Origin of the sequence: Haloechinothrix halophila YIM 93223, assembly GCF_000504245.1 — a bacterium.
Taxonomy (GTDB): Bacteria; Actinomycetota; Actinomycetes; order Mycobacteriales; family Pseudonocardiaceae; genus Haloechinothrix_A; species Haloechinothrix_A halophila.
Map to the genome: position 1 here is coordinate 170,396 of NZ_KI632509.1, position 56,471 is coordinate 226,866.

Below are 56,471 nucleotides of genomic sequence, written 5' to 3' on the forward strand. Positions count from 1 at the left end.
TCTCTGCGGTAGTCATGCTCAGATGTCCTTACCGTTGCTGCGCGCCACGCGGACCTTCTTGCCGTCCTCGTCGAAGCGGTAGCCGATCCGGGTGGGATGACCGTCGGAGTCGACGACCATCACGTTGGACACGTGGATCGACGCTTCCTGAGTGACGATCCCGCCGGACTGCGCGCCGCGCTGGGTCTGGCTGATCCGGGTGTGCTTCTTGATCCGGTTCACGCCCTCGACCAGCACGCGGTCCTGCTGCGGGTAGGCCTGGATGACCTTGCCCTTAGCGCCCTTGTCCTTGCCCGAGATCACGAGGACCGTGTCGCCCTTTTTCACCTTCATGCTCACAACACCTCCGGCGCGAGCGAGATGATCTTCATGAACTTCCGGTCACGCAGCTCACGCCCGACGGGGCCGAAGATACGGGTCCCGCGCGGCTCGTTGTCGTTCTTGATCAGCACGGCGGCGTTCTCGTCGAACCGGATGTAAGACCCATCCTTGCGCCGCTTCTGCTTGGACGTACGGACGATGACGGCCTTCACCACATCGCCCCGCTTCACGTTGGCACCCGGGATGGCGTCCTTCACGGTAGCGACGACGACGTCGCCGATACCCGCGTAACGCCTGCCGGAGCCACCGAGAACGCGGATCGTCAGGATCTCCTTCGCGCCCGTGTTGTCGGCGACGCGCAGCCGCGACTCCTGCTGGATCATTTCGCCTTCTCCACGATTCGTACGAGCCGCCAGCGCTTCGTCGCCGAAAGCGGACGGGTCTCCATCAGGATGACCCGGTCACCGACGCCCGCGGTGTTCTCCTCGTCGTGCGCCTTCACTCGCTTGGTGGTGCGCATGACCTTGCCGTACAGCGCGTGCTTCTTCCGGTCCTCGAGATTGACGACGACCGTCTTGTCCATCTTGTCCGAGACGACGTAGCCCTCGCGTACCTTCCGGTAGTTCCGACCGGAATCCACCTTCTGTACCGGCTGCTTACGCAGTTCCTCGGTCGTCTCCGCAGTTTCTTCACTCATGCGGTGGCTTCCTCTCCGGTCTCAACGTCTTCAGGGGCAACGGAAAGACCGATCTCCCGCTCCCGCATGACCGTGTAAATACGCGCGATGTCCTGCCGGACCGTCCGCAGCCTTCGGTTGTTCTCCAGCTGCCCGGTCGCCATCTGGAACCGGAGGTTGAACAGCTCCTCCTTGGACTCCTTCAGGCGCAGCACGAGCTCCTCGGAGGTGAGCTCACGCAGCTCCGATGCGGCAACTGCCATCAGAACTCACTCCCTTCCCTTGTGACGATGCGGCACTTCATCGGCAGCTTGTGGATCGCACGCCGCAGCGCCTCCTTGGCGACGGCATCGTTCGGGAAGCTCATCTCGAACATGACGCGGCCCGGCTTCACGTTGGCGACCCACCACTCCGGCGAACCCTTACCGGAACCCATGCGGGTCTCGGCGGGCTTCTTGGTCAGCGGACGGTCGGGGAAGATGTTGATCCAGATCTTCCCGCCACGCTTGATGTGCCTTGTCATGGCGATACGAGCGGACTCGATCTGCCGGTTGGTCACGTAGCTGTGCTCAAGCGCCTGGATGCCGTACTCACCGAAGGTGACCTTGGTGCCGCCCTTGGCACGGCCAGAACGCTTCGGCGCGTGCTGCTTGCGGTGCTTGACCTTGCGCGGGTTGAGCATCTCTCAGCCCTCCGTCTTCTGTTCGGCCTCAGGCGCGGCGGCCGCAGTCGACGCGGCCTGCGTAGCCTCTTCTGCCGCCTTGCCGCTGGACTGGCCGCCAGACTGCGCACCGCCCTGGCCACTGGCCTGCGCACTCGCAGCCTGGGCGCCGCCAGCACCTCCCCGGCGCGGACGCGCGGGACGCTCCCGCCTTGGCGCACGATCGGCGGCCGCCGCCGCGTCGCGCTCCGCCTTGGCCTTCAGGCCGCCGACAAGGTCGCCCTTGTAGATCCACACCTTGACGCCGATACGGCCGAACGTCGTGCGAGCCTCGAAGAAGCCGTAGTCGATGTCGGCACGCAGCGTGTGCAGCGGGACCCTGCCGTCGCGGTAATGCTCGGACCGCGACATCTCGGCGCCACCGAGACGGCCACTGCACTGCACCCGGATGCCCTTGACCTGCGGCGAGCGCATGCTGGTCTGGATCGCCTTGCGCATCGCGCGGCGGAAGGCAACACGGTTGGACAGCTGCTCGGCGATGCCCTGCGCGACGAGCTGGGCGTCGGCCTCCGAGTTCTTCACCTCGAGGATGTTCAGCTGCACCTGCTTACCGGTGAGCTTCTCGAGCGAACCACGGATACGGTCCGCCTCGGCACCCCTGCGGCCAATGACGATGCCCGGCCGCGCGGTGTGGATGTCGACCCGGACCCGGTCACGGGTCCGCTCGATCTCCACCTTGGAGATGCCAGCCCGCTCCATGCCCGTCGAGAGCAGCTTGCGGATCTTGACGTCCTCGCCGACGTACTCGGAGTACTGCTTGTCGGCGTACCAGCGAGACTTCCAGTCCGTGGTGATGCCCAGCCGGAAGCCGTGCGGGTTGATCTTCTGGCCCACTACCGGCCACCTGCCTTCTTACGCTTCGGAGTCTTCGGCTGTGTCTTTTCCCGGGACTCGAGCACCACCGTGATGTGGCTGGTGCGCTTGCGAATCCGGTACGCACGACCCTGCGCCCGCGGCCGGATGCGCTTGAGAGTCGGCCCCTCGTCCGCAGTCGCGTTGGCGACCCACAGCGTGTCGGGGTCGAGGTCCAGGTTGTTCTCCGCGTTGGCCGCCGCGCTCTCGATCACCTTCGCCAGCTGCGTGCTCGCCGCCTGCGGCGCGAACCGGAGCACGGCCAAGGCGTCACTGACGCTACGACCCTTCACGAGCTCGATCACCCGGCGCACCTTCATCGGCGAGTCGCGGACGAAGCGAGCCCGCGCGACGGCCTGCGGCAGCTCTTCTGCCGGAGCCGTTGCGTTCTCTTGGGCGTTCATCGTTGCTTCCCTTTGCTAGGTTCTGCCGCTTCAGCGCCTGCGCGACTTGCGGTCATCCTTGACATGTCCCTTGAAGGTGCGGGTCGGGGCGAACTCGCCCAGCTTGTGACCCACCATCGCCTCGGTGACGAACACCGGGACGTGCTTGCGGCCGTCGTGCACCGCGATCGTGTGTCCCAGCATGTCCGGGATGATCGTGGAGCGACGCGACCAGGTCTTGATGACCGTCTTCTTGCCCGACTCGTTGAGCGCGTCCACCTTCTTGAGCAGGTGGTCGTCCACGAACGGGCCCTTCTTCAGGCTGCGTGGCATGTTGTCTTACCTCCCTGCTCAGCGCTTCTTGCCGGTACGACGGCGACGGACGATCTGGGAGTCGCTCGGCTTGTTCCGACGGGTGCGGCCTTCCGGCTTACCGTTCGGGTTCACCGGGTGACGGCCACCAGAGGTCCTGCCCTCGCCACCACCGTGCGGGTGGTCAACCGGGTTCATGACGACACCGCGGACGGTCGGGCGCTTGCCCTTCCAGCGATTGCGGCCCGCCTTGCCCCAGTTGATGTTGGAGTGCTCGGAGTTGCCCACCTCGCCGACGGTCGCGCGATTGCGCACGTCGACGTTGCGGATCTCACCGGACGGCATCCGCAGCTGCGCGTTCGGGCCGTCCTTGGCGACCAGCTGCACTCTGGAGCCAGCGGAGCGGGCGATCTTCGCGCCGCCACCTGGGCGGAGCTCGATCGCGTGCACCACGGTGCCGACCGGGATGTTGCGCAGCGGCAGGTTGTTGCCCGGCTTGATGTCGGCCCTGGGGCCGCTCTCCACGGTCGCACCCTGCTTGAGCTTGTCCGGCGCGATGATGTAGCGCTTCTCGCCGTCGGCGTAGTGCAGGAGCGCGATCCGAGCCGTGCGGTTCGGGTCGTACTCGATGTGCGCCACCTTGGCGGGCACACCGTCCTTGTCGTTGCGACGGAAGTCGATCAGCCGGTAGGCCCGCTTGTGGCCGCCGCCCTTGTGGCGGGTGGTGATCTTGCCGGACGCGTTGCGTCCGCCCGTCTTGTTCACCGGCCGCAGCAGTGACTTCTCCGGTGTCGACCGCGTGATCTCGGCGAAGTCCGACACGCTGGAGCCGCGACGGCCAGGCGTCGTTGGCTTGTGTTTACGAATACCCATGTCTCTCGCCGTCCCTTACGCGGTGCCGCCGAAGATCTCGATCGCCTTGCTGTCCTCGGACAGCGTGACGACCGCGCGCTTGACGTCCTTGCGCTTGCCGTAGCCGTACCGGGTGCGCTTGCGCTTACCCTGCCGGTTGAGCGTGTTGACGCTGGCGACCTTGACGTCGAAGATCTTCTCGACGGCGATCTTGATCTGCGTCTTGTTGGCGTCCGGGCGAACCTCGAACGTGTACTTGTTCTCCTCGAGCAGCCCGTAGGACTTCTCGGAGATCACCGGCCGGATCAGGACATCGCGGTGGTCAGGAATGCCGATCGCGCTCACTGCTTGTCACTCCCCTCGGCCTTGCCCTTGTTCGCACCGGCGAGGAAGACGTCCAGCGCGGCCTTTGTGAACACCACGTCGTCGTTGACCAGCACGTCGTAGGTGTTGAGCTGGTCCGGCGTGATCAGGTGAACGTCGCTGAGGTTGCGCAGCGAGCGCCAGCTCAGCTCGTCCTCGCGGTGCAGCACGACGAGAACCCGCTTCGCGGTGGTGACACCGGCGAGCGCGGCCTTGGCCGACTTCGTCGACGGCTTCTCACCGCTGACCAGCTCGGTCACCACGTGCACCTGACCGGCGCGAGCGCGGTCGGAGAGCGCGCCCCGCAGCGCGGCCGCCTTCATCTTCTTCGGCGTGCGCTGGTCGTACTTGCGCGGCGTCGGGCCGTGAACGGTGCCACCGCCCGCGAACTGCGGCGCCCTGATCGAACCCTGGCGCGCACGGCCGGTGCCCTTCTGCCGGTACGGCTTGCTGCCGCCACCGCTGACCTCACCACGGGTCTTGGTGTCGTGCGTGCCCTGCCGCGCCGCGGCGAGCTGCCCGACGACCACCTGGTGCATCAGCGGCACGTTGGCCTGGACGTCGAAGACGTCGGCAGGCAGCTCCACCGTGCCATCGGCCTTACCGGCCGTGTTCTTCACTTCCACCGTCATGCTCATGCCGGCACACCACCCTTCGCGGCGGTCTTGACGAAGACAAGACCACCCTTCGGACCGGGCACGGCGCCCTTGATGAGCAGCAGGCCGTCGTCGGCGCGCACATCGTGCACGGTCAGGCCCTGCGTGGTGACCCGCACGTTGCCCATCCGGCCTGCCATGCGGACACCCTTGAACACGCGGCCAGGGGTGGCACAGCCACCGATGGCACCCGGCTTGCGGTGCGTTGCCTGGTTACCGTGGCTCGCGCCCTGGCCCGAAAAGCCGTGACGCTTCATGACGCCCGCGTAGCCCTTGCCCTTGCTGGTCCCTGTGACGTCGATGACCTGGCCTGCGGCGAACACCTCGCCAGCCGTGATCTCCTGGCCAACCTCGTAGCTGCTGGCGTCAGTCGTCCGCAGCTCGGCAAGGTAGCGCCGTGGGGTCACGCCGGCCTTGTCGAAGTGCCCGGTCTTCGGCTTGTTCACCTTGCGGGGGTCAATCGCGCCGAAGGCCAACTGCACCGCGTCGTAGCCGTCGTTGTCCTTGTTACGCACCTGGGTCACCACGTTCGGCCCGGCCTTCACGACCGTCACCGGGATGACCCGGTTCGCATCGTCGAAAACCTGGGTCATACCGAGCTTGGTACCCAGAATGCCCTTTACTTCCCTGTCAGACATGAGTCTCTTATCTCCGCCGCAGCGCTGTGTCTCGTCTCGCTTACTGGATGTTGACGTCGACGCTTGCGGGAAGGTCGATGCGCATGAGCGCGTCAACCGTCTTGGGCGTCGGGTCGAGGATGTCGATCAACCGCTTGTGGGTGCGCATCTCGAAGTGCTCGCGCGAGTCCTTGTACTTGTGCGGCGAGCGGATGACGCAGTAGACGTTCTTCTCGGTCGGCAGCGGCACCGGCCCGACCACATTGGCGCCGGTGCGCGTCACCGTCTCAACGATCTTGCGCGCGCTGGCGTCGATGGCCTCGTGGTCGTAGGCCTTGAGCCGGATGCGGATCTTTTGTCCCGCCATGGGGCAGCTCGTTCCTCTGCTCTACTGGTCGGACGTCGCACGCAGGTCATTGCTTCTCAGCTCAACCCTGCGGGCAGGTCCTCGGTCGTCTCGTGCTGCGATTACTCGCTGGGCCTGCGCCCTTTCCCGCACGTCACAGCCACCGTATCCGGTCCACGCGGTCGGGCGTGTCGCGCTCTGCGCGCAGACCGATCCGTCACTGTTGACGTCTGTGCGGGTGGTTATTCTGGCGGGGCGGCCCAGCAGGGCACCCCTGGCTTGCGGGCTCGCATGTAGCGACAGCCAACAAACCCGTTCGTCCTGCTCACGCCAGGGCGGCCGATTCTTGCGAAATCAGCCGCCCCGCGTCGAGCAACCCTAATAGTTTGGCATACCCCGTAATCGTTCCCCGATCCGGGGTGGCCGGGAGTGCTGATCAGCGCGAGAGGCCTTGACCAGCACTCCCACCAATCACTTGATGATCTTGGTGACCTGGCCGGCGCCGACGGTGCGGCCACCCTCACGGATGGCGAACCGCAGACCCTCGTCCATGGCGATCGGCTGGATCAGCTGGACGCTGATCTCGGTGTTGTCGCCAGGCATGACCATCTCAGTGCCCTCAGGCAGGGTCACGACACCGGTGACGTCCGTGGTCCGGAAATAGAACTGCGGACGGTAGTTGTTGAAGAACGGCGTGTGACGGCCGCCCTCGTCCTTGGCCAGGATGTAGACCGAGGCCTCGAACTCGGTGTGCGGAGTGGTCGTGCCCGGCTTGATGACGACCTGACCACGCTCGACGTCCTCACGCTTGATGCCACGCAGCAGCAGGGCGGCGTTGTCGCCGGCCTGGCCGTAGTCGAGCATCTTGTTGAACATCTCGATCGAGGTCACCGTGGTCTTGGTCGCCTTCTCGCGGATGCCGACGATCTCGACGTCCTCGTTGAGCTTGACCTCGCCACGCTCGATACGGCCCGTGACGACCGTACCGCGACCGGTGATGGTGAAGACATCCTCGACCGGCATCAGGAACGCCTTGTCGGTGTCACGCACCGGGTTCGGGATGTTGTCGTCAACGGCGGCCATGAGTTCCATGACCTTGTTGGCCCACTCCTCGTCGCCCTCGAGGGCCTTGAGGCCGGAGACCTGGATGACCGGCGCGTCGTCGCCCGGGAACTCGTACTCGTTGAGCAGCTCACGGACCTCGAGCTCGACCAGGTCCATGATCTCCGGGTCGTCGACCATGTCGGCCTTGTTCAGCGCGACGACGATGTACGGCACGCCGACCTGACGGGCGAGCAGCACGTGCTCCTTCGTCTGGGGCATCGGGCCGTCAGTCGCGGCGACAACCAGGATGGCGCCGTCCATCTGGGCGGCACCGGTGATCATGTTCTTGATGTAGTCGGCGTGACCAGGGGCGTCGACGTGCGCGTAGTGACGCTTGTCGGTCTGGTACTCGACGTGCGCGATGTTAATCGTGATACCGCGCTGCTTCTCTTCCGGCGCGTTGTCGATCTGGTCGAACGCACGCGACTGGTTGAGCTCGGGGAACTTCTCGTGCAGCACCTTGGTGATCGCCGCGGTGAGCGTGGTCTTGCCGTGGTCGACGTGACCGATGGTGCCGATGTTGACGTGCGGCTTGCTCCGCTCGAACTTCGCCTTCGCCACTGGAATGTCCTCCTGGACTTTAGTAATTCTCCCGCCACCGGCGTGGCAGCCGGTCGGCGATTCACTCTTTGGTCAGTTGTGCGGACCTTAGGGAGGACCCCTCACGCCCGCGGGCTGCGGGGGATTACTCCCCCGTCGCCTTCGCGATGATCTCCTTCGCCACGTTGCTTGGCACCTCGGCGTAGGAGTCGAACTGCATGGAGTAGTTCGCGCGGCCCTGGGTCTTCGACCGTAGGTCGCCGACGTAGCCGAACATCTCCGACAGCGGAACCAGTGCCTTCACGACACGGGTACCCGAACGCTCCTCCATGGCCTGGATGTGGCCACGGCGAGAGTTCAGGTCACCGATGACGTCACCCATGTACTCCTCGGGCGTGGTCACCTCGACCGCCATCATCGGCTCAAGCAGTACCGGCTTCGCCAGTTTCGCAGCCTCCTTGAGCGCCTGCGAACCAGCGACCTTGAAGGCCATCTCCGAAGAGTCGACCTCGTGGTACGCACCATCCAACAAGGTCACCTTCAACCCGACGAGCGGGTATCCGGCAAGGATGCCGTACTGCATGGCATCCTGGGCACCGGCGTCAACCGAAGGGATGTACTCCCTCGGCACCCGGCCACCCGTGATCTTGTTGTCGAACTCGTACAGCGCACCGTCAGCGGACGTGTCCAGCGGCTCGAGCTTGATGATGACCCGAGCGAACTGGCCGGAACCACCAGTCTGCTTCTTGTGCGTGTATTCGTGCTTCTCGACGACCTTGCGGATCGTCTCGCGGTAAGCGACCTGCGGCTTACCGATGTTCGCCTCGACCTTGAAGTCGGTCTTCATGCGGTTGACCAACACCTCAAGGTGAAGCTCACCCATACCGGACACGATCGTCTGCCCGGTCTCCTCGTCCTGCTTGACCTGGAAGGTGGGGTCCTCGTCGGCCAGCTTCTGGATCGCGGTGGAGAGCTTGTCCTGGTCGGCCTTGGTCTTCGGCTCGATCGCGACCTCGATCACCGGCTCGGGGAAGGTCATCGACTCGAGCACAACCGGGTTCGCCGTGTCGGCCAGCGTGTCACCCGTCGAGGTGTCCTTGAGCCCCTGCACGGCGTAGATGTGACCCGCCTGCGCCTCTTCGACCGGGTTCTCCTTGTTGGAGTGCATCTGGAACAGCTTGCCGATGCGCTCCTTGCGCTCCTTGGAGGCGTTGATGACCTGGGAGCCGGAGGAGATCTTGCCGGAGTAGACCCGCATGTAGGTGAGCTTGCCGAAGAACGGGTGCGCGGCCACCTTGAACGCGAGCGCGGCGAACGGCTCCTTGGTGGAGGGCTCACGCTTGATCGCGGTCTCACCGTCGGTCAGCGTGCCCTCGACCGCGGGCACGTCGAGCGGCGACGGCAGGTAGTCGATCACCGCGTCCAGCATCGGCTGCACGCCCTTGTTCTTGAACGCCGAACCGGCGAGCACCGGGAAGGCCTCGCGGTTGACGGTCAGCTGGCGGATGCCGCGCTTGATCTCGTCCGTGGTCAGCTCCTCGCCGCCGAAGTACTTCTCAAGCAGCTCCTCGTCGCTCTCCGCGACGGCCTCGAGCAGCTTTTCCCTGTACTCGGCAGCCTTGTCGGCGAGCTCGTCCGGGATGTCCTCGATCTCGTACTGCTCACCCTTCTTGACGTCACCGCGCCAGGTGAGGGCCTTCATCGAGACGAGATCGACAACGCCCTGGAAGTCGCTTTCCGCGCCAATGGGGAGCTGGATGACAAGCGGACGAGCACCGAGGCGGTCCTCGATGGTCTTGACGGTGAAGTAGAAGTCGGCACCGAGCTTGTCCATCTTGTTGATGAAGCAGATGCGCGGGACCTCGTACTTGTCCGCCTGCCGCCAGACCTGCTCGGACTGCGGCTCGACGCCTTCCTTGCCGTCGAACACCGCGACCGCACCGTCGAGCACCCGCAGCGAACGCTCCACCTCGACGGTGAAGTCAACGTGACCAGGGGTGTCGATGATGTTGATCTGGTAGTCGCTCCAGAAGGTGGTGGTAGCAGCCGAGGTAATGGTGATACCCCGCTTCTGCTCCTCCTCCATCCAGTCCATCGTCGCGGCGCCGTCGTGCACCTCGCCGATCTTGTAGTTGATCCCGGTGTAGAACAGGACCCGCTCAGTCGTTGTCGTCTTACCGGCATCGATGTGAGCCATGATGCCGATGTTGCGGACCTTGTTCAGGTCGGTCAGCACATCGCGTGCCACGAGAGTGTTCCCCTGTCCTTAAGCTTGGGCAATTACTGCCGAGCAGGCGTTGGTCGCGCTCACCAGCGGTAGTGCGCGAACGCCTTGTTGGATTCGGCCATCTTGTGGGTGTCCTCGCGGCGCTTCACGCTGGCCCCGAGGCCGTTGCTCGCATCGAGCAGCTCATTCTGCAGACGCTCAACCATGGTCTTCTCCCTGCGCTGGCGGGAGTAGGTCACCAGCCACCGCAGCGCGAGCGTGGTGGAACGACCCGGCTTGACCTCGATCGGCACCTGGTAGGTGGCACCACCGACGCGCCGACTCTTCACCTCGATCTGCGGCCGGACGTTGTCCAGCGCGCGCTTGAGGGTGACGACGGGGTCGGTGCCGGTCTTCTCACGCGCTCCCTCGAGAGCGCCGTAGACGATCCGCTCGGCGAGCGAGCGCTTCCCGTCCGAGAGCACCTTGTTGACCAATTGGGTGACCAACGGGGAGGTGTATACGGGGTCGGAGATCAGCGGCCGCTTCGGGGCCGGACCCTTGCGGGGCATTAGCTCTTCTCCTTCTTCGCGCCGTACCGGCTGCGCGCCTGCTTGCGGTTCTTCACGCCCTGGGTGTCGAGCGAACCGCGGATGATCTTGTAGCGAACGCCCGGGAGGTCCTTCACACGACCACCACGCACGAGCACCATCGAGTGCTCCTGGAGGTTGTGACCCTCACCGGGGATGTAGGCCGTGATCTCGATGCCGCTGGTCAGCTTCACACGTGCGACCTTGCGCAGCGCCGAGTTCGGCTTCTTCGGAGTTGTGGTGTACACGCGCGTGCAGACGCCACGACGCTGGGGGCTTCCCTTGAGCGCCGCGGTCTTCTGCTTGACAGCCTTGTCCTGGCGGCCCTTGCGGACCAGCTGCTGGATCGTGGGCAATGGACCAGCCTTCTCTTGCGTTCGTGCTTCGTCTTGTCGGTCTTGCTTCCCCGGTCCCCGAGGTCGGGCGTGTCGGCCCGTGCCAAGGTGGAAAACCCTGTATCTTTCCTTCGGATTTCCGAGGAACTCCGCCTTGAGTCGACGCTTGCTCGCTCATCAGAGCGCCTGAGCGGTCAACAGGCACGCGGAGCGGCCCGACATTGGCCGGGCACAGAGGTCCAAGATACCCGTCCCGGTCAGCGGGTCCAAATCGGGGGGTCGGTTAACGACAACACGCCCCATCACCCGGATGGCGTGCACCTGAAATGCCGCCTCATCATCGATGCGTCGCGCGGCGATGTTACAGGTGTGACGACGGGAACACCATATCGGTTGACTTCGCGCACAGTGCCGTCATCAGGGCTGACCTGGCGCCTCTCTCTCGCGACAGATCTCGATTCCCGCCGGCAGGGACACCGACCGCCGGAGACGACAACGAGGAGGCGACATGGCCGCCAACACCGTGCGCCAGGAACGGTTCATCGACTTGCTCAGCGAGCGCGCGCCCGTGCTTTCTCGCTGGTCCTACAGCCCTGACGAGCCGTACTCCATCACCGTGGAGTTCCAGACCAGTCCGGACGACTGGATCACCTGGGTATTCGCCCGCGACCTGCTGCTCGCGGGCCTGCAGGCACCCGCTGGCGTCGGCGACGTCCGCTTCGTGCCGTTCGAGGACGAGGGCGACCGGCTGCTGCTGTTCCAGGTCGAGTCCGACCAGGGCAGGGCGTCGTGGTTCCTCAACCGCGACGACGCCGAGGAATTCGCGACCATGACGTTGGACGCCGTCCCGGTCGGCGCGGAGTCCGAGCACTTCGACATGGACGCGCTCATCGCGGGCCTCACGGACGTGTGATGGCGCACGGCGCGGTTGGCGTCGTGTCCGGCACTCCCTGCACCGTGTGCCACGCTCCTGCCGGTTCCTGATGCACGCATGACCTGACGTCTGACCTTTTGGTCAGCACCCGTTGGCGCGGGTGACTGAGCCCCGGGTGGCCTCCCCCATCCCGGGGCTCAGTTGCGTTCGCACCCGGCATGAGGCACGTCCTAGTTGACAGACGTCGAATCTAGCTTCCCGGCGCAGGGCCGCCGATGGTCTTGAGGCGTTGTGGCTGCTATAGCGACCACATTGTCTAATGCTTCGACAGTGGACGGTGTTACGACCACGAATGCGCGGAGCCGGCGCACTCCTGACACCGGAAGTCAGAACTCGCGGCTCCAGAACTCGGGACTCGCGCGAGCTCGCCCTATCGATTGGCTGACCTGGGGCGTTACAGATGTGACGGCGGGAACACCGTATCGGCTGAGATCGCAGCGAGCTACGTCATTGCCGCCGTGATCGTGCCTCTCCCCTGCGAAAGACCCCAACACGTCGGCACGGCCGGCGGACACGACCAGGAGGAGGCGACATGGCCGCCAACACCGTGCGACTGGAACGGTTCATCACTCTGACCAACGAGGCCGCCCCGGTGTACTCGTGCTGGTCCTACCGAGCCGATGACCCTTATGCGATCACCGTCGAGTTCCAGACCAGCCCGGAGACCTGGGTGACCTGGGTTTTCGCGCGTGATCTGCTGCTCGCCGGGCTGAAGGCACCCGCTGGCATCGGCGACGTCCGCTTCGTTCCCTTCGAGGACCAGGGCGACCGGCTGCTGCTGTTCCAGGTCGAATCCGATGAAGGCCGCGCGTCGTGGTTCCTCAACCGTGAGGATGCCGAGGCGTTCGCCAACATGACGCTCGATGCCGTTCCCGTCGAGCAGGAAGAGGACCAGTTCGACATCGACATGCTGCTCGCCGACATCACGGACGTGTGAGGCGGCGCACGAGAAGAAGGCCCGGGTGCCGCAGCACCCGGGCCTTCTCTGTCTCTCCGCTTATCTTCCCCCGCGGGCTTCCAGTGCTTACCGGAAGTCGCGGCCGAAGTCGTAGTCGTCCAGCGGAACGGCCATGCCGGTACCGGAGCCGAAGACATCCGGGGTGTAGTAGCCATCGTCGTAGGACGGGATCGCGTAGGCCGCGACCCTGGCCTCCTCGGTCGGCTGCACCTGGATGTTGCGGTACCGGTTGATGCCCGTACCAGCCGGGATCAACTTACCGATGATCACGTTCTCCTTGAGGCCGACCAGCTTGTCCGAGCGGCCGTTGATGGCCGCGTCGGTCAGCACGCGGGTCGTCTCCTGGAACGACGCGGCCGACAGCCACGAGTCCGTGGTCAGCGACGCCTTGGTGATACCCATCAGCACCGGACGGCCGGACGCCGGGTCGCCGCCCTCGGCCACCGTGTTCCGGTTGATCGCCTCGAACCTCGCCCGCTCCGGCAGCTCGCCGGGCAGGAAGTCGGTGGCACCGGAATCGATGATCGTGACGCGGCGCAGCATCTGCCGCACGATGACCTCGATGTGCTTGTCGTGGATCGACACGCCCTGTGCGCGGTACACCTTCTGGACCTCGTCCACCAGGTGAATCTGCGCCTGGCGCGGACCCATGACGCGCAGCACCTCGTGCGGGTCCGGCGTGCCTTCCAGCAGCTGCTGACCGACGTCGACATGGTCGCCGTCCGCCAGCGGGCCCTCGGGACCGACCGCGAGCCGCTGCCGCTTGGACAGCTTGTCGAGCACGATCTCCTCGGCGCCGTCGTCCGGGATCAGCGTGATCTTCCAGAAGCGCTCGCTCTCCTCGATGCGCACCCGGCCGGCGACCTCGGCGATCGGCGCCTTGCCCTTCGGCACACGAGCCTCGAACAGCTCCTGCACACGCGGCAGACCCGTGGTGATGTCGTCACCGGCGACACCACCCTGGTGGAAGGTACGCATCGTCAGCTGCGTACCCGGCTCACCAATCGACTGCGCGGCGACGATACCGACGGCCTCACCGACGTCGACGAGCTTGCCCGTCGCCATCGAGCGGCCGTAGCAGCACGCACAGACACCGACGACCGACTCGCAGGTCAGCACGCTGCGGACCTTCACCCGGTCGATCCCGCTGGAAGCCAGCTTCTCGATCGCCGGGTCACCGAGGTCGTCGCCGCGGTTGACGACGACGTTGCCGTTGGCGTCCACCGCGTCCTCGGCGATGGTGCGCGCGTACACGCTGGTAGCCACGTGCTCGGCGCGCAGGATCGAGCCGTCCTGCTGCTTCTCGCCGATGGTCATCTGGATGCCACGGCTGGTGCCGCAGTCGACCTCACGCACGATGACGTCCTGCGAGACGTCGACAAGACGACGGGTCAGGTAACCCGAGTCGGCGGTACGCAGCGCGGTGTCGGCAAGACCCTTCCGAGCACCGTGCGTCGCGATGAAGTACTCCGCCACCGACAGGCCCTCACGGAAGTTGGACTTGATCGGCCGGGGGATGTACTCACCCTTCGGGTTGGACACCAGACCACGCATACCGGCCAGCGACCGGACCTGGGTCATGTTGCCCGCCGCGCCCGACTTCACGATCATCGCGATCGAGTTGTCGTCCGGGAAGTGCTCCTCCATGGCGTCGGCGACGTCTTCCGTCGCCTGCGCCCACACCTTGACGAGTTCGTTGTTGCGCTCGGCGTGGGACAGCTGACCGCGCTGGTAGCGCTTCTCCACCTGGGCGGCCTTGCCCTCGAAGTCCTCGAGGATCTGCTTCTTCTCCTCGGGGACGAGCACGTCCGAGATCGACACCGTGACACCGGAGCGGGTCGCCCAGTAGAAGCCGGCGTCCTTGACCTTGTCGAGCGTCTGCGCGACCTGGGTCATGGAGTACCGCTCGGCGAGGTCGTTGACGATCGCCGCCTGGCGCTTCTTCGGCAACGCATCGTTGATGTACGGGTAGTCGGCGGGCAGCAGGTCATTGAACATGACCCGGCCGAGAGTGGTCTCTGCCAGCCACGGCTGACCCGGCTCCCAGCCCTGCTCGGCGAGCTCAGGCTGCAGCTCCTTCGGCGGCTGCCGGTCCTTGACCCTGATCTTGATCGGGGCGTGCAGCCCGACGAGGTGCCGGTCGAACGCCATGATCGCCTCGGCCTCGGACGCGAACGCCTGGCCAGCGCCTGGGGCGTTCTCGTCCAGCCTGGTCAAGTGGAACAGCCCGGTGACCATGTCCAGTCGCGGCATCGCCAGCGGACGACCCGATGCGGGCGAGAGGATGTTGTTCGCCGACAGCATCAGGATCCGCGCCTCGGCCTGTGCCTCGGCGGATAGCGGCAGGTGCACCGCCATCTGGTCACCATCGAAGTCGGCGTTGAACGCCTCACACACCAGCGGGTGCAGCTGGATGGCCTTACCTTCGACCAGCTGCGGCTCGAACGCCTGGATACCGAGGCGGTGCAGCGTCGGCGCCCGGTTCAGCAACACGGGGTGCTCGGTGATGACCTCTTCCAGCACGTCCCACACCGCGGAACGGGAGCGCTCCACCATCCGCTTGGCGGACTTGATGTTCTGCGCGTGGTTGAGGTCGACAAGCCGCTTCATCACGAACGGCTTGAACAGCTCGAGCGCCATCTGCTTCGGCAGACCGCACTGGTGCAGCTTCAACTGCGGACCGACGATGATGACCGACCGGCCCGAGTAGTCGACACGCTTACCGAGCAGGTTCTGGCGGAACCGGCCCTGCTTGCCCTTGAGCAGGTCGGACAGCGACTTCAGCGGCCGGTTGCCTGGTCCGGTCACCGGACGGCCACGGCGGCCGTTGTCGAACAACGCGTCGACGGCCTCCTGCAGCATCCGCTTCTCGTTGTTGACGATGATCTCGGGCGCGCCGAGGTCGATCAGCCGCTTCAACCGGTTGTTGCGGTTGATGACGCGGCGGTACAGGTCGTTCAGGTCCGACGTGGCGAACCGGCCACCGTCGAGCTGCACCATCGGACGCAGATCCGGCGGGATCACCGGCACAGCGTCGAGCACCATGCCGCGCGGGTCGTTGCCGGTCGACTGGAACGCCGAGACCACCTTGAGCCGCTTCAGCGCACGCAGCTTCTTCTGGCCCTTGCCGTTGCGGATGACGTCGCGCAGGCCCTCGGCCTCGGCGTCGACGTCGAACTCGGAGCACAGCTTCTGAATGGCGCCAGCGCCCATGCCACCGGTGAAGTACTCGCCGTAGCGGTCGTACAGCTCACGGTAGAGCAGCTCGTCGACGATGAGCTGGCGCGGCTCCAGCTTGGTGAAGGTGTTCCACACCTCTTCCAGCCGGTCGAGCTCGCGGTTGGCGCGGTCGCGGATCTGGCGCATCTCGCGCTCTCCGCCTTCCTTGACCTTGCGCCGCACGTCCGACTTGGCCTTCTCCGCCTCGAGCTCGGCGAGGTCGGCCTCCAGCTTCTGCGCCCGCTCCTCGACCTCGGCGTCACGCTTCGACTCGATGGTCTTGCGCTCCGCGTTGATCTCGTTCTCCAGCGTGGGCAGGTCGTTGTGCCGCAGCTCCTCGTTCACGCTCGTGATGACGTAGGCCGCGAAGTAGATGATCTTCTCGAGATCCTTCGGAGCAAGGTCGAGCAGGTAGCCGAGGCGGCTCGGCACGCCCTTGAAATACCAGATGTGCGTGACGGGGGCGGCCAGCTCGATGTGGCCCATCCGCTCACGACGCACCTTGGCGCGGGTCACCTCGACGCCGCAGCGCTCACAGATGATGCCCTTGAAGCGGACCCGCTTGTACTTGCCGCAGTAGCACTCCCAGTCGCGGGTAGGACCGAAGATCTTCTCGCAGAAGAGCCCGTCCTTCTCTGGCTTGAGGGTGCGGTAGTTGATGGTCTCCGGCTTCTTCACCTCGCCGTAGGACCACTGGCGAATCTGATCGGCCGTTGCGAGGCCGATGCGGAGCTCGTCGAAGAAATTGACGTCCAACACGTCTGTTCTTCCTTCTCCTTTGGGGGTTCGCGGGAGCTGTCACGCCCCCACAGGCTGGCTAAAGTGGTCTGCTCACCCTGGCGGGCCACTATCGGCCCGCCAGGGCGGCGAGGTCAGTGCATGACGTCGTCCACCGAGGGCGACTCGTTGCGGGACAAGTTGATGCCCAGGTTCGCGGCGGCGCGCTCAAGGTCCTCGTCATCGGAGTCGCGCATCTCGATCGCGGCTCCGTCACTGGACAGCACCTCCACGTTCAAGCACAGCGACTGCAGCTCCTTGAGCAGCACCTTGAACGACTCGGGGATACCCGGTTCCGGGATGTTCTCCCCCTTGACGATGGCCTCGTAGACCTTCACACGGCCGACGACGTCGTCCGACTTGATCGTGAGCAGCTCCTGCAGCGAGTACGCCGCACCGTAGGCCTGCATCGCCCAGCACTCCATCTCACCGAAGCGCTGACCACCGAACTGCGCCTTACCACCCAGCGGCTGCTGGGTGATCATCGAGTACGGACCGGTGGACCGGGCGTGGATCTTGTCGTCGATCATGTGGTGGAGCTTCAGGATGTACATGTAGCCCACCGCGACCGGGTACGGGAACGGCTCACCGGAACGGCCGTCCAGCAGCTGCGCCTTGCCGTCGGTGTGGACGAGACGCTCCCCGTCCCGGTTCGGCTTGGTCGCGCTGAGCAGACCGGTCAGCTCCTCCTCGCGGGCACCGTCGAACACCGGCGTCGAGGTATTGGTACCCGGCTCGACGTCGAGGAGCTCCTCCGGCAGGTTCTTCGCCCAGTCCGGTGAGCCCTCGACCTTCCAGCCCTGCGAGGCCAGCCAGCCAAGGTGCAACTCCAGGATCTGCCCGATGTTCATACGACGCGGCACACCGTGAGTGTTCAGCACGACGTCGATCGGGGTGCCGTCCTCCATGAACGGCATGTCCTCCACGGGCAGGATCTTGCCGATGACGCCCTTGTTGCCGTGCCGGCCAGCGAGCTTGTCACCCGGCTGAATCTTCGACTTCTTGGCGACGTAGACCCGGACCAGCTCGTTGACGCCGGGCGGCAGCTCGTCGTCCTCGTCACGGGAGAACATCCTGATGCCGATGACCTTGCCGGACTCACCGTGCGGCACCTTCAGCGAGGTGTCGCGCACCTCGCGGGCCTTCTCACCGAAGATGGCCCGCAGCAGACGCTCCTCAGGGGTCAGCTCGGTCTCACCCTTCGGCGTGACCTTGCCGACCAGGATGTCGCCCGGCTGCACCTCGGCGCCGATGCGGACGATGCCGCGGTCGTCGAGGTCGGCGAGGACGTCCTCGGAGACGTTCGGGATGTCGCGGGTGATCTCTTCGGCGCCCAGCTTGGTGTCGCGGGCGTCGACCTCGTGCTCCTCGATGTGGATCGACGTCATGACGTCGTCCTGCACCAGGCGCTCCGAGATGACGATGGCGTCCTCGTAGTTGTGGCCTTCCCACGGCATGACCGCGACGAGCAGGTTCTTGCCGAGCGCCATCTCGCCGTCCTCCGTGGACGGGCCGTCGGCGATGACCTGACCGACCTCAACCCGGTCGCCCTCGTTGACGATCGGCTTGTGGGTCATGCAGGTGCCCTGGTTGGAGCGGCGGTACTTGTACAGCCCGTAGCTCCGGCGGCTGCCGTCGTCGTGCATCACGGTGACGATGTCGGCCGAGACTTCCTCGACGACGCCCGCTTCCTCGGCGAGCAGCACGTCACCCGCGTCGACGGCGGCGCGCAGCTCAACACCGGTGCCGACAAGCGGCGACTCGTTGCGCAGCAGCGGCACCGCCTGGCGCTGCATGTTCGCACCCATCAGCGCACGGTTGGCGTCGTCGTGCTCAAGGAACGGAATCATGGCCGTCGCGACCGAGACCATCTGCCTCGGCGAGACGTCCATGTAGTCGATCTCCATCGGGTCGATCAGCTCGACCTCGCCGCCCTTCCGGCGACCGAGGACCTTCTCCTCGGTGAAGTGACCGTCGGCGTCGATCGGCGCGTTGGCCTGCGCCTTGACGTGGCGGTCCTCCTCGTCGGCGGTCAGGTAGTCGACCTGGTCGGTGACCTGGCCCTCGATGACCTTCCGGTACGGCGTCTCGATGAAACCGAACGGGTTCACCCGCGCGTAAGAGCACAGCGAGCCGATCAGCCCGATGTTCGGGCCTTCCGGCGTCTCGATCGGGCACATCCGGCCGTAGTGCGACGGGTGGACGTCGCGGACCTCCATGCCCGCGCGCTCACGGGACAGACCACCAGGGCCGAGGGCCGAGAGACGACGCTTGTGCGTCAGGCCCGCGATCGGGTTGTTCTGGTCCATGAACTGCGAGAGCTGCGATGTCCCGAAGAACTCGCGGATCGCGGCGACGACCGGGCGGATGTTGATCAGGGTCTGCGGCGTGATCGCCTCGACGTCCTGGGTGGTCATCCGCTCGCGGACCACACGCTCCATACGGGAGAGCCCGACCCGGATCTGGTTCTGGATCAGCTCACCGACGGTGCGCAGGCGGCGGTTGCCGAAGTGGTCGATGTCGTCGGTCTCGACCGGAACGTCGACGCCAACGACGCTGTTCATCGTGTGCTCGCCAGCGTGCAGGCGGACCAGGTACTCGATCGTGGAGACGATGTCTTCCTCGGTCAGCGTGCCGGTCTCGTACGACGTGTCGAGGCCGAGCTTCTTGTTGATCTTGTACCGGCCGACCTTGGCGAGGTCATAACGCTTGTTCTTGAAGAACAGGTTCTCCAGCAGCGTCTGCGCGCTCTCCTTCGTCGGCGGCTCGCCAGGGCGGAGCTTGCGGTAGATGTCGAGCAGCGCCTCGTCAGTGCCGGCGGTGTGATCCTTCTCCAGCGTGGCCATCAGCGTCTCGGAGAAGCCGAACCGCTCCCGGATAGCCTCCGTGGACCAGCCGAGCGCCTTGAGCAGCACGGTCACCGGCTGGCGGCGCTTGCGGTCGATGCGCACTCCGACGGTGTCGCGCTTGTCGACGTCGAACTCCAGCCAAGCGCCCCTGCTCGGGATGATCTTCACACTGAAGACGTCCTTGTCGGTCGTCTTCTCGATGGCCTGGTCGAAGTAGACACCGGGCGAACGGACAAGCTGGGAGACGACGACACGCTCAGTGCCGTTGATGATAAAAGTGCCCTTGTCAGTCATCACGGGGAAATCGCCCATGAAGACCGTCTGGCTCTTGATCTCACCAGTGTTGTTGTTGACGAACTCGGCGGTGACGAACAGCGGCGCCGAATACGTCATGTCCTTGTCTTTGCACTCTTCGACCGAGGCTTTAACCTCGTCGAAGCGCGGGTCGGCGAAGGAGAGCGACATCGAACCGGAGAAGTCTTCAATCGGCGAGATCTCGCCGAGAACTTCCGCGAGCCCCCCGACCGGGTTCTCTTCGCCCTCGTTCACCCGGCGCTCGAACCATGCGTCGTCGCCGGTGAACCACTCGAACGACTTGATCTGCACGTCGAGCAGGTCAGGCGTGGCGAGCGGTTCGCGAATCTTCGCGAATGAGACCCGTTTGGGTGCTCCAGGAATCTCCGATGGGTTCGCAATGTTGGCTTGGTTCGCGGGAGAGACTGCCAAGATGCGTCCTTCCGGGGACAGATAAGCGGTTGGACAGCAACGCCACGTTGACACGGGACATGGCAACACGGGACGCCGACTGTCTATAAGGGTGCGGTGGTGTCCGCCATCGTAGCGCCTGGCTCAGGGCAGCATGAAAGCGGGCAGCGCAACAGAGCAGTCTAGCGACGAAAATCGCCGCTGTCGAGGGGGCACGCGCATCGGGGCCCAGCCTCGCCGCACCTTCGTTCCGCTTCGCATCGGCGGATGCCTTGTGGCTTCGCGATTCAGGGTGGCGTGCCAGGGCCGCCGAGTCAAGCCACCGGGCGGTGCGGCACCGCAACAGTGCAGTGACTCACGGTCATCTCACCCTGGTGTCGCAATGGGGTGGATGCGACGAAGGGCTTCTTCCCCGCGTCTGAGGTGAGGAAGAAGCCCTTCGTCGCAGCTGAGGCGCCTAGTTGCCGCCACCGTCGTGGCCGCCATCGCCACCGTTGCCGCCGTTACCGGGAACCGGGGCGCGATTGCGAGGGTCGGCGTAGGCGTCGATGTGTGAGATCTTCCACTCGCCATCGACGCGCACCGCGGTCACGGTCGGCTGGTCACCTGTCGCGGCGCTCTGCCCGCTGTCCTCCCGGACTGAGGTCTGGTCGATGAATGCCAAGACCCGCGCGGAGTCCTCGTTCATCTCGATCACCGCGACGTTGCGCACGGTCGTCTGGAGCACGACCTTCTGCTCCGGCGCCTTCTCCTTCACATCGCCCATGAGCTCCTCGTACTGCGACCGCATCTCGTCGGTCGCCAGCACGTCCTTCACGGCCTGCTCATGCTGCTGCACGTTGTTGTAGTTGTACGAGAACATCGTTTCGAGGCCGTCCGAGACCTGCTGCTTGAGCTGCTCGGTCGCCACAACATCGACCATGGCCTTGTTCTCGTCGCCAGCGCCTGCCGCGAAATACTTGTACGCGAAGAACGCCGCGGTGAGTGCGAGCACCAGCGCCAGCGCACCGACCACGCTGGTCAGCGTCCACGAGGCGTGCCGCAGCCGCTGCTTCGTTGCCGCGGCACGGCCCTCCGGCAGCGCGGACGGCTGCGAGACCGTCTCGTCCGGTGACTCCGGCTTCCGGACGCCCCCGTCGCGGGCCTTCGGGCGAGGCCGGGGCCTCTTGGACGCGGTCGACGCCGTGGCGGCCACCGCGGCACCGCCGGTGTCGCTGCTGTCGGTGTCGTCGGTGTCGTCGGTGTCGTCGGTGTCGTCGGTGTCGTCGGTGTCGCTGTCGGCCACGTCCTCGGCGAAGTCGGTGTCCGCCGAGGTGTCTGCCGGAACAGCCGAGGCTTCCTCGACCTCCGTCTCCTCGGGCCGCATCTCGTCGGTGTCCGAGGCGTCCGTTCTTGGCTGCGGTGTCGGGCGGGGCGTGGGACTCGGCTTCGCTGACTTGCGCAGTCCAGCGACCTGCGGCCGCCGCGACCCGCCGCTGGGTGTCGATCGCCGTCGGTTTGTCACTGCGGCTCCGATCCTTGGTTGCCGACCTGCTGCGTCCTCGGGATGGGGATCAGCTCGATGTCCGAGAGCTTCCACTCCCCATCGATGCGCTTCATCTCAGCGCGCCAGCGGCGCGGCAACTGCGCGTTCTGATCCTCGAACGACAGCGTCACCTCGGAGGACGCGATCACCGTCGCGGTGCCGTCGTAGGCATTGAGTTCCTCAACCGCCACGGCGAAGAACTCGATCTCCGACGAGCGCTGCGCCTTGACGATGACATCGCGGGCCTGTTTCCAACCATCCTTGACATGCTGGGCCAGTTCGTCCGTCGACACCGCGACCTGCTGGTCCCGGTACTTGTCAGGGTTCTGGTAGTCGACCTCGGCGAAGGCCGAGATGGCCTGCTCCGCGGCCGCGACCGCCTCGTCTCGCGCCGTGGCGTTCTGGGCTGCGTCGCTGCTCGATTCCGTCCACCACAGGATGCCGAAGGTGGCGGCGGCGATCAGGCCAAGCACCGCGAACACCGAGGCAACCAGGAACACCGGCTGTCGCGCGAGCATGCTCGATCGCGACTCTCGCGGTTCCTGGGACTCCGCCTGCGAGACCGTCACAGCATCGGTGTCCTCGGTGCCGTCAGCGGCGTCGGAGACACCGTCGTGTTCCTCGGGCACGTCGGCCCGAGCATCGTCACTGCTCATTACGTCCTCAGCGTAGGCGAACGATGTGATATCGCTGTCTGATACCGCCGGTCACCGTCAACTCATCGAGAGCAGCTGGCTCAGCAACTGCGCGTTGGAACTCGACAGGAGGCTGTTCGAGCTGTCCTCTTCGAGCGACTCGGCGTCGCGATCGGAGTTCTCCTCAAGCTGTTGCTGAGTAGGTGCCACCGGTACGCCGTTGAACGGCGCGTTCTGCGAACCGCGGACGTCGATCGGACTGCCCGTCGGTTCGGCACAGTATGCCTTCTCGTTGTACTTCGACGGCGATGTGTCGTCGCCTGGCCGCTTCTTGGTGCTCTCGTAACCCTTCACGCACGGCGGCGGATCGAACAGGTTCAGCGCGAGACCAAGCGGCGCCTTCGGCTCCTTCGGGTCGAGGATCGCCTGCGCACCGGCACTCAGCGCCGGGTACGTCAGCAGCGTCTGCTCGAGGCCCCCCAGCCGATCGTCCGAAAGCTCGCCGAGCGTGATCAGGTTGGCGACCAGCGCGCTGAGCCCAGGCCCCACCTCGTCAACGACCCTGCTGAGCTGGTTGGCGGTCGGCGGGGTCTGCTCGATCAGCCGCCTGATGTCGGCGTCGGACCCCTTGAATGTCTCCGACAACGCCCGCAGATCCCTGCTGAACGACCTGATCGAGTCGATCTCGGCGTTCTGGGTGCGCAGCACCTGGTTGCCCGAGCGCAGCAGCTCCACCGTCTGCGGCAGGTGCTGCCTGGCAGCGGCGGTGAAGTCCCGCGTGGTGTCCATCAACAGTTGCAGGTCGTCACCGGTGCCGGAGAACGCCTTGAACGACTCGTCGACGACCGTGCGCAGCGAGTCGGTCGGCACCGAACTCGCCAGGTCGTGCAGGTCGTTGATGACCTTGGCCGTCGGCACCGGCGTCTTGGTCCGTTCGGCGGGAATCACCGAGCCGTCCTCGAGGTACGGCCCACCCGCGGACTTGGGCCGCAGGTCAACGAACTGCTCACCGATCGCGGACCGGTTCAGCACGAGCGCTTCCAGGTCGGCGGGAATCGGCGGATTGTTCGGCTGAATCTCGAGATCCACCTTCAGGCCGTCCTCTGTCAGGCTGAGTTCACCCACCCGACCGACGTTGAAGCCGCGGTAGGTGACCTCGGCGTTGGAGAAGATCCCACCGGACTCGTTCAGCTCCATGGACACCGTGTAGATGTCCTCGCCGAACACCTTCGCGATGTCGGTGAACCGGAACAGCGCGAACACCAGCGCGACGGCGCTGATCACGAAGAACGCGACGATCTGGATCTTGATCTTGCGAGTCAGCATCAGCTGCCACCTCCCAGCAGCCCGGGCAGCACGCCGAGGCCGTCATCAGACTGTCCGCCGGAGTCCCCGTCGGACGGCGACGGCAGTGGCAGCGGCGGGAGCTGGTTCGGGTCGAGCAGCTCGCCCTCGGACGCGGGCACCTTCTCCAGCACCGGAAGCCCGTCGAACGGGTTGCCCCGGTGCCGCCGGTACGCCTCGTAGATCTCCCTGATGTTCAGATTCAGCTCTTGGTACAGGTTGAAGTAGTCGCCCTTCGCCCCGTCGACGGCGGAGTCAGGGAACGGGAACGACACCAGGATCTCCAGCGACTTCGGCAGCTTGTCGCCCGCCTTGACCAGGTTGGCAAGGATCGGTCGCAGCGACTCGAGGTTATTCACCAGATCACGCTGGCTCTTCTGGATGGTGTCGGTAGCGACGACGGAAAGCTTCTTCATCGACTCCAGCATCGTCACCAGCTGCTTGCGCTGGTCAACGAGCACCTTCATACCCGGCTCGAGATCGTCCAGCGCGGCCGCGATAGCCTCTTTATCCTTGCGCAGCGCCTTGGACAGCCGGTTCAGGCCGTCGAGGGCGTTGGAGATGTCCTGTGTCTGCCCGTCGAGGCCCTGCACGAGGGTCTCCGCGTTGTGCAGAAACGCCTTGATCTCGCCCTCGCGGCCGGTCGAGACCTGGTTGAGCTCCTTGGTGATCGTGTTGAGCTGCTCGACACCACCGCCGTTGAGCAGCATCGACATCGCACCGAGGACCTCTTCCAGCTCGACGCCGCGGTCGGTGCGCGAGACCGGGATGACCGAACCGTCGGTCAACTCGCCCTGCCCGGTGCCCTTCGGCGGGTGCAACAGCTCGATGTACTTCTCACCGAGCAGGCTGGACTGTTTGACATTGGCCCGTGCGTTGGCAGGCAGGTCGGTCTCGCCGTTGAGCAGGACCGTGACCTTGGCGTTCCAGTCCTGGCCGGTCAGCGAGATCTCCTCGACCTTGCCGACCGAGACTTCGTTGATCTTGACGGCGGACTGCGGCACGAGATCGAGCACGTTGCGGAAGTGCATCTCCACCCGAACCGGGTCATCGCCGAGATCGGCGCCACCCGGCAGCGGGATGTCGTAGATACCGGTGAACGAACCACATCCGGCGAGCAGCGACGTCACCATCGCGAAGACGGCCGCGAGCATGCCCGTTGACCGGCGGGACTTGCTACGCCACATCAGCGGCCACCTCCTTGCGACATCTGTTCCATCAGCGCGAGTGGCAACGGTGGCAGCTCACCGTCGTGCAGCGAGTTGAGCACCTGCGCCGGGGTAGGCAGGTCCTCGGTCAATGGCGCCAGCTGCTCGCACATCGAGGCGAGCTGGTCGCCAGAGCCGTCAGGTGCCTGGCCGATGAAGTCGCACAGCATCAGCAGCACCGGCATGCGCAGTTCGTTGATCACCGGCCGCGCGTCGAGCGTGCCGGAAGACGCGTTGTAGGCGTTGATCACGTTGCCAAGCGCGACCGGCCCGACGTCGAAGATCTCCGCCAGCTCCGCCCGCTCCTCGACGAGCACCTGGGTGACGTCGGCGAGCTTGTCGACATTCGACTTCAGCCGGTCCCGGTTCTCGTCTACGAACTGGCGCACCTTGGCCAGCGTCGCGCCGAGCAGCTCGACGGACTTCGCCAGGTTCTGCCGCTCCCCAGCGAGGAAGCCGCTCACGTCAGCCAGCCTGCGCTGGAACTCGGCGACGTCCGCGTCGCTCGCCGCGAGCGTGTTGGAGAACTCCGCCAGGTTCGACACCGTGGCGAACAGGTCATCCTTGTTGCCCGCGAGAGTGTTGGACGCCTTGCCCAGCTTGTTGATGGTGACGTTGAGCGCCTTGCCGTTGTTCTTGAAGTTCTCGGCCAACGTGTCGAGCAGCCGCGACAGTGCGCCGTTCTTATTGGCGCCGTCAGGGCCGAGCGCCTCACTCACCCTGGACAGCGAGGCGTACAAGTCGTCGACTTCGAGCGGCACCGCGGTGCGCTCCTGGGTGATGACGGCGCCGTCCTCGAGCTCTGGACCGCCGGAGTAGGGCGGCGTCAGCTGTACGTAACGATCACTGACCAGCGACGGCGCGACGATCACGGCTTGCGCGTCCGCGGGAACCTGAACCGTGCGGTCGTAGGTCATGGTGACCTTCACCCGGTCACCCTGCGGCTCGACGCGCTCGACGGTGCCCGTCTCGACACCGAGCATGCGCACGTCGTTGTCCTTGTACAGGCCGATGGCGGTTGGGAAGTACGCGACGACGGTCTTGGTTCCGGCGTCCTTGAGCGTCCACCACAGGCCGCCCGCCACGACGAGACCGAGCACGCATGCGATGGCGACGCCGCGCCACAGGCTGTAGCCAACACGAGTCGTCGGGCTCATCGCGGATCACATCCCTGCTGGTTGATGGGACCCTCCTGGGGTAGCAGCAGTCCGCAGATGTAGTTGTCGAACCAACGGCCGTTGCCGAGGGTGTTGTTGAACTGCCGGACGAACGGCGCGAAGGTCTCGATGCCCTCACCGAGGGCTTCGCGGTTGCGGTGCAGCATGCCGGTGAGCCGATCGAGGTCCTTCAGCACCGGCTGCAGCTGCGCCTTGTTGTCATCGACCAGCCCGTTGAGCTGCACGGCGAGTTGCTGGATGCCCTGCAGCAGCGAACTGATCGCCGCCTTGCGCTTCGACAGCTCGGCGAGCAGCACGTTGCCGTCCTTCATCAGCTTCACCAGCTGCGCGTCGCGGTCGGCCAGCGTCTGGCTGATCTGGCGCGTGTTCTCCAACAGGTTCGACAACTGGGTGTCGCGCTTCGCGATCGTGTCCGAGAGCTGCGACAGCCCGTTGAGCGCGCCCTTGATCTCGTCGGACGTGCCGCCGAAGGTCTTCGAGATAACGTCGAAGCTCTTGGCGAGCTGGTTGACGTCGATCGCGTCGGTGGTCTCCGACAGGCCCCGGAACGCCTCGAGCACGTCGAACGGCGACGTGGTGCGCGCGTTCGGGATGGTCTCCGACGGGTCCAGCACCTCGCCGCCAGACGGTTCCACCGCCAGGAACTTCTGGCCAAGCAGGTCCTTGAGCTTGATGCCTGCCCTGGTGGTGTCACCCATCCAGGTGTCCTTGACGTAGAAGCTGACCAGGACCACGTTGCCGTCCAGCTCGACGTCCTTGACTTTGCCAACCTTGATGCCAGCGACGCGGACCTCGTCGCCGTCCTTGAGACCCGCCGCCTCTTCGAACTCGGCGGTGTAGACCGTGCCGGAGCCGATGAGCGGCAGCTCGTCGGAGTTCATGGCGGCGACAAGGCCGAGCGCGATCAGCACGACGCCGATGATCGCGATCGGGATCGGGTTTCGTTGCTGGAAAGGCTTCATCGGGTGCACCTCGCCCTGTCCGGCTCACCCATCGGGATGGTGATGGGCTGGTCCTCCGCGCCAGGGAAGCGCAGCGTGGCCTCGCCACTGCACAGGTAGAAGTTGAACCACGACCCGTAGCTCGCGGTCTTACCCAGGGTCGAATACTTCTTCGGGCCGAAGGTGATGAAGTGTTCCACCAGGTCCTCGTGCTTGTTGAGCGTCTTCGTCAGCTTGCCGAGCTCGGCGATGTCCTGCTTCAACGGCGGCCGCACATCGCCGACGAGACCCGCGGTCGAGCGGGAGAGGTCGTCGATGGCCTCGATCGCGTCGCCGATGGGCTTGGCGTCCTCGGCCAGTCCCGACACCAGCTGCTGCAGTGTGCTGATGGTCTGCCGCAGTTCCGGGCTCTTCTCGTTGAGCCGCTGTAGCACGTCGTTCAGGTTGGTGATGACCTCGCCGATGACCTTGTCCTTCTCCGCCAGCGACGTCGTCAGCGACGCGGTGTGGGCGAGCAGATTTTCTATCGTGCCGCCCTCACCCTGCAGCACCTGGATGATCTCGAAGGACAGTTGGTTGACGTCCTTCGGCGACAGCGCGGTGAACAGCGGCTTGAAGCCGTTGAACAGCTCCGTCAGGTCAAGCGCGGGCCTGGTCTGTTCAAGCGGGATGTGACCGGTGCCGTCGGTGGGCAACAGCGGCGTGCCGTCGGTGCGGGCGCCGGGGTCGAGCGCGACGTAACGCTGCCCGACCAGGTTGCGGTAACGCACCGCGGCCGTGACGGTTTCCGGCAGCCGCAGACCGGAGTTCACCTCGAAGGTGACCTCCGCCTGGCTTTTGTCGACCACGTCGATTTCGGTGACCTGACCGACCTGCACACCTGCGATGCGGATGTCGTCGTTCTCCAGCAGCAGCGTGGCGTCACTGAACCGCGCGGTGTAACTGTTGGTGTCCGCCATGTTGATGTTGGCGATACTGATGCCGAGCACCGCCGTCGTCAGGATGGTCACCGCGATGAAGATGATCAGCTTGATCAGTGGTCCGGTGACATGCGTGGCGCTTCTCACTCGAAGTTCACCTCCGCACCGCGGTAGAGCGGACCGACCAGCAGGCCGCCCCAGCCGGGGATGTCACCCGGATGCGTGCCGGACTGAATGCTGAGCAACTCCGCGATCAGGGCTCCCTCCGCTGGCGTGTTGGCCGGATTCGCGCTCGGTGGGCTCATCGGGGCCGAGCCACCGGTGGACGAACTACCCCTGCCGGGACCAGGCGCGGTGCCCGGCTTGCACTCCCGGAGCCACCTCTCCGGGATCGGATTGCCGAAGGTGGTGAGCGCGTCGCACGGCAGCTTCTCGCCGTCGAGCTCGGAGCGGGCGTCCGGCGGGCGCTTCGAGCCGTCGTCCAGATACAGGAAGCGGTACGGGTACGGGAACGGGTCCGGGATCTCCGGGTGGTGCGGGTCAATGCACCACGGACCCCGGTAGCCGCCCTTACCCATGAGGTTGAACTCCGGCTCGTCCTGGCCCGGCTTGTACTCGCCCCGGTTCGGCGTGATGAAGACCTTGGCTTGCAGGCCAGGCTTGTCCGTGCCCTTGCCGAACGCCTTGTTCAGGGTGGGAAGCGCATCGGCCATCTGCCTCGTCACGCAGGGGAACGATGGCGAGTACTTCGCGATGAGTTCCAGCGACGGTCGCGAGACCTTGCCGACACGGATGAAGTTGTTCTTGTTCGCGGCGATGTAGGACTCCAGGTCCCGCGATGCGGTCGTCACCGAGCTGTACACCGAGTTCAGCTGCTGTCGCTTCTCCACGAGCGTCCGCGCGCTGGTGCGGAAGTTCTCCAGCGTGGCGACGATGTCCGGCGTGACCTCGGAGAAGTTGTTCGCGAACTGTGCGAGCTGCTTGAACTGCTCCTTAAGCGCGGGCAGGTGCGGATTGAGCTTGCCCATGTAGTCGCCGAGCTCCGACAACGTCTTGCCAAGCTGATCGCCCCTGCCGTCAAGGGCGGTGGACATCGCGGTCAGCGTGCTGTTCAGTTTCTGCGGCTGCACCGCGCGCAGCACGGGAAGCAGCTTCTCGAACGAGGCGCCCAGCTCGGTCGCGGTCTTGGTCTTGTCCTGCGGGATGACGTCGCCGTTCGACAGCTTCGGCCCGCTGGCGTCGTCGAACTGCAGCGACACATACCGCTCACCGAATAGCGTCTTCGGCAGCAGCCGCGCCGACGTCGACTTCGGCACCAGCTTGGCGTCCTCCGGGTTCAGCTTCAGCTCAAGCTCGGCGCCGTCCGGTGTCGGCGTGATATCGCTGACGTGTCCGATGATCAAGCCACGCACCTTGACGTCCGATTTGTGGCCCAGCTGGTTGCCGACCTTGTCGGCCTTCAGGTTCACCGTCACGTACGGGGTGAAGGCGTTGTTGAACCCCGCGACGCTCAGCGCGACGCCCGCGATGACCAGCACGATGAAACCGACGCCGAGCAGCCTGCGCTTCAGCGTCGACACCGCACCACGTGCACTCATCCTGCGATCCTCACCGTTGTGTCAGTGCCCCAGATACCGAAGCCGAGGAAGAAGTTCACCAGCGCGACCACCACGATCGTCGTCTTCACTGCCTTGCCGACGGCGACACCGACACCGGCGGGGCCACCCGATGCCGTATATCCGTAGAAACAGTGCGACATGATGATGATGACGGCGAAAACCAAGACTTTCGCGAACGAGATGAAGACGTCTTCCTTGGGTAAGAACAGCTCGAAGTAGTGGTCATAGGTACCGGCCGATTGGGCGTAGAAGACCGTCACGATCAACCGTGACCCGACATAGGACGACAGTAGCCCGATGATGTAGAGCGGGATGATCGCGATGAAACCCGCGATGATCCTGGTCGTGACGAGGAACGGCAGGCTGGGCACCGCCATGACCTCGACCGCGTCGATCTCCTCGGAGATCCGCATCGCGCCGAGCTGCGCGGTGAACCCGGCACCGACCGTCGCCGACAGCGCGAGGCCAGCGACGAGCGGCGCGACCTCGCGGGTGTTGATGTAGGCCGAGGCGAATCCGGACAGCGCCGCGGCACCGATCTGGTCCAATCCGGCGTAGCCCTGCAGGCCGACGACGATGCCCACGAAGAGCGTCATGCCGAGCATGACGCCGACGGTGCCGCCGATGACCGCGAGCGCACCGGTGCCGAAGAACGTCTCGGCGAGGATGCGCAGCACTTCCTTGGTGTAGTGCACCAGCGTCTTGGGCACCCATCCCAGTGCCCTGACGTAGAAGGACAGCTGGTCGCCGAGGTCGTCAAGTTTGGAAAGCGGCGCGTTGACCGCCTTCCTGGTGTTACGGGTGAGGGTGTTCAGCATCGACATCGATTCCTCACCCCGTCTTCGGCGGCACGACTGTCAGGTAAACGGCCGTCAGGATGAAGTTGATGAAGAACAGCAACAAGAAGGTGATGACGACGGACTGGTTGACCGCGTCACCGACACCCTTCGGCCCCGGCGGCGGGTTCAGGCCCCGGTAGCAGGCGACGACGCCGGCCATGAAGCCGAACAGGATCGCCTTGATCTCACTGATCCACAGGTCGGGCAGTTGCGCCAGCGCCGAGAAGCTGGCGAGGTACGCGCCAGGCGTGCCGTCCTGCAGGATGACGTTGAAGAAGTATCCACCGAGCACGCCGACCACGCTGACGACGCCGTTGAGCAGCATCGCGACCAGCATGCATGCCAGCACCCTCGGCACGACGAGACGTTGCACGGCGGAAACGCCGAGCACTTCCATCGCGTCGATCTCCTCGCGGATGGTCCGCGCGCCGATATCCGCGCAGATCGCGGCGCCAGCTGCGCCAGCGACGATCAGCGCGGTCACGATGGGCGACGCCTGCTGGATGATGGCGAGCACGCTGACGGCACCGGTGAACGACTCCGCCCCGAGCTGGCTGACCAGCGAACCGAGCTGCAGCGAGACGACGGCGCCGAACGGGATCGACACCAGCATCGTCGGCAGGATCGATACACCGGCGATGAACCACGCCTGCTGGATGAACTCACGCGTCTGGAACGGGCGGTGGAAGCTCAGTCGGATGACATCAAGGCCAAGCGCGAACAGCCTGCCCGTTTGTTCGAGCATTCCCCTGCCGGGGAACTTGACAGCCGTCGTCGCCGTCACCGGGCACCACCCTGCCCCGGAGGGATCTCATCGGTGGACCGGAGCTGGTCGGCGGTGCCCCAGCCGTGGCTCGGCAGCTGCGCCACCTGGTCGGCGGGCAGCTGGCCTTGGCTCGCCTGCGGCGCGGATGACCCGCCACCATGCTGCGCGCCAGCACTGGCGTGCCGCTGGACGCCGTAGTGCTGCCGGTCCTGTTCGGACAGTGATTCGATGATGCCTTCCTGTGCCGCGGGCGGCAGCGTGTGCAGGATCTGCATGACGCGATCCTTGCGGCGACGCTCGCCCTTGCGCTCCGGCAGACCCGGGGTGGGCAGGATCTGCGGAACGACGCCTCGAACGTCCTCGGTGCCGCCGTGGTGATGACCAGCGTCGGCCATCGCCTGCTCCGCGGCCATCTGCGCGGTGTCCTTCTCCTCGGACATGCCGATCGGGCCGAGCCGCTTACCGTTGAGGAACTGCTCCACCACCGGCTCCTCCGAGGTCAGCAACACCTCACGAGGCCCGAACATGATCAGCTCCTTGCGGAACAACATGCCCAGGTTGTCCGGCAGCGTCCGCGCCAGGTTGATGTTGTGGGTAACCACCAGGATCGTGGCGTCGATCTGCGCGTTCAGATCAATCAGCAGTTGGGAGAGGTAGGCCGTGCGCACCGGGTCGAGACCGGAGTCCGGCTCGTCGCACAGGATGATCTCCGGGTCCAGCACCAGCGCCCGCGCCAGCCCGGCGCGCTTACGCATACCACCAGAAATCTCGCCGGGCAGCTTGCCCTCGGCACCCGAGAGACCGGTCATCTCCAGCTTCTCGAGCACGATGCGCTTGATCTCGGACTCGGACTTCTTGGTGTGCTCCCGCAGCGGGAACGCCACGTTGTCATACAGGTTCATCGACCCGAACAACGCGCCGTCCTGAAACAGCACACCGAACAGCTTGCGCACCTCGTACATATCGCGCTCGGAACACTGCACGATGTCCGTGCCGTTGATGACGCACTTACCCGAGTCGGGCTTGAGCAGGCCGATCATCGACTTCAGGAAGACCGACTTTCCGGTACCAGACGGGCCGAGCATCGCCGACACCTCGCCGGGCGGCAGCGTCAGCGTCACATCACGCCAGATGTTCTGGCTCCCGAAGGACTTGGTCAACCCCTCAACGACCACCTCGGCACCCATCGGACCTCCTGAATCTGTTTACGTTGAGTTCACCGGTCCACCGGCACTTGGCGGTGCGCATGCGAATGAACGTCAGGTCCCCTTCATTCGGTGCAACGAACCTTGGTGAGACAGGTTACTCAACAGTCATAAGATTTTCTGCTGTGGGTCGATTGCTTACTCTGCGACATGATCCATTCGGGAACCTACCGCGTACGTGGCTCAGGTCATACCGATGTTACTGACATGGGATACCCCAGACGCAGCAACGGGCAGCCATCCAGCGGATGACTGCCCGTTACGCCAGGTATGCGCGGTACTGCGGCCGTGCTAACGGGAGCACTGACCGGCTGGCCGCACGCCGGAAGTGCTACTTGACGGTGATCTGCGCGCCAGCGGCTTCCAGCTTCTCCTTGGCCGCGTCGGCGGCCTCCTTGTCGACCTTCTCCAGGATCGGCTTCGGGGCGCCCTCGACGAGCTCCTTGGCCTCCTTCAGGCCGAGGCCGGAGACGACCTCGCGCACGACCTTGATGACCTGGATCTTCTTGTCGCCAGCGCCCTCGAGGACGACGTCGAACTCGTCCTGCTCCTCGGCGGCCTCCTCGGCGCCACCACCAGCGGCGGGGGCGGCGGCAACGGCCGCGACCGGGGCGGCGGCGGAGACGTCGAAGGTCTCCTCGAACGCCTTGACGAACTCGGACAGCTCGATGAGGGTCAGCTCCTTGAACGCGTCAAGCAGCTCGTCGGTGCTCAGCTTGGCCATGGTGGCCTTCCTTCCTTGTAACGAACAAATCGGTCGGGGTGGTACTCAGCTCTTGGCTGGGTGCTCGGTATCAGGAGCCCGCTTCTTCCTTGCGCTTGTCTTCCAGCGCGCTGGCGAGGCGAGCAACCTGCGAGGCAGGCTCCGCGAACATCCTTGCCGCCTCGGACAACTTCGCCTTGAACGCACTCGCTGCCTGGGTGAGCAGCACTTCGCGGCTCTCCAGGTCGGCCAGCTTGTTGACCTCATCGGAGGAGATCGGACGGCCGTCCATGTAGCCGCCCTTGATGACAAGGGCGTTGTTGTCCTTTGAGAACTTCTTGAGCACCTTCGCCGCGTCGACCGGCTCACCCTCGATGAAGGTGATGGCGGTCGGCCCGATGAAGAGGTGGTCAAGCCCCTCGACGCCCGCGTCCTCAGCGGCACGCTTGACGAGGGTGTTCTTCGCGACCCGATACTTGGCGCCAGAGCCGAGAGCGCGACGCAGCTCGGAGAGCTGGGAAACGGAGAGGCCGGTGTACTCGGTGATCACGGCTGCCGAGCTGGTGCGGAACCTGTCCGCGATCTCGGCGACGGCCGCCACCTTGTCTGGCTTCGCCATGTGTCGCCTCCTCTCATCTCTGTTAGCTGGTGACCGTGGCGGTTCCAGGCCCAGAGACGACAAAACGCCCTGCGCAAGGGGCGCGGGGCGTTACGACACACTGGTGACGAGCCTCGTTCCTCCTGCGCAGGCCGCCCGCGCTGCGGGACCTTCGTCATGGACACATGCGCCCATGAGACCAGCGGTCTTCGGTAGAACCGCGAGCAAGTCTACGACAGTGCTCACCGGCGGCGATGCGCGGGTACCCACCGGTGGCGATCCGGCATGATGGGACCCGTGGCAGAACGCGGTCAGGACAACACACAGGACGACGGCAGTGAGCAGGGCGGCGCGAACCTCCCCGCGCCACGACCGGACTCCTCACCTGCGGAAGCCCACCAGGAGCCGCAGCCGGAACCGGGCTCGGAACTAGCTTCCCGGTCACCGTCCGAGCTGCTCAGCGAGGAGGAACTCCGGCAGTTCCGCGAGTTCCAGGAGTTCCAGCGGTTCCGCGAGTACCAAGCCGAGAAGGGCGGCGAACTGCCGCCCGCCGAGTCACGCGAGGTCGAACCCACCCGGTGGCGTGACAGAACACCAGCCTGGCTGACCGCGCTCGGCGGCAAACTGCTCACGGCGGCACTCGTGCTGCTCGCCGTAGCGGCCGGCGGGGCCTGGGCGATCAACCACTACCTCGGCGGCTCCGACGGACCGTCCAGCGCCGAACTCGCCGAACAGGGCGGTAAGAAAGCCGAAGCGACCAAGCTCTACGCCAGCGACCCATACGAAGCAGTACGGCGCGTCTACGACCACATCGCGCAAACCGACCCGGACACCGGAAAACCCGAGGTCGAGAAAGTGTGCCTGCGGTTCGACGAGGTGGCCCGCGTCCGGTTCGCGAGTGACCTGGGCTATGCGTCGTGCGAGCAAGCGGTACTCGGCATCAACGCAGAGATCACGCACGTCAACGACTACGCGGAGTCCATGCCGTCCTGGGTCAGCGACCCTGTCACGACCGACAGCGTGCGGATCAGCTCCTGCGCGGACAGTCTCGGCGGCACCATCATCGGCGGCCCAGCGCTCGGGACGTTCATCGTGACGAAGATCCCCGACGCCAAGGGCGAGCAGTGGCTCATCACAGGGCACGAACCCGGGCCACGCAGCTGCCCTGCCCCGAAGCGGACCGGGTCCAGCCAAACCGGGCCCAACTAAACGTGGCGGCCCGGTACACACATCGCCATGTGTACCGGGCCGCCACGAGAGTCGTTGGCTGGGTGAAGCCCCTTACGCTTCCGCTTCCAGCAGGTTGCGGGTGCGAGCGGGGTCGACGGGGATTCCGGGACCCATCGTCGTCGTGAAGGTCACCTTCTTGAGGAAGCGACCCTTCGCGGCGGACGGCTTGGCACGCATCACCTCGTCCAGCGCGGCGGCGTAGTTCTCGACCAGCTTCTCAGAGTCGAACGACGACTTGCCGATGATCAGGTGCAGGTTGGCCTGCTTGTCGACCCGGAAGCTCACCTTGCCGCCCTTGATGTCACCGATCGCCTTAGCGATGTTCGGCGTCACGGTGCCGGTCTTCGGGTTCGGCATCAGGCCACGCGGGCCAAGAACGCGGGCGATCTTACCCACCTTGGCCATCTGGTCCGGTGTCGCGATCGCGGCGTCGAAGTCGAGCCAGCCACCCTGGATGCGCTCGATCAACTCATCGGAGCCAGCCGCGTCAGCACCGGCGGCCTCGGCCTCTGCGACCTTGTCACCGGAAACGAAAGCGATAACGCGGACGGTCTTACCCGTACCGTGCGGCAGGTTCACGGTGCCGCGGACCATCTGGTCGGCCTTGCGTGGGTCAACGCCGAGCCGCATGGCGACCTCGACGGTGGCGTCCAGCTTGACCTTGGAAGTCTCCTTGGCGAGCTTGATCGCCTCGAGCGGCGAGTACAGCCGCTCCCGGTCGATCAGCTCTGCGGCCTGACGGTAGGCCTTGCTGCGCTTGGTCATGCTCTGTCCTTACGTTGCTTGTGGATCAGGTGTGGTTGTCGTGAGCCAGCGCCTGGCTCTCCCACTAGTCGCATGAGTGACTCATGCACCTCGGGCGAAACTCAGTCCTCGATGGTGAGGCCCATCGACCGCGCCGTACCCGCGATGATCTTCGCGGCCTGGTCGACGTCGTAGGCGTTGAGGTCGGTCTTCTTGGTCTCGGCGATCTCCTTGAGCTGGTCCCAGGTGACCTTGCCGACCTTGCTCTTGTGCGGCTCGCCGGAGCCCTTGTCCACGCCGGCTGCCTTGAGGAGCAGCTTCGCCGCGGGCGGCGTCTTCAGCTTGAAGTCGAACGAACGGTCCTCGAAGACCGAGATCTCGACCGGCACCACGTTGCCGCGCTGCGACTCGGTCGCGGCGTTGTAGGCCTTGCAGAACTCCATGATGTTGACGCCGTGCTGACCCAGCGCGGGGCCGACCGGCGGCGCAGGGTTCGCCTGCCCTGCGGCGATCTGCAGCTTGATAATCGCTGCAAGCTTCTTCTTCTTGGGTGGCATTCTCGTTTCCTGTTCACTGATGACTTACCGGGAGCCCTGCCAGCATCCCGGCGCTCTGGGGGCCTGCGGGGGCTTGCCCCGCAGGGTCAGATCTTGGAGACCTGGTTAAACGACAGCTCGACCGGCGTCTCCCTACCGAAGATCGACACCAGGACCTTGAGTTTCTGGCCATCGGCGTTGACCTCGGAAATCGTGGCGGGCAGCGTGGCGAACGGCCCATCCATGACGGTGACGGACTCGCCAACCTCGAAGTCCACTTCGACCGCTTCCCCACTGGCCGCCGTCGCGGCTTCCTCGGCACCGCCCTTGGCAGCCTTGGCCGGCGCCTCCTGCTCCGACTTCGGCAGCAGGAACTTGACGACGTCGTCAACGCTCAACGGCGAGGGGTGGTTGGTCGCGCCGATGAAGCCGGTGACGCCAGGGGTATTGCGAACCGCGCTCCACGACGCGTCGTTCAGCTCCATGCGGACCAGGATGTAGCCAGGCAGCACCTTGCGCTGCACCTGTTTGCGCTGGCCGTTCTTGATCTCGGTGACTTCTTCGGTCGGCACCTCGATCTGGAAAATGTAGTCCTCAACGTCCAGCGTCTGAGTACGCATCTCCAGGTTGGTCTTGACCTTGTTCTCGTAGCCGGCGTAGGAGTGCACGACGTACCACTCGCCGGGCAGCCTGCGCAGCTCCTTGCGCAGTTGCTCGGCAGGGTCGACCTCGGCGACCGGTTCCGGCTCGGGTACTGGCTCGACAGCTGCGTCAGCGTCAGCGTCGGCCTCGGCGACCGGTTCCGGTTCCGGCTGGACGGCCGCGGGGGAGGTCTCGGTGTCGGCAGCAGGCTGCTCGTCCGTCACGTCGGTCAGCTCCTCATCGGCTGCCGTGCCGTTCTCGGAGGTCACGTTGCAGTCCTCTCAATCTCTCGCATGCGGTTGCACCCCTATCGTGCGGCACCGCGTCTGTACGCGCTCAGCCGAACAGCGCGAACATAGCCTTGCCGAAACCCCAGTCAAGCAAGGCGACCAGGCTGACCATGAAGATGACGAACACGATGACCACGATCGTGTAGGTGACCATCTGCTTGCGAGTCGGCCAGATGACCTTGCGGAGCTCGGCGACGACCTCGCGGAGATACCGCACGATCCGCTTCGGCAGCGGCTGCCTCGGCTCACCCCTGTCCCGTTTGGTCTGGGTCGGGCCGCCACTGTCCTTGCGCCCCGGAGGCGATGACCCCGCGGACTTGCCCTTGACGGAGCCCTTGCCGTTCGCCGCGCCGGACTTGCCGCCCGGCTCGCCCTTCCCTTCGGCGGGACGGCGCCGCGCGCGCCGGGAGGCGGCGGACTCGGGACGGGACGAGCGCTGCTCGTCCGCGCCGTTGTCCTTCTCGCCGTCGTCGCTCACAAGGAACTCCTTACAAGTAGTCCATGTCCGCTGTCTGCGCTTGTTGCGTTGCCGAACTCTCCGCTCTTGCAGGGGTGACAGGACTTGAACCTGCAACCTGCGGTTTTGGAGACCGCTGCTCTGCCAATTGAGCTACACCCCTTCGCGAGAGACCCAAGAAGAACCGGGACCCACACGATCAGCGGGCACGCCGCCCTGCCCCGATCGGCACCGGGGCGTGAGTGGATGGCGTTCCAAGTTGAGAAGTGTACGGCAACGGTGGGCTCGACTATCAGTCGGGCTGCCCTCGTGAAAGCATGGGGGCCATGGTCTCACCGGACACAGCACATTCAACAGGTTCGAGGCGCCGGATTTCCGCCCGTATCGCGAGCATCAAACCGTCGGCCACGCTGGCGGTCGACGCCAAGGCGAAGGAGCTGAAGGCCAAGGGACGGCCGGTGATCGGATTCGGCGCCGGACAGCCCGACTTCCCAACGCCGGACTACATCGTCGACGCCGCGGCTGCCGCTGTGCGCGACCGCGCCAACCACGGCTACACCGCGGCGGCCGGTCTCCCCGAGCTGCGCGAAGCCATCGCGGCCAAAACGAAGCGCGACTCCGGCATCGAGCTCGACGCCTCGCAGGTGCTGGTCACCAACGGCGGCAAGCAGGCGGTGTACTCGGCGTTCGCGACGCTGTGCGATCCGGGCGACGAGGTGCTGCTGCTCGCGCCGTACTGGACCACCTATCCCGAGTCGATCAAGCTGGCCGGCGCCGTCCCGGTGCAGGTCACCGCCGATGAGTCCACCGGCTACCTCGCCACCGTCGAGCAGCTCGAGGCAGCGCGGACCGAACGGACCAAGGTGCTGCTGTTCAACTCGCCCTCCAACCCGACCGGCGCGGTCTACTCACGCGAGCAGGTCGAGGCGATCGGCCGCTGGGCGTACGAGCACGGCATTTTCGTCGTGACCGATGAGATCTACGAGCACCTGGTCTACGACGGTGTGACGGCGCACTCGATCTCGGCGGTCGTTCCCGAACTGGCCGACACGACGGTGATCCTCAACGGCGTCGCCAAGACGTACTCGATGACCGGCTGGCGAGTTGGCTGGATGGCAGGCCCCACCGACATCATCAAGGCCGCGTCGTCCTACCAGTCGCACCTGTGTGGCAACGTGGCGAACGTCTCGCAGCGCGCCGCGCTGGCCGCCGTCGCGGGTCCGCTGGACGCCGTCGAGGAGATGCGCGTCGCGTTCGACAGCCGCCGCAAGAAGATCGTCTCGCTGCTGTCCGACATCCCCGGCGTGGAGTGCCCGACGCCCGAGGGCGCCTTCTACGCCTACCCGTCGGTGAAAGCGCTGCTTGGCAAGGAGCTGCGCGGCGTGACACCGGCGAACACCGTCGAGTTGGCCGATCTGATTCTCGAGCACGCCGAGGTCGCCGTCGTCCCCGGCGAGGCGTTCGGCACCCCCGGCTACTTCCGGTTCTCCTACGCACTAGCCGAGTCCGACCTGGTCGAGGGTGTCTCGCGAGTGGCGAAGCTGCTGGCCGAGGTGCACTGAGCGCACCGAAGCTCAGGCCGAGGCCGCCGCCCTAAACCCGCACCTGGGCGGTGGCCTTGGCCAGCACTGTCTTGCCGTCGAACTTCGCCGTGATGGCGACCGTGGCGATGCCGTCGGTGACGTCGGTGACCTTGCCGCTGAACTCCACCCGCGCGCCCTGGTCGTCATCCGGCACGACAACGGGCCTGGTGAACCGCGCCGAGCAGGACAGCACCCTGGTCGCATCGCCAGCCCACTCACTGATCATCCGGTTCGCCAGCGCCATCGTGTACATGCCGTGCGCGATCACGCCAGGCAGCCCGACCGACGTCGCCACCCGGTCGCTCCAGTGGATCGGGTTGAAGTCGAGGGACGCGCCCGCGTAGCGCACCAGGTCCGCTCTGGTGACGTCGACCGCGAGCGGCGGCAGCTCGGTGCCTTTCCCGGCACCCTTCACAGTGCCTTTCGCGCCGCCCTTCGTGACATCCTTCATGCGTCCTCCCCTCGCACGACGAGCTGCGCCTTCGCGGTGCAGACCGGCTCGCCCGCGTCGTCGGCGATCTCGGCGCGCACGGTGAGGAAGTCGTTGCCAGCGCGGGCGAAGATGTCCTCGATCGTCGTGGTGACGGTCAGCCGGTCGCCAGCCGTGGCCGGGCGGTGGTGGGTGAAGCTCTGGTCACCGTGGACCATCCGGCTGTAGTCGAGTCCGAGATCAGGGTCGGTGGCGAGCTTGTCGATGACGCCGAGCGTGAGGATGGTCAGAAACGTTGGCGGCGCGACGACGTCCGGATGCCCCGCGGTGCGGGCGACCTCCGGGTCGCGGCTGAGCGCGCTGGTATCGCCGATCGCGGTGGCGAACTCGGCGATCTTCTCTCTGCTGACCTGATACGGGGTACCCGGCGGGTAGGTGCGCCCAATGAACGACTGATCAAGAACCACGGCACGGGAGCTTACCGACCGCGCGCACATTACCGTCAGGTATGCGAGATCCCGCACATGCGAACAAGGCCGCCCCCAATGCGGGGACGGCCTCGTCGACGTCTGGTATGGACGGCCGGCTAGCGGGTCTCCTTGTGCGTCCGGTGCGTACCGCAGTTCATGCAGAACTTCTTCATCTCCAGGCGGTCGGGGTTGTTCCGACGGTTCTTCCTGGTGATGTAGTTGCGGTGCTTGCACTCCTCGCACGCCAGCGTGATCTTCGGTCGCACGTCGGTGGCAGCCACGGCACGTACCTTTCTCTGCTCATCAGTCAATCCCGGCTGCGGCTACCAACGATGGCAACCGGCCTGACCGGGGTGAGGGCGGCGAACCGCCCTGCAGGTGATGTGAGGCGAGCCTCACGATTATCGCGGAGCAAGCTGCGGAGCAACTTGCCCGCCCGCGTAGCGGGAGCGGGACTCGAACCCGCGACACCACGATTATGAGCCGTGTGCTCTAACCACCTGAGCTATCCCGCCCCGCATATCCGCGGACGTACTCAGGATAGGTGAGTACTCCCGGATTACCGAGCCCCAATACGGAATCGAACCGTAGACCTTCTCCTTACCATGGAGACGCTCTGCCGACTGAGCTATTGGGGCGCGCTCATGTGGAGCGGGGGAAACTTTACAACAGACCCCGATACCACCTCGCAGCCGGGGGTCGGTTTTCGTGCCGCCACGGCTCCATCAGCCGATCAAGGTGAGCACGGACGCCGCGTTATGGCCGGTCGCACGCGCCGTGCGGGCCTGCAACCAGGCCTCGAGCCGCTTCTCGGACAGCGGGCGCGAGATCAGATACCCCTGCGCGACATCGCAGCCCATCGACTCGAGCTGATCCCGCGCGATGTCCTCCTCGACGCCCTCCGCGACGACGCTCAGCCCGAGCGAGTGGCCCAGCTCAACAATGGAGCGCACCACAGCGAGGTCGCCGAGATCGGTGCCCATACCGAAGACGAAGCTCTTGTCGATCTTCACCTCGTCCACGGGCAACTGCCGCAAGTACGCCAGCGAGGAGTAGCCCGTGCCGAAGTCGTCCACCGCAAGCACCACGCCGAGGGTGTGCAACTCGCGCAGGATCGGCAGCGCGCGCTCGGGGTCGGCCATCACGCCGGATTCGGTCAGCTCGAAGGTGAGCAACTCGGGCGGGACGGCATGGCGATCAAGGGCCGACGCGACCAGTGCTGGGAAGCCGTCGTCGGTGAGGCTGCGCACGGACAGGTTCACGGCCGCTGAGATCCGCAGTCCTGTGTCGAGCCACTTGCGCACGCGGATCAGCGCCGCGTCGAGCACGAACGACGTCAGCGCGCCGATGAGCCCGGCAGCCTCGATCGCGGGCACGAACTCGTCGGGGTGCAGCTTGCCGAACTCGGGATGGGTCCAGCGAACCAGCGCCTCGACGCCGAGCACCGTCCGGTTCGGCAGCGACACCTTCGGCTGGTAGTGCACGCTGACCTGGCCGTCCTCCAGGGCCTGCCGGAACTGCGTCACAAGCTGGAAGCGGCGCAGGAACATCTGCCCCATGCTCGGCACGTAACCGCGCACCTCGCCCTCGTCGTCGACGGCGCGCAGCGCGACGTCGGCCCGCTGCAACATGCCGTCGACGTCGAGGCTGGTCGCGCTGTCCTCCACCTCGGTGCTCGCGTAGCCAACGGTGGCGCTGGCCTCGACGGTGAGCCGGTCGACCGGGTACGGCGTGGATAGCTCCGCACGCACCCGCTCCGCGATCTGGTGCGCCTGCTGCTGGTCGCAACACAGCAGCGCGGCGAACGACGCGCCCTCCAGCCGCGCGACGGGAACGTCGGCACCGAGCACCGCACGGAGTCTTCGGCCAGCGACGACGACCATCCGGTCGGCCCAGGTGTAGCCGAGCGCGTCGCAGACGGTGGAGAAAACATCCAGGTTGAGCCGGACGACGACGGCAGGAACACGGTTGGTCAGCGGTTCCTTGGCCGCCTTGGCGAAGCCCGGCCGGTTCAGCAGGCCGGTGAGCGGGTCGTGATAGGCGTCGTGCCGCAGCGTGGCCATCAGCCTGCGGTTGTCCAGCGCGGTGGACAGGTGGGCTGCCATGGTGTCGATGAGCTGCCGGTCGGAGCGGCCGAAGCCACGCAGCCGCGAGTTCCTGTCGTGCGCCTCGATCACGCCGAGCACTTCGGTCGAGCTGCGCAGCGGCACGATCAGCACCTCGTCGGCGCCACGTGCCCGCAGCGCGGCCGCGAGCTCATCGTTGACGTCGGCGTAGCGCAGATGCCGGGCGTGCGAGCCGTGCAGCCGCAGCAGCGGGTCGTCGCTTGACGCGTATTCGCCATCCGGCAGCGGAACGCCAGCGACGACGGTGTGGAGCGCGTTAGAGCCGTCCAGCCGGAACCGCAGCACGATGCGGCGGGCGGACAGCTGATCCTTGATGCGTTCGGCGAGCGCGTCCCAGTCGCCCCCGGCGAACACCTTGTCGGGCCGGTCAGGGTCGCCGGTCGAGCTGACCGCGACCCTGCGGCCGGACTTGGCGACCATCAGGCTGACGTCGGCGAGCGCCTCGAGATCACGCTGTTCCCGGAGCAAGTCGGAGTATCCCCAGTACAGCGTGGTCAGCGCGAGCACGACGGCGCCGATCAGTGGCCAGCCGTACTCGACGCCGGACACCACGAGGTAGCCGCTGATGCCGACCGACGAATTGACGAACCCGATGACGACAACCCTTCCTACGAGCCGCAGTCCTGAGGTGAGCTGGATCGGCTTGCGCAGCACCCAGATGGTCGACAGCGCGAACACGGTGCTCGCCGTCGGCGCGACCAGTGCGCCCAAGAACGCGCCGATCCACGGCATCTCCGCCACACCGAGCAGTAACCGGACGACGTTGGCCACCGCGAAAGCGCAGCAGATCTCCAGCGCCATGACGCCAGTGTTATAGAGCAGCGTGCCCTCGGTACGCCGGTGCGCGAGCGTGCCGAGGCCCGCGATCAGGTGCGCGAACAGCACGACCTCGAAGTCGGCCACCATGACGCCGATGACGAGCGGGATCTCGGTAAACGAAATGGTCCACGCGACGCCGCTGCGGACGTCGACGTTCATGGACAGCAGCTCGGCTGCGGCGAACCCGGCGAGCAGGGCCAGCCCGGTCCACGCGGCGGTCGTCGTCAGCTCGAACGGCAGCCAGACGGACATCGCGACACAGCACGCGACCGCGATGATCGCGATCGCTATGCTGAAACTGCGGAAACTCCGGTCTGGATCGGATTCATCTGCTGGCTGTCGTACTGGCGACTCGGCGTCGGCGGACGGAATGGCATACACCGATTCCGCTTCAGCTCGGGTCATGCAGACCTCCCGCCTTTCGCCAGGAACGCGCGTCCATCGCCGGTGTCCGAAACCACACGGCCGACCGGGTCACCGCACTCGTGACACCGCTGGTGGGTGTAAACGCCGTTATCGCTTCGTAAGGCGACCACACTCTACCTGAATGGGGCAACCGTGAAACCCATTCGAAAGACGTGAACGAACACCCCTGCCACGCTGCGAATACGGATAGTTGTGATAACGAACGTTGCCTGTTTCCGGCCTACCTGCGGAGGTTCCCCGTGACGACACGGCCCGTGATCATTGGACACCGCGGCGCATCCGGTTATCGGCCGGAACACACGCTCGCCTCGTACGAGCTCGCGGCACGCCTTGGCGCCGACTTCCTCGAACCGGACCTGGTCTCGACGGCGGACGGCGTGCTCGTCGCGCGGCACGAGAATGAGATCGGCGGCTCAACCGATATCGCGTCGCGGCCAGAGTTCACCGACCGCAGAACCACCAAGGTGGTCGACGGCTGGGAAGTCACCGGCTGGTTCACCGAGGACCTCACGCTCACGGAGCTGCGCACGCTGCGGGCTCAGGAGCGCATCCCACACCTACGTCCGCACAACACCAGCCACGATGGTCAGCACGGCGTGCCGACCATGCTGGAGATCATCGACCTCGCCGACCAGCTGACGACTGAGCTGGGGCGACCCGTCGGCGTCTACCCGGAGACCAAGCATCCGAGTTACTTCGCCTCGCTCGGGCTGCCGCTTGAGCCGCCGCTGCTCGACGTGCTGGCCAGCACCGGCAGGGACCGGCCCGACGCCAACGTCTTCGTGCAGTCCTTCGAGACCGGCAACCTGCGGTGGCTCGCGGAGCGGCTGCCCGTGCCACTGGTGCAGCTGCTGGCGCCGGTCGGCGCGCCATACGACCTCGTGGCGGCGGGGGACGCGCAAAGCTACGCAGACCTGGCCAGCCCCGAGGGACTGGCGGAGATCGCGACCTACGCCAGCGCCATCGGCCCGGACAAGACCATGGTGATCGGCTGGGATGGCGACGATAGGCTCGGCGCGCCGACGTCGCTGGTCACCGACGCGCACCGGGCCGGACTCGCGGTGCACCCGTACACCTTCCGCGTGGAGAACGTCTTCCTGCCGGTGGACTACCGGCGTTCCGGTGAGCTGGCCGAACACGGCGGGCCGGGCGGCGGACCGGGCAAGCACGGTGAGTTGGCCGAGCTGGGTGAGCTAGCCGAGCACGGCGACCTCGCGGGGGAACTCGCGGCGTACTTCGCGCTCGGCGTCGACGGGGTGTTCACCGACCACCCCGACATCGCCGTCGCCGCCCGCGCACGGCGATAAGCCGCGCCCGCCACAAGCGGAACGCCCCGCCCGCGAAGCGCGGACGGGGCGTTCGTGCGTGCTAGCCGGTCAGCTGACGTAGATCCGGCGCACTGGGCTGACGCCCCTCTTGTGATCGAAGTGACCAGGCTTGACCACGCGGAAGGCGAACCAGCGGCTCCGCCACTTACGCAACGAGAACTTGTACTTGCTGTACTTGTTCAGCTTCTTCTTCCTAATGGTCTTCCACCGGTTTTCGCCACGATCCCACTGCTGCAGCCGCACGATCTGGCCGGCGTGCTTCGGTGCGACCCTGCCGCGTAGCGCGACCCACTGACCCCGGCTCGGCCGGTAGTCGTTGAACCACGCCGTGACCTTCTGGCGCACCCACGCCCTGCGCACGTCCGACTTGGTGCCCATCCGGAACTTGTTGTTGGACCAGTAGAAGACTCGGTAGTGGAAGTGCCGATACGGCTTGTGGGTGAACGAGTATCGACCATTGCCGTCGGTCCGCATCCGGTCGATGGTTCGCCATTTGTCGGCACCCTTCGGCTTGCCCCGGAGCACGACCTTGTGCCACCTCACCGCACGCTTGTTGTTGGGGTTGAACAACGTGCCCTTGATCGTCGTCTTTCTACCGAAGCGGAGCACCTTCGGCTTGCTACTCGCGGCCACCGTGGTGCCCTTGAGCCGGTGTTGGTTGAACGCGCCAGGCCCAGTGGCATTGTGCGCCCGCACCCGGAAGTTGTACGTGGTGTTGCGGCGCAGCTTGCGGACGACGAACCGGTTGGTGTCAGCCGAGATGTTGTCGATGTACCTGAGGCGCTTGCCACCGCTGCGCACGGCGATGGAGTACTTCCGCACGTCGCCGTCGCCGTCCCATACCGGCGGCTGCCACCGCAAGACCGCCCGGTGCAGCTTGCCGGTAGCGGACATGTTGGCTGGGCTGCTCGCCCGGTCACCACCGCAGGCGTAGAGGTTGACGTTGTCCAGCGTCCAGCCGTCGAAGAAGACCTCAGGGTCGGCGGTGATCCGCCAGCGGAAGATGACCTTCTTGCCGCCGAGCGAGCTGACGTTGAGGCGGCTGGACATGTAACCGCGGCTGTCACCACCGAAGCCCTTGTACGTCCCCGCGAGACTGCCGGTCTTCGGGCTCCACATCTCGATCGTCTCGTCAGGTCCGTTGACCCAGGGCAACTTCGCGGCGGACTTGAAGGACTTACCGCCGTTGGTGGAGTACTGCAGCACGCCACCGGCGAAATAGGAGGCCGGGTTCTGATCGCTGGCGGGCCGGTGCGCGAACAGGTACTGGTGGTCGAACCGGAGGAAGGTCTTGACCCCGCGCGGGATCTCGAACCTGCCCTTGATCCTGGCGAACGTGCGCTTGCGTTCGCCAGCCTTGCGGTTCGGCTCCCAGCCGTACATGCTGCGGGTGCCGCTCTTGGCGTAGCTGTCCAACAGGTGCCACATGCCCGGCGTGGTCCGCCAATTATTGAGCGAGCCGAACCCGTCGCGGAAGAGGTTGACCTTCTCAGTGTCGGTGGGACACACCGGGGCCTCAGGCGCCCGCGCGTCCGGGTCGCTCGGCTGTTTGTCCATCTCGGTCGCGGCGACGGCCGCGGTGACGGCGTCGCAGTCGCCGCTTGCGATACCGCCCGTACCGATGAGGTTCGTGCAGGCTTGCCGCAGCGTGTGGAACAGGTCCTCGTAGTCGGCGCCAGAGGCGAGCAGCTGCAGCGACTCGTAGTAGACGTCGGTGGCCTTCGTGTGGCCGATGCCGGTGATGGCGTGGCCGTTGAAGGTGACGGGGCCCTCCGACGGGTCCCGCGCGATCAGGTACGCGGCCTTGTTGCCGACGCCGCTGTTGGTGTGCACCCCACCGTTGTCGAACCGGTTGCTGTCGACCGACTCGGCCGAGTAGGTGGCGCTGGTCATCCGGTCCGGCTGGTTGGTGACCTCCGGATCCGCCATGTCACGCACGATGCCGAACGGCGAGTCCTCCCCCAGCTTCCACGGGGGCTCGGTCTCGGTGTCGGCATTGTTGAGGTCGACCAGCTCACCGAAGACGTCCGCCATCGACTCGTTGATCGCGCCCGACTGGTACCAGTACATCAGGTTGGCGGTCTGCTCGATGACGCCGTGGGTCAGCTCGTGCGCGACGACGTCGTCCGACCGCGGCATGCCTTGGCCGTAATAGACGCCGTTGCCGTTCCAGAAGGCGTTCATCATCGGGCAGTCGCCGTAGCCTTGCGGCAGGCAGTAGCGCACCGTCGAGCGGATCTTCTTCCCCGACCCGGCGTCGCGGCCGATCAGCGTGGTCAGGTCGACGCCCAGCTCGTCCTGGAAGTACTGGGCGGTGTCGCCCGCGTAGTCGTAGGCGGCGTCGACGTCGGCGTTGCCGGTCGCGAAGTCACCTTCGTTGCGTGCGGCGGAGCCGCTCTTGCACGCCGCCAGCCTGGGGTTGCCGTTGGCGTCCGTGCCGTCACGGGTGTTGTCGCGGTCGCACACCACCCGGTCGAGGGCGTGACTGACCTGGTTGAAGTTGAGCGGCACCGAGCCACGGGTGCGGTCGACCAGCACTAGGTGGTCGATATGCGGCGGCCCGGTGACCTCGATCTTGAACACCGGCGCGAGCTCGGCGGCGACGGTGGCCGAACCGAGCAGCGCGGGGTCGTAGGCGTAGGGCTCCGGCTCGCTCGCCCGGAGTGCGCTTTCCGGCACGTCGTGGGCGCGGGCGGCCAGTTTGATGGCGGTGGATCGAGCCTGCGCCGGCGTGATCGACCTCTCGCGCTGCGACAGCGGCAGCGGCGTCGTCTCGCCGGTTACCGAGCGCAGGTTGCCTCGGCCGTCCATCGCGACGACGAGTTCGCCGCCGAGGACGGGCAGGCCATCGACGCTCTGCTGGAACCGGACGATGTTGCCAGCGCCACGCGACTTCGACGCACGGGTCGCTCGCGCGTGAGAACCGGCGCGGTCGAGTGCCCACAGCGCGCCGTAGCGGCGCAGGTACTGGGCAGCCTGCCGCTCACGCGACGCCTGGGCTGCCTGCGCGGGTTTGTGTACCGGCTTGCCCCGCTCGGTGCCTACGAACTCGACGACGCCGCGCTCATCGCGCTCGACAGTCACCCTGCCGTTGGACTGCCGCTTCATGTCGCGTTCCGCGGCCTTGGATGGGTCTTCTTGTTGTGCGGTTGCCCGGGGTTGCACCGACGCATAGCCGGTGGCGGGCACTCCGAACAACAACGCGCTCGTCATAGCGACGACGAGCCAACGATGTGGACGCACATGTCCCCCTGTGTTTTGTATTAGCGCAAAAAGATCCCCGACACAAAATTCGCGCAAAGATTACACGAACGAGGTAAAGGACAAACCCCTCCTGGTGCATTTTGAAGCCACACTGTGATCGTCTTTGTCCACCCTCCGTGGCCGCGACGTGACACCGGGGGACGGTTGTCGCCCGGGCGTGCCCGAGGGACTGTCGTTCCGTCACCGCCGTATGGCGCGCCGAACCCGGCACGGAAAACCGGGGCGCGGGACTTCGACATGACTAGACGTCCATTCGGGTGATAATGCTGTGGCACATATCGAGCCGGAAGTGCTTTTTGCAACTTGCAGCGTGGTGACCTCGGCTTTTTCCGCTATTCGCGAAAGTGCATGATCACTCAGTGAACGGGAACACTTTTCGCGTATTTTGCGACCCTCGAGCAGGGTGCGAAACAACCGAACAATCGTCTAGGGTTAATTCAGAGTTTGCATCGATAAGGCATGGGTTACTTCACACCGCGGCGGCGAGCCCGCGGGGAAAGCCGTGAGGTGACTGTGACGGCTATGAAGCAACTGCCAGCGAATCCACTGTCGATCAATCTGACATTCGAACACGAACGACTGTGGTGGCAGACCGACGACGAGGACCACATGCCGGAGCGCTGGAGCGTGTCCGCCGACGTGGCCGTCACCCGGTGCGCGCCGAAGAACCGGCATGTCGCTGACTTTTCGCTGGTCATCGCCGATCTGCACCGGGAGAGGAACCTGCTCGACGCACCTGACCTCGGTGACTGGGCGATGGAGTTCATCGCGGAGACGCTGATCGATCCGGCACAGGGCAAGCTGCACCCGGATCTCGATGACAAGATCACTCCTGGCGTCGCGCGAATGGTCATCGTCCGGCACGTCGTACTGACGCCGCCATGGCAAGGACACGGTCTCGGCGGCGCATTGCTCGCGGGTGCGCTGCGCGCGCTCGCCCCAGGGGCGCGACTGGCCGTCGCCCGCGTTTCCCCGCTCGACTTCCTCTCATCCAGCCCTGACAAGATCTCGGCCGAGCTTGCGAGCATCCGATTCGGCGCACTTCTGGAACGCATCGGATTCAAACAATGGCGCGAGGTGCATTTCGTCGATCTGCAACACCCGCAACTCCTCGACGCCAGGATGGAAATGTTCGAACAGTACGAGAACATTTACGAGATTTAACATCGCGCGGGTTCGTGTCCTCCGCTCAGCACGCCGTGTCCGCCATTCCTGACGCTGTGTTCTGCACTCAGGACGCTGTGTTCGTCGCTCCCGACGGCGTGTTCCCCGGTCAAACGTCGTGCTACCCGGGCTCAATGACACGTCTCCCCGCTCACGCCGTCGAATCGCTGCGGAACACGCACACGACGGCAGACGAACACCTACGCGGCAGGCGTGTCGAAGCCCAAAGTCGCAGTCAACGATCAGTAATCTACCGCGCACCAGCCGTGACTCGCGGCTCTCGCAGGCAACGACGCCTCGCGGACACGCACCGTGCGCTGCCGCCCAGCTACCCGCCCATCCCCCGGCGAACCAGCCACCGGCGACAGCGCGCGCCCGCCCCGTGACAGATAAGGAATCCGATGGACGTCCCCACCGCGTTCAAACGCATCGCCATCGCCGTCGCCGCTGTGATCGCGGCCGTTCTCGGCTACCAGCACGTGCCTGACCTGCCAGACCTGCTGGATGAACTGACAGACGCGGCAGGGACGTCGTCGCAAACTCCGGACGCCCCACAAGCGGGTCCGCTGCCCATCGCGCCGGAAGACACCGGAGCGCACTACGACCGCGACGACTGGCCACACTGGACCTACCAGGGCGATGGCTGCGACATGCGCGACCGGATTCTGATCGAGCAGGGCAGAAGCGTGCGGCAGGGCGGCAACTGCAAGATCACCGAGGGAAGCTGGCTGAGCAGCTACGACGGCGCGACCGTGACCGACCCCGGCGAACTCGACATCGACCACATGGTGCCGCTGGCGGAGGTCATGCGCTCCGGCAGGATCGTCGACGGACGGCGCGTCGGCCCGCGTCACTGGTCCGAGGAGAAGCGGGAGCGGTACGCCAACGACCCCGAGGGGCTGATCGCCGTCACGGCGGCGACCAACCGCGCCAAGGGCGACCAAGACCCCGCGAACTGGTTGCCGGAACGCGACCGTTGCGGGTACGTGCGTCACTGGGTCGAGGTCAAACACCGCTACAAGCTGTCCGCAGACCAGGACGAAGCCCGCGCGATCGCCAACGTGCTCGACAACTGCCCTGGCGACCAGCGGGAGTGACATCGGCACAACCGTTGTCTTGACCTTGTCCCTTGGGGAAGCCACATCCTCCTCACGCCGGTCGCAGTGGCCGGTACGAGGAGGATGTCACCGTGGGGCTACTGACCATTGGAACGTTCGCGCAGGCTGCCGAGCTGACGCCGAAGGCGCTACGCCTGTACGACGAGAAGGGCCTGCTGCCGCCGGCAGCGGTCGACCCTGAGTCGGGATACCGGTTCTACAGCACGGACCAGCTGGAACAGGCGCGACTGATCGCTCAGTTACGACATCTCGGGATGCCACTCGCGGAGATCAAGTCGGTCTGCGGGCTGGCGCCCGCTGCGGCGGCTGACGTGATCAGCGCCTACTGGCAGCAAGTCATCGCGGACACGACGGCCAAAGGGCGACTCGCCACCTTCCTCGTTGACCAACTCTCCGGAAGGGGCACCACCATGTCGGAGCCACACCTCGACGTCCGCTACGCAGCCCGGTGCGATAGCGGCGCCGTGCGGAACAGCAACGAAGACGCCGCGTACGCCAGCGATCGGTTGCTCGCCGTCGCGGATGGCATGAGCGGACCGGGCGGCACCGCCGCCAGCACGCGCGCGATCGACGCGCTCAAGCCGCTGGAGATGGCGGACGTACCAGCGGCCGAACTTCTCACGATGCTGGCCGACGCGGTCACCGAGGCAGACAAGCACGTGCGCGATGCCGCGACGGACGATCACCAGCCGATCACCACACTGACCGCGCTGCTGCGATCCGGCTCGCAACTGGCACTGATACACGTCGGCGACACCAGGCTCTATCTGCTGCGCGGCGGTGAGTTGTGCCAGCTGACCCAGGACCACACGTACGTCCAGTCACTGGTCGACCAGGGCAAGCTCGATCGCGACCAAGCCGCCGCACACCGGCAGCGCGCGCTCCTGGTGCGGGCGCTCGGCGCGGGCGGACATCCGTTGGAACCGGACCTGGCCTTGCGCACCGCCCTGGCCGGTGACCGATACCTGCTGTGCTCCGACGGGCTGTCAGCGGTCGTCGGACGCGCGGCGCTGGAGACGACGCTCAGCGCGGGGGCCGATCCTGAGCAGGCCGTGCAGGCGTTGATCGACCTGGCCTATGACCACGGCGCACCCGACAACATCGCCTGCGTCGTCGCGGACATGAGCGCGATGTAGCTCGCGCCCCACGAATGCCTCGCTGACCGTGCTCTCGCTGGTCAGGGAGGATCCCGGTCAGCTGCCGACGTAGGTCGCGAGGTGTTCACCGGTGAGGGTGGAACGAGCGGCGACAAGGTCAGTGGGCGTTCCTTCGAACACGACCCGGCCACCATCGTGGCCCGCTCCGGGACCGAGGTCGATGATCCAGTCGGCATGCGCCATGACCGCCTGATGGTGCTCGATGACGATGACCGACTTGCCGGAGTCGACGAGCCGGTCGAGCAAGCCGAGCAGGTGTTCCACGTCGGCCAGATGGAGTCCCGTTGTGGGCTCGTCGAGCACGTAGATCCCACCCTTGTCGCCCATGTGCGTCGCGAGCTTGAGTCGTTGCCGCTCGCCGCCGGACAGCGTGGTGAGCGGCTGACCAAGGCTGAGGTAGCCGAGTCCGACCTGGTCCATCCGCTCCAGGATCCGGTGGGCCGCGGGCGTCCACGCCTCACCGGAGCCGAAGAACTCCTCGGCCTCGGCGACAGACATCGCGAGCACCTCGCTGATGTTCTTGCCGCCGAACCGGTACTCCAGCACCGACGCCTGAAACCGCTTCCCCTCGCACTCCTCGCAGGGCGTGGCGACGCCAGCCATCATCGCCAGGTCGGTGTAGATGACGCCCGCGCCGTTGCACGTGGGGCAGGCGCCATCGGAGTTGGCGCTGAACAGTCCCGGCTTCACATCGTTGGCCTTCGCGAACGCCTTGCGGATCGAGTCGAGCACCCCGGTGTACGTTGCCGGGTTACTCCGTCGCGAACCGCGGATCGCCGTCTGGTCGACCGACACCACACCCTCGCCAGCGGGCATCGAGCCATGGATGAGCGAACTCTTACCCGAGCCCGCCACTCCGGTGACGACGCAGAGCACCCCGAGCGGGACGTCGACGTCGACATCGACAAGGTTGTGCGCGTTCGCTCCCCGGATCTCCAGCCTGCCGTTCGGCTCGCGCACCTTGTCCTTGAGCGCGGCCCGGTCATCGAAATGGCGGCCGGTGATGGTGCCGCTGGTCCGAAGCGCATCGACAGCGCCTTCGAAGCAGACGGTGCCGCCCGCCGTACCGGCGCCGGGGCCGAGGTCGACGACGTGGTCGGCGATCGCGATCGTCTCGGGCTCGTGCTCCACGACAAGCACCGTGTTGCCCTTGTCGCGCAGCCGCAGGAGCAGGGCGTTCATCCGTTGAATGTCATGCGGATGCATGCCGGTGGTTGGCTCGTCGAAGACGTACGTGACGTCGGTGAGCGAGGAACCGAGGTGTCGGATCATCTTGGTGCGCTGCGCCTCACCGCCCGACAGGGTGCCCGATGGCCGGTCGAGCGAGAGGTAGCCAAGTCCGATCTCGACGAACGAATCGAGGGTCTCCCGCAACGCCGTCAGCAGCGGCGCCACCCCGGGCTCATCCAGGCCACGAACCCATCCGGCGAGGTCGCTGATCTGCATCGCGCACGCGTCGGCGATGCTGATCCCCTCGATCTTCGATGACCGGGCTGCCTCGCTGAGCCGGGTGCCGTCACAGTCGGGGCACGTGGTGAACACGACCGCACGATCAACAAAGGCCCGGATGTGCGGCTGCATCGCGTCCCGGTCCTTGGCGAGCATCGACCGCTGGATCGTTGGGATCAGGCCCGCATACGTCAGGTTGGTCCCCTCGATCTTGATCTTGGTCGGCTCCTTGTAGAGCAGGTCGTGCAGCTCCTGCTTCGTGAACTTGCGGATCGGCTTGTCCGGGTCGAAGAACCCGCAACCGCGAAAGATGCGGCCGTACCAGCCGTCCATGCTGTAGCCGGGGATGGTGAGCGCACCCTCGTTGAGCGACTTGCTGTCGTCGTACAGCGCGGTCAGGTCGAAGTCGGTGACCGCGCCCCGACCCTCGCAGCGCTGACACATACCACCGGTGCGAGTGAAGGTCGCCTTCTCCGCCTTGCCGTCTCCCCGCTTGATCATCCCGGAGGCCTGGACCGACGCGGTGTTGAACGAGAACGCGCTGGGCGGCCCGATGTGCGGATGCCCCAGTCGGCTGAACAAGATGCGCAACATCGCGTTGGCGTCGGTGGCGGTGCCGACCGTGGAGCGGGGATCGGCGCCCATCCGCTCCTGGTCGACGATGATCGCGGTCGTCAGTCCGTCGAGCACGTCGACGTCGGGCCGTGCCAGCGTCGGCATGAAGCCCTGCACGAACGCGCTGTATGTCTCGTTGATCAGCCGCTGCGACTCGGCGGCGATCGTGCCGAACACCAGCGAACTCTTGCCAGAGCCGGAGACGCCGGTGAACACCGTCAGCCTGCGCTTCGGTAGCTCGACGTGGATGTCGTTGAGGTTGTTCTCGCGCGCGCCCCGCACGCGGATCAGGTCGTGGCTATCGGCGACGTGCACGCCAGGCGACTGCGGGTCCGTCCTCGTGGCCATACTCATCGTGTCTCCATCTGCGTTACGTGGTGTCGGCTGCGCGTGGGAGCGGGGCTCGGAGCTGAACCGTCACGCGGCCTCCCACACGAACCCGTCGGGATCGGTGAAGGATCCGGTATCCCCTCCGATCACGATCCGGTGCGACCCCGTGCCCTCCGGAGAGACGCCAGCATCCCGCGCCAGGCCACGGCGCCCGCAGAGCGCCAGCTTGACGTACCCGGACGGGGACTCGAACTCGGTGTACTTGCGGCCGAAGCTCCTCGCCACTTCCAGGCCACGATCGACGTAGAACCGCTTGCTCGCGGACATGTCCTCGACGCCCAACAGCAGGACGACCTCATCAACCTGCCGACTGGCTGGTTCGGCGTCCTTCTTCGACGGCGTCGCGACCTTCCAGATCGCCCCGTCTGGGGCGCGTACGACACCGCCGTAACCCCAGAATCCCTTCTTCACTGGTTTCAGCGTCGTGGCACCAGCGTCGAGAGCGGCGCCGACGAGCACATCGACGTTGGCCGGCTGGGACACGACGAGCGACAGCGTGAAACCCCGAAAGCCGCTCGTCGGTGCTTCTGATGCGCGTACTCGCACCGTCGTACCCAGGCCGAACGCGGTGGCGTAGAAGGTCTCGGCAACTGCGGGATCGGAAGCTTCGAGGGTGACGGATTCAATGAACTTCATGGCAGTTTCCCCCTGCACGATGTTTGTGATCCGGTCGCTGGACGGCTCAGCGCAACTCAAAGATGCGGATCATGTTGCCCGCGGGGTCGCGGAGGGCGCAGTCGCGGATCCCCCACGGCTGGTCAGTCGGCTCCTGGACGACCTCGGCGTCGCTGGCCTGCAGCTGCGCGAAGGTGCCGTCGAGGTCCTTGGTGGCCAAGTTGATGCCGCCGTAGGTGCCCTTGGCCATCATCTCCGCGATGGTGCGGCGCTCGTCCTCGGTGATGCCGGGATCGGCCCCAGGAGGAGTTAGGACGATAGACACGTCTGGCTGGTTGGCGGGACCGACAGTGATCCAGTGCAGCCCGCCGTACTCGACGTCGTTGCGAACCTCGAAACCGAGGGTGTCGCGGTAGAACGCCAGTGAGGCGTCCGGGTCGTTGTGCGGAAGGTAGGTCTGGTGAATGGTGATATCCATGGCGGTCACGCTAGGCGTGGCTCGGTGACTCCGCTTCTCGATTTCTGATCGGTCTGGTCACCTGCTTCGACACGCACGGTGGCATCCCTGCAGCCGCGCGCACGGATTGGCGCCGATACACGCTGGGCGGCACACCAACCAACTCGGTGAAGCGAGTGCTGAAGGTGCCCAGTGAGGAGCAGCCGACTTCGAAACAGACCTCGGTGACGCTGAGATCGCCACGACGCAGCAGCGCCATCGCGCGCTCGATGCGCCGCGTCATCAGATAGGAGTACGGCGACTCGCCGTAGGCGAGCCGGAACTGGCGGCTGAGGTGCCCCGCCGACATGTGCACGCCACGGGCAAGCGCCTCGACGTCCAGCGGCTGCGCGTACTCCCGGTCGATCCGGTCGCGAACGCGACGCAGCCGCGCGAGGTCGTCCAGGCGCTGCGCTGCGGTAGGGCTGCTGGTCACACGCGTGATGGTGCCATAACGACTAGGTGCGGAGCAGAGTTTAAAGGTTGTCCGCCCATACTCGGCCATCCGACGACGAACGCCCCGCTGACCGTGTCTTCGCTGGTCAGCGGGGCGTTCGTGCTGGGTGGCGGGTGAGGGATTCGAACCCCCGAAGGCTGTGCCGGCTGATTTACAGTCAGCTCCCTTTGGCCGCTCGGGCAACCCGCCGGGACCGGTCGAACCGGCGAAGCACAGCGTACCCAACGCCGTCAGCGACTCTGACACCGGGCGGCCGTCTGGCGACGGCGACGCACCGAGCAGGCCGGACGCGCTAGAGTGCGGCCACAACCCCTCTCCGCACAACTACCCGAGGTGTGAGCATACGTGGCTGATCCGTCATTCGATGTCGTGAGCAAGGTTGACCGCCAGGAGGTGGACAACGCGCTGAACCAGGCTGCCAAGGAGCTGGCGAACCGGTTCGACTTCCGGGGCACCGGGGCCACGGTCAGCTGGACGGGTGAGGAATCGGTCCTCATCGAGGCCGAGACCGAGGAGCGCGCCCTCGCCGCCGCCGAGGTGTTCAAGGAGAAGCTCATCAAGCGCGGCATCTCGCTGAAGTCGCTCGACCTCGGCGAGCCAGCGGCGTCAGGCAAGGTGCACAAGATCGCGGGCAAGATCCTGCAGGGTATTGAGCAGGACAAGGCCAAGAAGATCGCGAAGTTCATCCGGGACGAGGGCCCCAAGGGTGTCCAGGCGCAGATTCAGGGCGATCAACTGCGGGTGTCCGGCAAGAAGAAGGACCACCTGCAGGACGTCATCTCGCTGCTGAAGAACGAGGACTTCGGCGTCGCGCTGCAGTTCGACAACTACAGGTAGGCCGATGAAGGGCATCGTGCTCGCCGGGGGC

The 56,471-nt window shown here is 65.7% G+C and carries 56 protein-coding genes and 4 tRNA genes (2 of these 60 running past the window's edge); 10 read left to right on the forward strand and 50 right to left on the reverse strand.

From position 1 onward, the window contains the following. From rplE to rpsL, 18 genes are all read right to left on the reverse strand, one after another. Window positions 1-16, reverse strand: the start of a protein-coding gene (gene rplE, locus AMYHA_RS00825) for a 50S ribosomal protein L5 (protein WP_034266933.1). The gene continues 548 nt to the left of window position 1, outside the view; only the first 16 of its 564 coding nucleotides appear in the window; the start codon lies at window positions 14-16; the stop codon falls past the left edge of the window. Window positions 17-18: 2 nt separating this feature from the next. Continuing rightward, a complete protein-coding gene (gene rplX / locus AMYHA_RS00830) occupies window positions 19-333 on the reverse strand; it encodes a 50S ribosomal protein L24 (protein ID WP_034266936.1) in 315 nt (104 codons plus the stop codon). Window positions 334-335: 2 nt separating this feature from the next. Next, window positions 336-704, reverse strand: coding sequence for a 50S ribosomal protein L14 (gene rplN / locus AMYHA_RS00835; RefSeq protein ID WP_034266938.1), 369 nt, complete (start codon window positions 702-704; stop codon window positions 336-338). Next, the gene (rpsQ, locus tag AMYHA_RS00840; RefSeq protein WP_034266941.1) at window positions 701-1,018 is read right to left on the reverse strand and encodes a 30S ribosomal protein S17; all 318 of its coding nucleotides are present in this window, start codon (window positions 1,016-1,018) and stop codon (window positions 701-703) included. Before rpsQ ends, rplN begins: the two co-directional genes overlap by 4 nt. Continuing rightward, window positions 1,015-1,260, reverse strand: coding sequence for a 50S ribosomal protein L29 (gene rpmC / locus AMYHA_RS00845; protein WP_034266944.1), 246 nt, complete (start codon window positions 1,258-1,260; stop codon window positions 1,015-1,017). Before rpmC ends, rpsQ begins: the two co-directional genes overlap by 4 nt. After that, entirely contained in the window at window positions 1,260-1,679 is a 420-nt protein-coding gene (gene rplP, locus AMYHA_RS00850; RefSeq protein WP_034266947.1) for a 50S ribosomal protein L16, read from the reverse strand. The genes rpmC and rplP overlap by 1 nt, the downstream gene beginning before the upstream one ends. Window positions 1,680-1,682: 3 nt before the next feature. Continuing rightward, the gene (gene rpsC / locus AMYHA_RS00855; RefSeq protein ID WP_034266950.1) at window positions 1,683-2,552 is read right to left on the reverse strand and encodes a 30S ribosomal protein S3; all 870 of its coding nucleotides are present in this window, start codon (window positions 2,550-2,552) and stop codon (window positions 1,683-1,685) included. Then, complete coding sequence (rplV, locus tag AMYHA_RS00860) at window positions 2,552-2,974, reverse strand: 50S ribosomal protein L22 (protein WP_034266953.1); 423 nt, start codon at window positions 2,972-2,974, stop codon at window positions 2,552-2,554. Before rplV ends, rpsC begins: the two co-directional genes overlap by 1 nt. Before the next feature lie 30 nt (window positions 2,975-3,004). Next, window positions 3,005-3,286, reverse strand: coding sequence for a 30S ribosomal protein S19 (gene rpsS / locus AMYHA_RS00865; RefSeq protein ID WP_009152380.1), 282 nt, complete (start codon window positions 3,284-3,286; stop codon window positions 3,005-3,007). Window positions 3,287-3,304: 18 nt separating this feature from the next. Further along, window positions 3,305-4,138 carry a 50S ribosomal protein L2 gene (rplB, locus tag AMYHA_RS00870; RefSeq protein ID WP_034266956.1) on the reverse strand — a complete coding sequence of 278 codons (834 nt, stop codon included), beginning with the start codon at window positions 4,136-4,138 and terminating at the stop codon, window positions 3,305-3,307. Window positions 4,139-4,153: 15 nt separating this feature from the next. Continuing rightward, on the reverse strand, window positions 4,154-4,462 hold the full coding sequence (rplW, locus tag AMYHA_RS00875; RefSeq protein WP_034266959.1) for a 50S ribosomal protein L23: 309 nt from the start codon (window positions 4,460-4,462) through the stop codon (window positions 4,154-4,156). Beyond that, window positions 4,459-5,118: a 50S ribosomal protein L4 gene (gene rplD, locus AMYHA_RS00880; protein ID WP_034266962.1), complete on the reverse strand. Its 660-nt coding sequence runs from the start codon at window positions 5,116-5,118 to the stop codon at window positions 4,459-4,461. Before rplD ends, rplW begins: the two co-directional genes overlap by 4 nt. After that, window positions 5,115-5,774: a 50S ribosomal protein L3 gene (gene rplC / locus AMYHA_RS00885; protein WP_034266964.1), complete on the reverse strand. Its 660-nt coding sequence runs from the start codon at window positions 5,772-5,774 to the stop codon at window positions 5,115-5,117. The genes rplD and rplC overlap by 4 nt, the downstream gene beginning before the upstream one ends. A 40-nt stretch (window positions 5,775-5,814) precedes the next feature. Continuing rightward, on the reverse strand, window positions 5,815-6,120 hold the full coding sequence (rpsJ, locus tag AMYHA_RS00890; protein ID WP_034266967.1) for a 30S ribosomal protein S10: 306 nt from the start codon (window positions 6,118-6,120) through the stop codon (window positions 5,815-5,817). A 450-nt stretch (window positions 6,121-6,570) separates the two neighbouring features. Beyond that, window positions 6,571-7,764 (reverse strand): elongation factor Tu, encoded by a 1,194-nt coding sequence (gene tuf, locus AMYHA_RS00895; protein WP_034266969.1) that lies wholly within the window; start codon window positions 7,762-7,764, stop codon window positions 6,571-6,573. A gap of 124 nt (window positions 7,765-7,888) precedes the next feature. After that, entirely contained in the window at window positions 7,889-9,991 is a 2,103-nt protein-coding gene (fusA, locus tag AMYHA_RS00900; RefSeq protein WP_034266971.1) for an elongation factor G, read from the reverse strand. A gap of 59 nt (window positions 9,992-10,050) precedes the next feature. Next, window positions 10,051-10,521, reverse strand: coding sequence for a 30S ribosomal protein S7 (gene rpsG / locus AMYHA_RS00905; protein WP_034266974.1), 471 nt, complete (start codon window positions 10,519-10,521; stop codon window positions 10,051-10,053). Continuing rightward, the gene (gene rpsL, locus AMYHA_RS00910) at window positions 10,521-10,895 is read right to left on the reverse strand and encodes a 30S ribosomal protein S12 (protein ID WP_034266977.1); all 375 of its coding nucleotides are present in this window, start codon (window positions 10,893-10,895) and stop codon (window positions 10,521-10,523) included. Before rpsL ends, rpsG begins: the two co-directional genes overlap by 1 nt. Window positions 10,896-11,382: 487 nt before the next feature. Between rpsL and AMYHA_RS00915 the strand changes: the two genes are divergently transcribed. Both AMYHA_RS00915 and AMYHA_RS00920 read left to right on the forward strand, forming a co-directional pair. Next, complete coding sequence (locus tag AMYHA_RS00915; RefSeq protein ID WP_034266979.1) at window positions 11,383-11,787, forward strand: SsgA family sporulation/cell division regulator; 405 nt, start codon at window positions 11,383-11,385, stop codon at window positions 11,785-11,787. Between the two features lie 553 nt (window positions 11,788-12,340). Then, complete coding sequence (locus AMYHA_RS00920; protein ID WP_034266982.1) at window positions 12,341-12,745, forward strand: SsgA family sporulation/cell division regulator; 405 nt, start codon at window positions 12,341-12,343, stop codon at window positions 12,743-12,745. Between the two features lie 87 nt (window positions 12,746-12,832). Here AMYHA_RS00920 and AMYHA_RS00925 read toward each other — a convergent pair whose 3' ends face one another. The 15 genes from AMYHA_RS00925 to rplJ form a co-directional block, all read right to left on the reverse strand. After that, on the reverse strand, window positions 12,833-16,744 hold the full coding sequence (locus tag AMYHA_RS00925) for a DNA-directed RNA polymerase subunit beta' (RefSeq protein ID WP_034266985.1): 3,912 nt from the start codon (window positions 16,742-16,744) through the stop codon (window positions 12,833-12,835). 113 nt (window positions 16,745-16,857) lie between these two features. Continuing rightward, on the reverse strand, window positions 16,858-20,337 hold the full coding sequence (gene rpoB, locus AMYHA_RS00930; protein ID WP_034266988.1) for a DNA-directed RNA polymerase subunit beta: 3,480 nt from the start codon (window positions 20,335-20,337) through the stop codon (window positions 16,858-16,860). Between the two features lie 436 nt (window positions 20,338-20,773). Beyond that, window positions 20,774-21,820, reverse strand: coding sequence for a hypothetical protein (locus AMYHA_RS25405; protein ID WP_157361691.1), 1,047 nt, complete (start codon window positions 21,818-21,820; stop codon window positions 20,774-20,776). Further along, window positions 21,817-22,497, reverse strand: coding sequence for a hypothetical protein (locus AMYHA_RS00940; RefSeq protein WP_034266990.1), 681 nt, complete (start codon window positions 22,495-22,497; stop codon window positions 21,817-21,819). Before AMYHA_RS00940 ends, AMYHA_RS25405 begins: the two co-directional genes overlap by 4 nt. 57 nt (window positions 22,498-22,554) lie before the next feature. Further along, window positions 22,555-23,802, reverse strand: coding sequence for an MCE family protein (locus tag AMYHA_RS00945; protein WP_051399403.1), 1,248 nt, complete (start codon window positions 23,800-23,802; stop codon window positions 22,555-22,557). Beyond that, entirely contained in the window at window positions 23,802-25,007 is a 1,206-nt protein-coding gene (locus tag AMYHA_RS00950; RefSeq protein WP_084036671.1) for an MCE family protein, read from the reverse strand. Before AMYHA_RS00950 ends, AMYHA_RS00945 begins: the two co-directional genes overlap by 1 nt. After that, window positions 25,007-26,185, reverse strand: a complete 1,179-nt coding sequence (locus AMYHA_RS00955) for an MCE family protein (RefSeq protein ID WP_034266992.1) — start codon at window positions 26,183-26,185, stop codon at window positions 25,007-25,009. Before AMYHA_RS00955 ends, AMYHA_RS00950 begins: the two co-directional genes overlap by 1 nt. Then, a complete protein-coding gene (locus tag AMYHA_RS00960; protein ID WP_034266995.1) occupies window positions 26,182-27,168 on the reverse strand; it encodes an MCE family protein in 987 nt (328 codons plus the stop codon). Before AMYHA_RS00960 ends, AMYHA_RS00955 begins: the two co-directional genes overlap by 4 nt. Then, window positions 27,165-28,214 (reverse strand): MCE family protein, encoded by a 1,050-nt coding sequence (locus AMYHA_RS00965; protein WP_034266998.1) that lies wholly within the window; start codon window positions 28,212-28,214, stop codon window positions 27,165-27,167. Before AMYHA_RS00965 ends, AMYHA_RS00960 begins: the two co-directional genes overlap by 4 nt. Continuing rightward, window positions 28,211-29,665 carry an MCE family protein gene (locus AMYHA_RS00970; RefSeq protein WP_034267000.1) on the reverse strand — a complete coding sequence of 485 codons (1,455 nt, stop codon included), beginning with the start codon at window positions 29,663-29,665 and terminating at the stop codon, window positions 28,211-28,213. Before AMYHA_RS00970 ends, AMYHA_RS00965 begins: the two co-directional genes overlap by 4 nt. Beyond that, the gene (locus AMYHA_RS00975) at window positions 29,662-30,504 is read right to left on the reverse strand and encodes an MlaE family ABC transporter permease (protein ID WP_034275313.1); all 843 of its coding nucleotides are present in this window, start codon (window positions 30,502-30,504) and stop codon (window positions 29,662-29,664) included. Before AMYHA_RS00975 ends, AMYHA_RS00970 begins: the two co-directional genes overlap by 4 nt. Before the next feature lie 13 nt (window positions 30,505-30,517). After that, the gene (locus tag AMYHA_RS00980) at window positions 30,518-31,270 is read right to left on the reverse strand and encodes an MlaE family ABC transporter permease (RefSeq protein ID WP_051400295.1); all 753 of its coding nucleotides are present in this window, start codon (window positions 31,268-31,270) and stop codon (window positions 30,518-30,520) included. Window positions 31,271-31,305: 35 nt separating this feature from the next. Further along, window positions 31,306-32,478, reverse strand: a complete 1,173-nt coding sequence (locus AMYHA_RS00985) for an ABC transporter ATP-binding protein (RefSeq protein WP_034267005.1) — start codon at window positions 32,476-32,478, stop codon at window positions 31,306-31,308. Window positions 32,479-32,827: 349 nt separating this feature from the next. After that, complete coding sequence (gene rplL / locus AMYHA_RS00990) at window positions 32,828-33,220, reverse strand: 50S ribosomal protein L7/L12 (protein WP_034267007.1); 393 nt, start codon at window positions 33,218-33,220, stop codon at window positions 32,828-32,830. 70 nt (window positions 33,221-33,290) lie between these two features. Continuing rightward, on the reverse strand, window positions 33,291-33,818 hold the full coding sequence (gene rplJ / locus AMYHA_RS00995; protein WP_034267009.1) for a 50S ribosomal protein L10: 528 nt from the start codon (window positions 33,816-33,818) through the stop codon (window positions 33,291-33,293). A 276-nt stretch (window positions 33,819-34,094) separates the two neighbouring features. Between rplJ and AMYHA_RS01000 the strand changes: the two genes are divergently transcribed. Continuing rightward, on the forward strand, window positions 34,095-35,006 hold the full coding sequence (locus tag AMYHA_RS01000) for a hypothetical protein (protein WP_051399404.1): 912 nt from the start codon (window positions 34,095-34,097) through the stop codon (window positions 35,004-35,006). 72 nt (window positions 35,007-35,078) lie between these two features. Here the strand turns inward: AMYHA_RS01000 and rplA are convergent, their stop codons facing one another. The 5 genes from rplA to AMYHA_RS01025 all read right to left on the reverse strand — a co-directional run bounded on the left by rplA (window position 35,079) and on the right by AMYHA_RS01025 (window position 37,859). Next, window positions 35,079-35,792 (reverse strand): 50S ribosomal protein L1, encoded by a 714-nt coding sequence (gene rplA / locus AMYHA_RS01005; protein ID WP_034267012.1) that lies wholly within the window; start codon window positions 35,790-35,792, stop codon window positions 35,079-35,081. Window positions 35,793-35,893: 101 nt separating this feature from the next. Then, window positions 35,894-36,328 (reverse strand): 50S ribosomal protein L11, encoded by a 435-nt coding sequence (rplK, locus tag AMYHA_RS01010; protein WP_034267015.1) that lies wholly within the window; start codon window positions 36,326-36,328, stop codon window positions 35,894-35,896. 86 nt (window positions 36,329-36,414) lie between these two features. Next, window positions 36,415-37,218 (reverse strand): transcription termination/antitermination protein NusG, encoded by an 804-nt coding sequence (nusG, locus tag AMYHA_RS01015; protein ID WP_034267016.1) that lies wholly within the window; start codon window positions 37,216-37,218, stop codon window positions 36,415-36,417. A gap of 67 nt (window positions 37,219-37,285) precedes the next feature. Continuing rightward, window positions 37,286-37,717: a preprotein translocase subunit SecE gene (gene secE, locus AMYHA_RS01020; protein WP_034267018.1), complete on the reverse strand. Its 432-nt coding sequence runs from the start codon at window positions 37,715-37,717 to the stop codon at window positions 37,286-37,288. A 69-nt stretch (window positions 37,718-37,786) separates the two neighbouring features. Next, window positions 37,787-37,859: transfer RNA gene (locus AMYHA_RS01025), tRNA-Trp, on the reverse strand. A gap of 163 nt (window positions 37,860-38,022) precedes the next feature. Here AMYHA_RS01025 and AMYHA_RS01030 point away from each other — a divergent pair. After that, window positions 38,023-39,258, forward strand: a complete 1,236-nt coding sequence (locus AMYHA_RS01030) for a pyridoxal phosphate-dependent aminotransferase (protein WP_034275317.1) — start codon at window positions 38,023-38,025, stop codon at window positions 39,256-39,258. Window positions 39,259-39,289: 31 nt separating this feature from the next. On the opposite strand, the gene AMYHA_RS01035 is transcribed toward AMYHA_RS01030, so the two are convergent. The 6 genes from AMYHA_RS01035 to AMYHA_RS01060 form a co-directional block, all read right to left on the reverse strand. Continuing rightward, on the reverse strand, window positions 39,290-39,730 hold the full coding sequence (locus AMYHA_RS01035) for a MaoC/PaaZ C-terminal domain-containing protein (RefSeq protein ID WP_034267021.1): 441 nt from the start codon (window positions 39,728-39,730) through the stop codon (window positions 39,290-39,292). Then, a complete protein-coding gene (locus tag AMYHA_RS01040; protein ID WP_034267024.1) occupies window positions 39,727-40,176 on the reverse strand; it encodes a MaoC family dehydratase N-terminal domain-containing protein in 450 nt (149 codons plus the stop codon). The genes AMYHA_RS01035 and AMYHA_RS01040 overlap by 4 nt, the downstream gene beginning before the upstream one ends. Before the next feature lie 119 nt (window positions 40,177-40,295). Continuing rightward, complete coding sequence (gene rpmG / locus AMYHA_RS01045; protein ID WP_034267027.1) at window positions 40,296-40,460, reverse strand: 50S ribosomal protein L33; 165 nt, start codon at window positions 40,458-40,460, stop codon at window positions 40,296-40,298. A 160-nt stretch (window positions 40,461-40,620) separates the two neighbouring features. Next, window positions 40,621-40,694 (reverse strand) — tRNA-Met (locus tag AMYHA_RS01050). A gap of 50 nt (window positions 40,695-40,744) precedes the next feature. Beyond that, a tRNA-Thr gene (locus tag AMYHA_RS01055) sits at window positions 40,745-40,817 on the reverse strand. Window positions 40,818-40,904: 87 nt separating this feature from the next. Continuing rightward, window positions 40,905-43,529 carry a putative bifunctional diguanylate cyclase/phosphodiesterase gene (locus AMYHA_RS01060; RefSeq protein ID WP_034267029.1) on the reverse strand — a complete coding sequence of 875 codons (2,625 nt, stop codon included), beginning with the start codon at window positions 43,527-43,529 and terminating at the stop codon, window positions 40,905-40,907. A 260-nt stretch (window positions 43,530-43,789) separates the two neighbouring features. Here AMYHA_RS01060 and AMYHA_RS01065 point away from each other — a divergent pair, with 260 nt between their 5' ends. Further along, the gene (locus tag AMYHA_RS01065; protein ID WP_231104588.1) at window positions 43,790-44,857 is read left to right on the forward strand and encodes a glycerophosphodiester phosphodiesterase family protein; all 1,068 of its coding nucleotides are present in this window, start codon (window positions 43,790-43,792) and stop codon (window positions 44,855-44,857) included. Window positions 44,858-44,926: 69 nt separating this feature from the next. On the opposite strand, the gene AMYHA_RS01070 is transcribed toward AMYHA_RS01065, so the two are convergent. Next, window positions 44,927-48,091 (reverse strand): M4 family metallopeptidase, encoded by a 3,165-nt coding sequence (locus AMYHA_RS01070; RefSeq protein ID WP_034267032.1) that lies wholly within the window; start codon window positions 48,089-48,091, stop codon window positions 44,927-44,929. A 573-nt stretch (window positions 48,092-48,664) separates the two neighbouring features. On the opposite strand from AMYHA_RS01070, the gene AMYHA_RS01075 reads away from it, so the two are divergent. The 3 genes from AMYHA_RS01075 to AMYHA_RS01085 all read left to right on the forward strand — a co-directional run bounded on the left by AMYHA_RS01075 (window position 48,665) and on the right by AMYHA_RS01085 (window position 51,560). Further along, window positions 48,665-49,306, forward strand: a complete 642-nt coding sequence (locus AMYHA_RS01075; protein ID WP_034267034.1) for a hypothetical protein — start codon at window positions 48,665-48,667, stop codon at window positions 49,304-49,306. Between the two features lie 401 nt (window positions 49,307-49,707). Next, on the forward strand, window positions 49,708-50,403 hold the full coding sequence (locus tag AMYHA_RS01080; RefSeq protein WP_034267036.1) for an HNH endonuclease family protein: 696 nt from the start codon (window positions 49,708-49,710) through the stop codon (window positions 50,401-50,403). A gap of 92 nt (window positions 50,404-50,495) precedes the next feature. Further along, complete coding sequence (locus AMYHA_RS01085) at window positions 50,496-51,560, forward strand: MerR family transcriptional regulator (RefSeq protein WP_034267039.1); 1,065 nt, start codon at window positions 50,496-50,498, stop codon at window positions 51,558-51,560. A gap of 57 nt (window positions 51,561-51,617) precedes the next feature. On the opposite strand, the gene AMYHA_RS01090 is transcribed toward AMYHA_RS01085, so the two are convergent. The 5 genes from AMYHA_RS01090 to AMYHA_RS01110 all read right to left on the reverse strand — a co-directional run bounded on the left by AMYHA_RS01090 (window position 51,618) and on the right by AMYHA_RS01110 (window position 55,792). Further along, window positions 51,618-53,999 carry an ATP-binding cassette domain-containing protein gene (locus AMYHA_RS01090; RefSeq protein WP_034267042.1) on the reverse strand — a complete coding sequence of 794 codons (2,382 nt, stop codon included), beginning with the start codon at window positions 53,997-53,999 and terminating at the stop codon, window positions 51,618-51,620. Between the two features lie 63 nt (window positions 54,000-54,062). Next, complete coding sequence (locus AMYHA_RS01095; RefSeq protein ID WP_034267044.1) at window positions 54,063-54,671, reverse strand: VOC family protein; 609 nt, start codon at window positions 54,669-54,671, stop codon at window positions 54,063-54,065. Between the two features lie 46 nt (window positions 54,672-54,717). Continuing rightward, entirely contained in the window at window positions 54,718-55,128 is a 411-nt protein-coding gene (locus AMYHA_RS01100; RefSeq protein ID WP_084037508.1) for a VOC family protein, read from the reverse strand. Window positions 55,129-55,138: 10 nt separating this feature from the next. Then, window positions 55,139-55,582 carry a helix-turn-helix transcriptional regulator gene (locus AMYHA_RS01105; RefSeq protein WP_034267050.1) on the reverse strand — a complete coding sequence of 148 codons (444 nt, stop codon included), beginning with the start codon at window positions 55,580-55,582 and terminating at the stop codon, window positions 55,139-55,141. Window positions 55,583-55,710: 128 nt separating this feature from the next. Continuing rightward, a tRNA-Tyr gene (locus AMYHA_RS01110) sits at window positions 55,711-55,792 on the reverse strand. Window positions 55,793-55,948: 156 nt separating this feature from the next. Between AMYHA_RS01110 and AMYHA_RS01115 the strand changes: the two genes are divergently transcribed. Then, a complete protein-coding gene (locus AMYHA_RS01115) occupies window positions 55,949-56,440 on the forward strand; it encodes a YajQ family cyclic di-GMP-binding protein (protein WP_034267053.1) in 492 nt (163 codons plus the stop codon). A 4-nt stretch (window positions 56,441-56,444) separates the two neighbouring features. Next, window positions 56,445-56,471, forward strand: partial view of a glucose-1-phosphate thymidylyltransferase RfbA gene (rfbA, locus tag AMYHA_RS01120; protein ID WP_034267056.1) — the 5' portion only. Its footprint extends 855 nt past the window's final position; only the first 27 of its 882 coding nucleotides appear in the window; the start codon lies at window positions 56,445-56,447; its stop codon lies off the right edge, out of view.

Excerpts from the sequence above, each read along its gene's own strand:
- rplV (WP_034266953.1), bottom strand. The coding sequence starts at position 2,974 with ATGAACGCCCAAGAGAACGCAACGGCTCCGGCAGAAGAGCTGCCGCAG.
- rplA (WP_034267012.1), bottom strand. The coding sequence starts at position 35,792 with ATGACCAAGCGCAGCAAGGCCTACCGTCAGGCCGCAGAGCTGATCGAC.
- AMYHA_RS00960 (WP_034266995.1), bottom strand. The coding sequence starts at position 27,168 with ATGAAGCCTTTCCAGCAACGAAACCCGATCCCGATCGCGATCATCGGC.
- rplD (WP_034266962.1), bottom strand. The coding sequence starts at position 5,118 with ATGAGCATGACGGTGGAAGTGAAGAACACGGCCGGTAAGGCCGATGGC.
- AMYHA_RS00980 (WP_051400295.1), bottom strand. The coding sequence starts at position 31,270 with ATGCTCGAACAAACGGGCAGGCTGTTCGCGCTTGGCCTTGATGTCATC.
- rplX (WP_034266936.1), bottom strand. The coding sequence starts at position 333 with ATGAAGGTGAAAAAGGGCGACACGGTCCTCGTGATCTCGGGCAAGGAC.
- rplC (WP_034266964.1), bottom strand. The coding sequence starts at position 5,774 with ATGTCTGACAGGGAAGTAAAGGGCATTCTGGGTACCAAGCTCGGTATG.
- AMYHA_RS01095 (WP_034267044.1), bottom strand. The coding sequence starts at position 54,671 with ATGAAGTTCATTGAATCCGTCACCCTCGAAGCTTCCGATCCCGCAGTT.
- AMYHA_RS00940 (WP_034266990.1), bottom strand. The coding sequence starts at position 22,497 with ATGAGCAGTGACGATGCTCGGGCCGACGTGCCCGAGGAACACGACGGT.
- rpsQ (WP_034266941.1), bottom strand. The coding sequence starts at position 1,018 with ATGAGTGAAGAAACTGCGGAGACGACCGAGGAACTGCGTAAGCAGCCG.
- rplL (WP_034267007.1), bottom strand. The coding sequence starts at position 33,220 with ATGGCCAAGCTGAGCACCGACGAGCTGCTTGACGCGTTCAAGGAGCTG.
- rplK (WP_034267015.1), bottom strand. The coding sequence starts at position 36,328 with ATGCCACCCAAGAAGAAGAAGCTTGCAGCGATTATCAAGCTGCAGATC.
- AMYHA_RS01030 (WP_034275317.1), top strand. The coding sequence starts at position 38,023 with ATGGTCTCACCGGACACAGCACATTCAACAGGTTCGAGGCGCCGGATT.
- AMYHA_RS00950 (WP_084036671.1), bottom strand. The coding sequence starts at position 25,007 with ATGTGGCGTAGCAAGTCCCGCCGGTCAACGGGCATGCTCGCGGCCGTC.
- rplN (WP_034266938.1), bottom strand. The coding sequence starts at position 704 with ATGATCCAGCAGGAGTCGCGGCTGCGCGTCGCCGACAACACGGGCGCG.
- rplJ (WP_034267009.1), bottom strand. The coding sequence starts at position 33,818 with ATGGCGAAGCCAGACAAGGTGGCGGCCGTCGCCGAGATCGCGGACAGG.
- AMYHA_RS00920 (WP_034266982.1), top strand. The coding sequence starts at position 12,341 with ATGGCCGCCAACACCGTGCGACTGGAACGGTTCATCACTCTGACCAAC.
- AMYHA_RS01075 (WP_034267034.1), top strand. The coding sequence starts at position 48,665 with ATGAAGCAACTGCCAGCGAATCCACTGTCGATCAATCTGACATTCGAA.
- AMYHA_RS01060 (WP_034267029.1), bottom strand. The coding sequence starts at position 43,529 with ATGACCCGAGCTGAAGCGGAATCGGTGTATGCCATTCCGTCCGCCGAC.
- rpmC (WP_034266944.1), bottom strand. The coding sequence starts at position 1,260 with ATGGCAGTTGCCGCATCGGAGCTGCGTGAGCTCACCTCCGAGGAGCTC.
- AMYHA_RS00985 (WP_034267005.1), bottom strand. The coding sequence starts at position 32,478 with ATGGGTGCCGAGGTGGTCGTTGAGGGGTTGACCAAGTCCTTCGGGAGC.
- rpsJ (WP_034266967.1), bottom strand. The coding sequence starts at position 6,120 with ATGGCGGGACAAAAGATCCGCATCCGGCTCAAGGCCTACGACCACGAG.
- AMYHA_RS01080 (WP_034267036.1), top strand. The coding sequence starts at position 49,708 with ATGGACGTCCCCACCGCGTTCAAACGCATCGCCATCGCCGTCGCCGCT.
- AMYHA_RS01100 (WP_084037508.1), bottom strand. The coding sequence starts at position 55,128 with ATGGATATCACCATTCACCAGACCTACCTTCCGCACAACGACCCGGAC.
- AMYHA_RS00945 (WP_051399403.1), bottom strand. The coding sequence starts at position 23,802 with ATGCTGACTCGCAAGATCAAGATCCAGATCGTCGCGTTCTTCGTGATC.
- AMYHA_RS00970 (WP_034267000.1), bottom strand. The coding sequence starts at position 29,665 with ATGAGTGCACGTGGTGCGGTGTCGACGCTGAAGCGCAGGCTGCTCGGC.
- rplB (WP_034266956.1), bottom strand. The coding sequence starts at position 4,138 with ATGGGTATTCGTAAACACAAGCCAACGACGCCTGGCCGTCGCGGCTCC.
- AMYHA_RS01090 (WP_034267042.1), bottom strand. The coding sequence starts at position 53,999 with ATGAGTATGGCCACGAGGACGGACCCGCAGTCGCCTGGCGTGCACGTC.
- rpsG (WP_034266974.1), bottom strand. The coding sequence starts at position 10,521 with ATGCCCCGCAAGGGTCCGGCCCCGAAGCGGCCGCTGATCTCCGACCCC.
- rpsS (WP_009152380.1), bottom strand. The coding sequence starts at position 3,286 with ATGCCACGCAGCCTGAAGAAGGGCCCGTTCGTGGACGACCACCTGCTC.
- AMYHA_RS01035 (WP_034267021.1), bottom strand. The coding sequence starts at position 39,730 with ATGAAGGATGTCACGAAGGGCGGCGCGAAAGGCACTGTGAAGGGTGCC.
- AMYHA_RS01070 (WP_034267032.1), bottom strand. The coding sequence starts at position 48,091 with ATGACGAGCGCGTTGTTGTTCGGAGTGCCCGCCACCGGCTATGCGTCG.
- AMYHA_RS00955 (WP_034266992.1), bottom strand. The coding sequence starts at position 26,185 with ATGAGCCCGACGACTCGTGTTGGCTACAGCCTGTGGCGCGGCGTCGCC.
- rplP (WP_034266947.1), bottom strand. The coding sequence starts at position 1,679 with ATGCTCAACCCGCGCAAGGTCAAGCACCGCAAGCAGCACGCGCCGAAG.
- AMYHA_RS00975 (WP_034275313.1), bottom strand. The coding sequence starts at position 30,504 with ATGCTGAACACCCTCACCCGTAACACCAGGAAGGCGGTCAACGCGCCG.
- AMYHA_RS00915 (WP_034266979.1), top strand. The coding sequence starts at position 11,383 with ATGGCCGCCAACACCGTGCGCCAGGAACGGTTCATCGACTTGCTCAGC.